Source organism: Spiroplasma floricola 23-6 (genome assembly GCF_002813555.1).
In the GTDB taxonomy this organism is placed as follows: Bacteria; Bacillota_I; Bacilli_A; order Mycoplasmatales; family Mycoplasmataceae; genus Spiroplasma_A; species Spiroplasma_A floricola.
Genome location: NZ_CP025057.1, coordinates 1,037,672 through 1,095,342 on the forward strand (window position 1 = coordinate 1,037,672; position 57,671 = coordinate 1,095,342).

55 protein-coding genes and 3 tRNA genes (2 of these 58 running past the window's edge) are annotated in these 57,671 nt (G+C 24.3%); 11 read left to right on the plus strand and 47 right to left on the minus strand.

The features are described from left to right. The 4 genes from SFLOR_RS04595 to SFLOR_RS04610 form a co-directional block, all read right to left on the minus strand. Positions 1 to 1,393, minus strand: the 5' portion of a protein-coding gene (locus SFLOR_RS04595) for an ABC transporter permease (RefSeq protein WP_100916899.1). The gene continues 2,333 nt to the left of window position 1, outside the view; the window shows 1,393 of its 3,726 coding nt (coding positions 1–1,393); it begins with the start codon at positions 1,391 to 1,393; its stop codon lies beyond the left edge, outside the window. Positions 1,394 to 1,410: 17 nt separating this feature from the next. Further along, positions 1,411 to 2,175 (minus strand): hypothetical protein, encoded by a 765-nt coding sequence (locus SFLOR_RS04600; RefSeq protein WP_100916900.1) that lies wholly within the window; start codon positions 2,173 to 2,175, stop codon positions 1,411 to 1,413. 88 nt (positions 2,176 to 2,263) lie between these two features. Next, a complete protein-coding gene (locus SFLOR_RS04605; RefSeq protein ID WP_100916901.1) occupies positions 2,264 to 3,907 on the minus strand; it encodes a DAK2 domain-containing protein in 1,644 nt (547 codons plus the stop codon). A gap of 118 nt (positions 3,908 to 4,025) precedes the next feature. Further along, complete coding sequence (locus SFLOR_RS04610; protein ID WP_169919200.1) at positions 4,026 to 4,337, minus strand: Asp23/Gls24 family envelope stress response protein; 312 nt, start codon at positions 4,335 to 4,337, stop codon at positions 4,026 to 4,028. 221 nt (positions 4,338 to 4,558) lie between these two features. On the opposite strand from SFLOR_RS04610, the gene rpmB reads away from it, so the two are divergent. Beyond that, positions 4,559 to 4,750, plus strand: a complete 192-nt coding sequence (gene rpmB, locus SFLOR_RS04615) for a 50S ribosomal protein L28 (protein ID WP_100916902.1) — start codon at positions 4,559 to 4,561, stop codon at positions 4,748 to 4,750. Between the two features lie 76 nt (positions 4,751 to 4,826). Then, positions 4,827 to 4,909, plus strand: a tRNA-Leu gene (locus tag SFLOR_RS04620). A 41-nt stretch (positions 4,910 to 4,950) separates the two neighbouring features. Here SFLOR_RS04620 and SFLOR_RS04625 read toward each other — a convergent pair. From SFLOR_RS04625 to rsmD, 11 genes are all read right to left on the minus strand, one after another. Next, a complete protein-coding gene (locus tag SFLOR_RS04625) occupies positions 4,951 to 5,571 on the minus strand; it encodes a thiamine diphosphokinase (protein WP_100916903.1) in 621 nt (206 codons plus the stop codon). Beyond that, positions 5,561 to 6,235 carry a ribulose-phosphate 3-epimerase gene (gene rpe, locus SFLOR_RS04630; RefSeq protein ID WP_100916904.1) on the minus strand — a complete coding sequence of 225 codons (675 nt, stop codon included), beginning with the start codon at positions 6,233 to 6,235 and terminating at the stop codon, positions 5,561 to 5,563. The genes SFLOR_RS04625 and rpe overlap by 11 nt, the downstream gene beginning before the upstream one ends. Next, entirely contained in the window at positions 6,235 to 7,125 is an 891-nt protein-coding gene (gene rsgA, locus SFLOR_RS04635; protein ID WP_100916905.1) for a ribosome small subunit-dependent GTPase A, read from the minus strand. The genes rpe and rsgA overlap by 1 nt, the downstream gene beginning before the upstream one ends. A gap of 2 nt (positions 7,126 to 7,127) precedes the next feature. Then, positions 7,128 to 8,138, minus strand: a complete 1,011-nt coding sequence (locus SFLOR_RS04640; protein ID WP_100916906.1) for a serine/threonine-protein kinase — start codon at positions 8,136 to 8,138, stop codon at positions 7,128 to 7,130. 59 nt (positions 8,139 to 8,197) lie between these two features. Continuing rightward, a complete protein-coding gene (locus SFLOR_RS04645; protein ID WP_169919202.1) occupies positions 8,198 to 9,235 on the minus strand; it encodes a phosphatase PAP2 family protein in 1,038 nt (345 codons plus the stop codon). 289 nt (positions 9,236 to 9,524) lie between these two features. Continuing rightward, on the minus strand, positions 9,525 to 10,286 hold the full coding sequence (locus tag SFLOR_RS04650; RefSeq protein WP_100916907.1) for a PP2C family protein-serine/threonine phosphatase: 762 nt from the start codon (positions 10,284 to 10,286) through the stop codon (positions 9,525 to 9,527). Next, positions 10,276 to 11,349: a dual-specificity RNA methyltransferase RlmN gene (rlmN, locus tag SFLOR_RS04655; RefSeq protein ID WP_100916908.1), complete on the minus strand. Its 1,074-nt coding sequence runs from the start codon at positions 11,347 to 11,349 to the stop codon at positions 10,276 to 10,278. Before rlmN ends, SFLOR_RS04650 begins: the two co-directional genes overlap by 11 nt. Before the next feature lie 40 nt (positions 11,350 to 11,389). Next, on the minus strand, positions 11,390 to 13,849 hold the full coding sequence (locus tag SFLOR_RS04660; protein WP_157806959.1) for a hypothetical protein: 2,460 nt from the start codon (positions 13,847 to 13,849) through the stop codon (positions 11,390 to 11,392). 44 nt (positions 13,850 to 13,893) lie between these two features. Continuing rightward, the gene (gene rsmB, locus SFLOR_RS04665) at positions 13,894 to 15,147 is read right to left on the minus strand and encodes a 16S rRNA (cytosine(967)-C(5))-methyltransferase RsmB (RefSeq protein WP_100916910.1); all 1,254 of its coding nucleotides are present in this window, start codon (positions 15,145 to 15,147) and stop codon (positions 13,894 to 13,896) included. Continuing rightward, the gene (gene gmk / locus SFLOR_RS04670) at positions 15,147 to 16,031 is read right to left on the minus strand and encodes a guanylate kinase (RefSeq protein ID WP_100916911.1); all 885 of its coding nucleotides are present in this window, start codon (positions 16,029 to 16,031) and stop codon (positions 15,147 to 15,149) included. Before gmk ends, rsmB begins: the two co-directional genes overlap by 1 nt. Before the next feature lie 4 nt (positions 16,032 to 16,035). Beyond that, positions 16,036 to 16,632, minus strand: coding sequence for a 16S rRNA (guanine(966)-N(2))-methyltransferase RsmD (gene rsmD, locus SFLOR_RS04675; protein WP_281253759.1), 597 nt, complete (start codon positions 16,630 to 16,632; stop codon positions 16,036 to 16,038). A 40-nt stretch (positions 16,633 to 16,672) separates the two neighbouring features. Here rsmD and def point away from each other — a divergent pair, with 40 nt between their 5' ends. The 5 genes from def to SFLOR_RS04700 all read left to right on the plus strand — a co-directional run bounded on the left by def (position 16,673) and on the right by SFLOR_RS04700 (position 22,916). Then, entirely contained in the window at positions 16,673 to 17,281 is a 609-nt protein-coding gene (def, locus tag SFLOR_RS04680; RefSeq protein WP_245858712.1) for a peptide deformylase, read from the plus strand. Between the two features lie 174 nt (positions 17,282 to 17,455). After that, positions 17,456 to 19,255, plus strand: a complete 1,800-nt coding sequence (locus tag SFLOR_RS04685; RefSeq protein ID WP_100916913.1) for a ribonuclease J — start codon at positions 17,456 to 17,458, stop codon at positions 19,253 to 19,255. Continuing rightward, the gene (locus SFLOR_RS04690; RefSeq protein ID WP_100916914.1) at positions 19,255 to 20,928 is read left to right on the plus strand and encodes an APC family permease; all 1,674 of its coding nucleotides are present in this window, start codon (positions 19,255 to 19,257) and stop codon (positions 20,926 to 20,928) included. Before SFLOR_RS04685 ends, SFLOR_RS04690 begins: the two co-directional genes overlap by 1 nt. Positions 20,929 to 20,981: 53 nt before the next feature. Beyond that, on the plus strand, positions 20,982 to 21,920 hold the full coding sequence (locus tag SFLOR_RS04695) for a hypothetical protein (RefSeq protein WP_100916915.1): 939 nt from the start codon (positions 20,982 to 20,984) through the stop codon (positions 21,918 to 21,920). 75 nt (positions 21,921 to 21,995) lie between these two features. Further along, positions 21,996 to 22,916, plus strand: a complete 921-nt coding sequence (locus SFLOR_RS04700; protein ID WP_100916916.1) for a hypothetical protein — start codon at positions 21,996 to 21,998, stop codon at positions 22,914 to 22,916. A gap of 45 nt (positions 22,917 to 22,961) precedes the next feature. Here the strand turns inward: SFLOR_RS04700 and SFLOR_RS04705 are convergent, their stop codons facing one another. The 15 genes from SFLOR_RS04705 to SFLOR_RS04775 all read right to left on the minus strand — a co-directional run bounded on the left by SFLOR_RS04705 (position 22,962) and on the right by SFLOR_RS04775 (position 41,694). Then, complete coding sequence (locus SFLOR_RS04705; RefSeq protein ID WP_100916917.1) at positions 22,962 to 23,756, minus strand: hypothetical protein; 795 nt, start codon at positions 23,754 to 23,756, stop codon at positions 22,962 to 22,964. Between the two features lie 58 nt (positions 23,757 to 23,814). Next, positions 23,815 to 25,011 carry a phosphoglycerate kinase gene (locus tag SFLOR_RS04710; RefSeq protein WP_100916918.1) on the minus strand — a complete coding sequence of 399 codons (1,197 nt, stop codon included), beginning with the start codon at positions 25,009 to 25,011 and terminating at the stop codon, positions 23,815 to 23,817. 22 nt (positions 25,012 to 25,033) lie between these two features. Next, complete coding sequence (locus SFLOR_RS04715; RefSeq protein ID WP_100916919.1) at positions 25,034 to 25,546, minus strand: type II toxin-antitoxin system antitoxin SocA domain-containing protein; 513 nt, start codon at positions 25,544 to 25,546, stop codon at positions 25,034 to 25,036. 60 nt (positions 25,547 to 25,606) lie between these two features. Beyond that, complete coding sequence (gene gap, locus SFLOR_RS04720; protein WP_100916920.1) at positions 25,607 to 26,620, minus strand: type I glyceraldehyde-3-phosphate dehydrogenase; 1,014 nt, start codon at positions 26,618 to 26,620, stop codon at positions 25,607 to 25,609. A gap of 120 nt (positions 26,621 to 26,740) precedes the next feature. After that, complete coding sequence (locus tag SFLOR_RS04725; protein ID WP_100916921.1) at positions 26,741 to 27,640, minus strand: ATP-binding protein; 900 nt, start codon at positions 27,638 to 27,640, stop codon at positions 26,741 to 26,743. Continuing rightward, complete coding sequence (locus SFLOR_RS04730) at positions 27,641 to 28,915, minus strand: DnaD domain protein (RefSeq protein ID WP_100916922.1); 1,275 nt, start codon at positions 28,913 to 28,915, stop codon at positions 27,641 to 27,643. Between the two features lie 152 nt (positions 28,916 to 29,067). Continuing rightward, positions 29,068 to 29,901 (minus strand): DNA-formamidopyrimidine glycosylase, encoded by an 834-nt coding sequence (gene mutM, locus SFLOR_RS04735; RefSeq protein ID WP_100916923.1) that lies wholly within the window; start codon positions 29,899 to 29,901, stop codon positions 29,068 to 29,070. A gap of 14 nt (positions 29,902 to 29,915) precedes the next feature. Beyond that, positions 29,916 to 32,612, minus strand: a complete 2,697-nt coding sequence (polA, locus tag SFLOR_RS04740; protein ID WP_100916924.1) for a DNA polymerase I — start codon at positions 32,610 to 32,612, stop codon at positions 29,916 to 29,918. Between the two features lie 53 nt (positions 32,613 to 32,665). After that, positions 32,666 to 35,662 carry a DNA polymerase III subunit alpha gene (gene dnaE / locus SFLOR_RS04745; protein ID WP_100916925.1) on the minus strand — a complete coding sequence of 999 codons (2,997 nt, stop codon included), beginning with the start codon at positions 35,660 to 35,662 and terminating at the stop codon, positions 32,666 to 32,668. A gap of 382 nt (positions 35,663 to 36,044) precedes the next feature. After that, the gene (locus tag SFLOR_RS04750; protein WP_100916926.1) at positions 36,045 to 36,800 is read right to left on the minus strand and encodes a hypothetical protein; all 756 of its coding nucleotides are present in this window, start codon (positions 36,798 to 36,800) and stop codon (positions 36,045 to 36,047) included. A gap of 16 nt (positions 36,801 to 36,816) precedes the next feature. Beyond that, a complete protein-coding gene (locus SFLOR_RS04755) occupies positions 36,817 to 37,773 on the minus strand; it encodes a hypothetical protein (RefSeq protein ID WP_100916927.1) in 957 nt (318 codons plus the stop codon). Positions 37,774 to 38,038: 265 nt separating this feature from the next. Further along, positions 38,039 to 38,446 (minus strand): J domain-containing protein, encoded by a 408-nt coding sequence (locus tag SFLOR_RS04760; protein WP_100916928.1) that lies wholly within the window; start codon positions 38,444 to 38,446, stop codon positions 38,039 to 38,041. Between the two features lie 14 nt (positions 38,447 to 38,460). After that, the gene (locus SFLOR_RS04765; protein ID WP_100916929.1) at positions 38,461 to 38,754 is read right to left on the minus strand and encodes a hypothetical protein; all 294 of its coding nucleotides are present in this window, start codon (positions 38,752 to 38,754) and stop codon (positions 38,461 to 38,463) included. Further along, the gene (gene thiI, locus SFLOR_RS04770) at positions 38,744 to 39,928 is read right to left on the minus strand and encodes a tRNA uracil 4-sulfurtransferase ThiI (protein ID WP_100916930.1); all 1,185 of its coding nucleotides are present in this window, start codon (positions 39,926 to 39,928) and stop codon (positions 38,744 to 38,746) included. Before thiI ends, SFLOR_RS04765 begins: the two co-directional genes overlap by 11 nt. Before the next feature lie 11 nt (positions 39,929 to 39,939). Beyond that, complete coding sequence (locus SFLOR_RS04775; protein WP_100916931.1) at positions 39,940 to 41,694, minus strand: septation ring formation regulator EzrA; 1,755 nt, start codon at positions 41,692 to 41,694, stop codon at positions 39,940 to 39,942. Between the two features lie 265 nt (positions 41,695 to 41,959). On the opposite strand from SFLOR_RS04775, the gene rpsD reads away from it, so the two are divergent. Further along, positions 41,960 to 42,577, plus strand: a complete 618-nt coding sequence (rpsD, locus tag SFLOR_RS04780; protein ID WP_100916932.1) for a 30S ribosomal protein S4 — start codon at positions 41,960 to 41,962, stop codon at positions 42,575 to 42,577. A 63-nt stretch (positions 42,578 to 42,640) separates the two neighbouring features. On the opposite strand, the gene SFLOR_RS04785 is transcribed toward rpsD, so the two are convergent. From SFLOR_RS04785 to ytpR, 11 genes are all read right to left on the minus strand, one after another. Next, the gene (locus SFLOR_RS04785) at positions 42,641 to 43,150 is read right to left on the minus strand and encodes an L-threonylcarbamoyladenylate synthase (RefSeq protein ID WP_100916933.1); all 510 of its coding nucleotides are present in this window, start codon (positions 43,148 to 43,150) and stop codon (positions 42,641 to 42,643) included. Continuing rightward, positions 43,150 to 43,950 (minus strand): SDR family NAD(P)-dependent oxidoreductase, encoded by an 801-nt coding sequence (locus tag SFLOR_RS04790; protein WP_100916934.1) that lies wholly within the window; start codon positions 43,948 to 43,950, stop codon positions 43,150 to 43,152. Before SFLOR_RS04790 ends, SFLOR_RS04785 begins: the two co-directional genes overlap by 1 nt. Further along, complete coding sequence (pgsA, locus tag SFLOR_RS04795) at positions 43,931 to 44,596, minus strand: CDP-diacylglycerol--glycerol-3-phosphate 3-phosphatidyltransferase (RefSeq protein WP_100916935.1); 666 nt, start codon at positions 44,594 to 44,596, stop codon at positions 43,931 to 43,933. The genes SFLOR_RS04790 and pgsA overlap by 20 nt, the downstream gene beginning before the upstream one ends. A 491-nt stretch (positions 44,597 to 45,087) precedes the next feature. Continuing rightward, the gene (locus tag SFLOR_RS04800; RefSeq protein ID WP_100916936.1) at positions 45,088 to 45,819 is read right to left on the minus strand and encodes a hypothetical protein; all 732 of its coding nucleotides are present in this window, start codon (positions 45,817 to 45,819) and stop codon (positions 45,088 to 45,090) included. A gap of 13 nt (positions 45,820 to 45,832) precedes the next feature. Then, on the minus strand, positions 45,833 to 47,077 hold the full coding sequence (gene tyrS / locus SFLOR_RS04805) for a tyrosine--tRNA ligase (protein WP_100916937.1): 1,245 nt from the start codon (positions 47,075 to 47,077) through the stop codon (positions 45,833 to 45,835). A gap of 2 nt (positions 47,078 to 47,079) precedes the next feature. Next, positions 47,080 to 47,580: a hypothetical protein gene (locus SFLOR_RS04810; RefSeq protein WP_100916938.1), complete on the minus strand. Its 501-nt coding sequence runs from the start codon at positions 47,578 to 47,580 to the stop codon at positions 47,080 to 47,082. A gap of 14 nt (positions 47,581 to 47,594) precedes the next feature. Then, the gene (locus tag SFLOR_RS04815; protein ID WP_100916939.1) at positions 47,595 to 47,945 is read right to left on the minus strand and encodes a hypothetical protein; all 351 of its coding nucleotides are present in this window, start codon (positions 47,943 to 47,945) and stop codon (positions 47,595 to 47,597) included. A 225-nt stretch (positions 47,946 to 48,170) separates the two neighbouring features. Continuing rightward, the gene (locus SFLOR_RS04820; RefSeq protein ID WP_100916940.1) at positions 48,171 to 48,866 is read right to left on the minus strand and encodes a hypothetical protein; all 696 of its coding nucleotides are present in this window, start codon (positions 48,864 to 48,866) and stop codon (positions 48,171 to 48,173) included. Between the two features lie 12 nt (positions 48,867 to 48,878). After that, positions 48,879 to 49,829 (minus strand): hypothetical protein, encoded by a 951-nt coding sequence (locus tag SFLOR_RS04825; protein WP_100916941.1) that lies wholly within the window; start codon positions 49,827 to 49,829, stop codon positions 48,879 to 48,881. A 33-nt stretch (positions 49,830 to 49,862) separates the two neighbouring features. Continuing rightward, positions 49,863 to 50,906, minus strand: coding sequence for a nicotinate phosphoribosyltransferase (locus tag SFLOR_RS04830; protein WP_100916942.1), 1,044 nt, complete (start codon positions 50,904 to 50,906; stop codon positions 49,863 to 49,865). Continuing rightward, positions 50,896 to 51,480, minus strand: coding sequence for a YtpR family tRNA-binding protein (ytpR, locus tag SFLOR_RS04835; RefSeq protein ID WP_157806960.1), 585 nt, complete (start codon positions 51,478 to 51,480; stop codon positions 50,896 to 50,898). The genes SFLOR_RS04830 and ytpR overlap by 11 nt, the downstream gene beginning before the upstream one ends. Before the next feature lie 79 nt (positions 51,481 to 51,559). On the opposite strand from ytpR, the gene SFLOR_RS04840 reads away from it, so the two are divergent. The 3 genes from SFLOR_RS04840 (at position 51,560) to SFLOR_RS04850 (ending at position 54,648) form a co-directional block, all read left to right on the plus strand. Further along, positions 51,560 to 52,411, plus strand: a complete 852-nt coding sequence (locus SFLOR_RS04840; protein ID WP_100916944.1) for a DegV family protein — start codon at positions 51,560 to 51,562, stop codon at positions 52,409 to 52,411. Continuing rightward, complete coding sequence (locus SFLOR_RS04845) at positions 52,402 to 53,253, plus strand: DegV family protein (protein WP_100916945.1); 852 nt, start codon at positions 52,402 to 52,404, stop codon at positions 53,251 to 53,253. Before SFLOR_RS04840 ends, SFLOR_RS04845 begins: the two co-directional genes overlap by 10 nt. 534 nt (positions 53,254 to 53,787) lie before the next feature. Then, a complete protein-coding gene (locus SFLOR_RS04850; protein WP_100916946.1) occupies positions 53,788 to 54,648 on the plus strand; it encodes a DegV family protein in 861 nt (286 codons plus the stop codon). An 88-nt stretch (positions 54,649 to 54,736) separates the two neighbouring features. Here SFLOR_RS04850 and SFLOR_RS04855 read toward each other — a convergent pair. The 6 genes from SFLOR_RS04855 to SFLOR_RS04880 all read right to left on the minus strand — a co-directional run. Further along, positions 54,737 to 54,812: transfer RNA gene (locus tag SFLOR_RS04855), tRNA-Trp, on the minus strand. 38 nt (positions 54,813 to 54,850) lie between these two features. After that, positions 54,851 to 54,926, minus strand: a tRNA-Trp gene (locus SFLOR_RS04860). A 57-nt stretch (positions 54,927 to 54,983) separates the two neighbouring features. Further along, positions 54,984 to 55,400 carry a Fur family transcriptional regulator gene (locus tag SFLOR_RS04865; RefSeq protein WP_157806961.1) on the minus strand — a complete coding sequence of 139 codons (417 nt, stop codon included), beginning with the start codon at positions 55,398 to 55,400 and terminating at the stop codon, positions 54,984 to 54,986. A gap of 15 nt (positions 55,401 to 55,415) precedes the next feature. After that, positions 55,416 to 55,640, minus strand: coding sequence for an acyl carrier protein (locus tag SFLOR_RS04870; protein ID WP_100916948.1), 225 nt, complete (start codon positions 55,638 to 55,640; stop codon positions 55,416 to 55,418). A 403-nt stretch (positions 55,641 to 56,043) separates the two neighbouring features. After that, positions 56,044 to 57,423 carry an Mbov_0401 family ICE element transposase-like protein gene (locus tag SFLOR_RS04875; protein WP_100916949.1) on the minus strand — a complete coding sequence of 460 codons (1,380 nt, stop codon included), beginning with the start codon at positions 57,421 to 57,423 and terminating at the stop codon, positions 56,044 to 56,046. Between the two features lie 105 nt (positions 57,424 to 57,528). Next, a protein-coding gene (locus SFLOR_RS04880) for a hypothetical protein (protein ID WP_100916950.1) crosses the window boundary here: on the minus strand, positions 57,529 to 57,671 show its 3' portion. 349 nt of this gene lie beyond the right edge of the window; 143 of the gene's 492 nt are visible here — the last part of the coding sequence; its start codon lies off the right edge, out of view; the stop codon is at positions 57,529 to 57,531.

A 57,671-nucleotide genomic window follows, 5' to 3' on the forward strand; every position in this document is an offset into this window, starting at 1 on the left:
ACATAAATCCTAATAAAAATAGAATTATTCCAATTACTATATATATTCAAGTTATTATATATAAATTAATTAGTTGCTTAATACTTGTATGAGATTTAGATTCTTTAAACATTGTAGTTCCAGGAACTATAACTGATAATAATTTTTGTTGATTATTTTCATCAATGCTTAATATATTAGATGTCAAAATCTCATTTAAATTATAATTATTTGTATTTTTTGAAATATATGTTTCTGCTCAAAAATCTAATTTGAATCCTGAAGTAGCATTAAGCTTATAATTATTAGTTAGAAAAATTTCATTAAATGAATAGCCACTTTCTGAATCTGTATTTTTTTCTTCCTCATAGGTTGAAAAGAAACTTTCATGAACAAAAATCTGTGAATAGTTTTTAATTGAATCTTTAAATGAACTAAATCCTAATGGTGTTAAAGCTGAATATTTAGATCCAATACCTACAATATCAAATTCCTTTACTGTTTTTTTATCAATTTTTGATCCTTCAAATTTTTGATCTACTCCTAAATTTAATTTATCTCCAATTTTTTTATTTTGCTTTTTAGCAAATCCACTACTTATTACAATTTCGTTTCTTTTTTCTGGTAGTCTACCTTTTTCTAAAACAACATTGTTTATATTATATTCATCAGTCCCACCCAATGCAGTTGCATTAGAAAGATTATAAACAAAATGATCATCTGCTCCCTTAAGCATTTGAAAGTTTGCATTTAAAAATAGTTCAAATTGAAATTCTCCATTTGATTGGTTTTTTAATTGATTTAAAATTGAATAAACTACATAATTTTTGAAATTTCTATTTTTATAATTAAATTGTTTTCCCCCTGAAATTTGATCTTTTGCTTCTTTAGTAAAAATTTCTTCTACTTTTAAAGTACGTGTTTTATTTTCTTCTGTTCTAAATGAAGTTGAAACGTATTTATCTCCACAAATATAATATAAATATATAACTTTTTTAACAGTTTCAATTTCTTCTTGTCTAATCAATTCTTCAATATTATTTGGTTTGTTTTCAAATTGACCATTAACTATTTCCTTAGAATAGTCTTTAATTAATTTTTTGGTTTCTGTACTAAATCATTCATCAGGTATTGCAAGTTTAAAGTTCATATCATCATATTTAAAATTCATTTCTTTATTATTTCAAATATACTCTTCTATAAACTCATCAGTCATAACACCATTATTTTGTCATTGTTCTTGTCACATGTTTGTTTCTTTTTTTACTGAAGATGATTTCAAAGAAAGTTGAAGTGGAGTTGATAACATACCAAAAATTAGCATAGTAAATATCATTAAGAATAAAACTGTTCCCAATGTTTCTACTCAAGCCTTTATGAAGGCTTTCATATAAGATTTAAATATATTTTTCATTTTTTATTCCTTTCTATTTAATAAATTAGAATTGATACTGGTGGACATTTTCCCTTTAATTGATTACTTAAAAAATCACTTCTTTTAGCTGATATTCTATTTTTTTGATTAGAATCATAAAAATATAGCTGCTTAACTGTTGCATTATATATGTTTAAAATTAATTCCTTAATTTCTGAAAATTTTATAGATAAAAAATTAATAAATTTTATAAATATAAAATATAATTTCTTACTAATTTTTTTTACATAATTATTTTCAACTTTTTTATTAGTTTTTATTAACTTTAATACATTAAAAATAATAAAAATACTTATGAATTCAAAAAATGCAAATGATATTAAAGATAAAATTAATTTCTTTATAAAAATTATTCCACTCATTTCAATAGTTTTAACTGCTTTTCCTTGTGATATCACAGAAATGAAAATAATAAAACATGAGATAAATAAAACCAAATAACTTCCTGGATTTAAATATACTCTTATTTTTTTTATTAAATCATTAAATAAATGATTATTATTTTGATTAAACTTCATTTTTTTAACATAACTTACAGTCTTAAAATAATTAAATAATTTATATCCATAAATAAAAGCAACAAAAAAACCTAAATTAAATAATCCAAAAAGCATATTATAATTTGAAATTACCAGACTTTTTGTTATACAAATTTTTGCTATTGCAAATAAACAAAAAACTAAAAGAAGAATAATTATTGAACTAATCATTACAGAAAAAAAAGTTTTATTTTTATTTATTTTTTTAAAAAAAGAATTCACAATTGCTCCTCATATCTCAAATTATTTTTATTATATATCATTAAAGACAAAAAAAAAAAAAAAATAATTCTCAGAGAATTATTCTAAATTATTCAATACCTATGATAAATGAATATACTTCTTGTTGCGCATCAATTACTTCATACTCAACATCATGATTTTCATCTAAATATTTACGTAAATCATTTATATCCTTAAATGATGCATCTTGGCCTGTAAAAATTGTTAGAATTTCAGTTTTTGAAGTAATGAATTTTGACATAAATTGACTAAAAATATTACGCAATGATTTTGTAGATGCTATTATTTTGTTATCAGCTGTCATCATATATTCGCCAGTTTTTATAGTTATACCATCAATTGTTGCATCTCTTGCTGCTTTATTAATTGAGATTGAAACAACATTTTTAAGTGCCTTTGCAATATTTGATTCATTTTTTTTAGTACTTTCATCTGCATCTAAATTTAAATAAGCTGTCATTCCTTGAGGAATAGTTTTTGTTTCAATAACAGTAACTTTTGACATCTTTTCTAAATCTTTTGCTTGTTTTGCAGCTAATAAAACATTTGAATCATTTGGAAATATATATACTTTTTTGGCATCAACTGCTTCAATTGCCTTTAAAAAATCCTTTGTTGATGGATTCATTTTTGCTCCACCATTGATAACATAATCAAAATTTAATTCATTTTTAAAATAATCTTGCATTCCTTTTGATCTAACAACAGCAATTGTTCCAACTTCGTTTTTTAATTTACGTTGTTCTTGAGCTGAATTTCTTACCAAAGAATGATCAGATGTATTAGCAACATGTTTATCAGCTTGTAAAGTCATGTTTTCAGCTTTAATAGTTCTAAATTCTCCAAACTGTTGTAAGTATGATAATACTTGACCTGGCATTAAAGCATGAGTATGTATTTTTAAAATATCTCCATCAATTACTGCAACAATTGATGTATTTCCATATTGTTCAAATGTGTTTCTTACTGTATCAACTTCTAATTTATCTATATACTCTTCATTAAGCATAACAATTGCTTCAGTACAATAGCCAAATTCATCTTCTATGGCCATTTCTATATTTGCCCCTGTATTTTCTTCAAGTTTTTTTAATTTTGCAATAGGTTTATGTTTTTCAACAAAGTACTTCATTCCTTCAAAAAATTTAACTAAACCATATCCTCCACTGTCAACAACTCCAACTTCTTTTAAAGCTGGCAATAAATCTGGTGTTCTCTCTAAAGACTCATTAGCAGCTAATACTAACTTATCTCAAAAATCAACGGGAGTTAAATCCTCAGTTATGTTATTTACAAATTCGCTTGTTTCACGAATAACAGTTAAAATAGTTCCCTCAACAGGTTTCATAACAGCTGCATAAGCTACTTCTTTGGCTTTAATAAAAGAATCCTTTCATGTTTCTAAATCTAAGTCTTCTTTATCTTTCATTCCATTAGAAAAACCTTTGATAATTTGAGAGAAAATAACACCCGAGTTTCCACGAGCGCCCATAATTAGACCTCTAGAAAATTTGCTCATTAATGAGCCAATTTTATCGAAATCTTCATTTTCAATTTCTGCAAATCCATTGGTACAAGTTAAATTCATATTTGTTCCAGTATCTCCATCTGGTACAGGAAAAACATTTAGCTTATCTATATGGGGATAATTATTATACAAATTATTAACTCCACTAGTTATCATACCTTTTAAAATTTGTGCATTTTTCATAGTATTGTCACCCTCTAAACTATATTACTTCTTTATTATTTAAAAATAAAAAATAATAAAAAATTGCAAATATTTATTTGCCAGATTATAAGTATATATTGATTAAATAAAAATATTGCTAAATTACAATAAGATCATCTACTGCAACATCCACTATATAATTTCGCACGAATTGTGATAGTTTTTCCAATTCATACTTTACACGTATTTGAACTTCTTTAACAACGTCACTTATGTTAACTCCATTAATTAAAATTATATGCACTTTTACCCTATTTGTTGTATCTGCAGTTGTTATTTCTACTGCTTTTGAAATATCATCTGTTTTTAATTCTGATTCTAATTTAGCTGTAAAATTAGCAAAAGAAGCAACTCCAGGAACTGTAACAACAGCATTTGATATTGAGTCTAAAATATCTTTTTCAAGCATAAGGATTCCCCCATTAAAATTTAATAAATGCATTTATCTAATCTAGATAACATGTTGATCATGATGCCACGTTTCAAATTAGTACAAACATATTTTACACTAATAGTAAAAATAAATAAACCATTAAGATATTAAAGTTGAAATATTTCTAAATAATAATTAAATATATTGTTGTATTTTAAACTTAATTATTATATTATTTATAGGTCCGAGGTGAAAATATGGCAAGAAAAGACGGTTTAACAGGTAAAGGTCCTTTGTCAGGTAATTCAAGATCACATGCTATGAATGCCAACAAAAGAAAATGAAACCTTAATTTACAGAAAGTTCAAGTAATGGATGAAAATGGTAAAGTTATGACTTTAAAAGTTTCAGCCAGAACACTTAGAACTTTGAAAAAAATAACCAATTAGCAAAATAAAAAAACTACAATAAAAAAAAGAAACTCAAAGAAGTTTCTTTTTTTTATATATAATTATTATTGGTTATGCCCTCTTGGCGGAATTGGTAGACGCAGCAGACTCAAAATCTGCCGAGAAATCGTATCGGTTCGACTCCGATAGAGGGCACCAGTTTGAAAATAAAACAGATTACAATTATGTAATCTGTTTTTTTATTTCGTCATTATAATCATTAATTCTTCTTTACAAACTATTTTAGGATTTACATAAGATATAAATTCATTTGAATAAGCAAATGAGTTAAAAGCTTCTAGATTTGCTTCTTTGACTTCATATTTCATTCCTTCAATTGTTATTATATTTTCTTTTAAACTAAATAATGAAACATATGTATAGTCTTGATAATTATTAAAATCCAAACTATTCTCCCCAGAGTTTAATTTAAATATTACAGAATTATCATTTATTACTTTTAAATTATGCTTAAAAACATATTCAATTATTGTTAAATTCATATCATATCTTTTACTAGGATTAACTACCATTGTAATATCTTTATAGTTCATACTTTTTAAATGATAAATTGCTGCAATGCCATCTAAAAAATCTTTTTTTGAGTTAAAAGATATAAACTCTTTGGATTTTTCTTTTATTAATTTTAGTTCACTATCTGTTACTTGATCAAAATCAGACATTGAAATATCAATTGATACTTGTTTTTCTATTAAGTCTAAACAGCCTCTTTCAATACCCACAATTAAGTGAGTTTTTTCAAATAATTTTAAATTAATATTAGTTTTAGAAATAACTAGTAAAGCTTTTTTATCCTTCAAGTTTTGAAATCCTCTCTTCTAGATTTTTAATTTTAGAATCTACTAAATAACTTCCAGCAACAATCATATCAACACCAGCTTCTTGAACTGACTTATAAGTATCTTCGTTAATTCCTCCATCAACTTGTATTAAATATTGATAATTATTAGTATTTCTAATTTCATTTAGTAATCTTATTTTATCCAATGATTTTTTTATAAAACTTTGTCCGCCAAAACCAGGATTAACGCTCATTACTAAAATATTTTGTAAATTCGGTAAGTATTTCTTTATTTTATTAATTTCTGTGTTTGGATTAATTGATAAAGAAGCATTTATATTATTTTTTTTGCAAAATTTAATAAAATCTATTAATTGCTTTTTATTTAATGCTTCATAATGCATTGTAACCTGTTTAACATTTTTTTGAATAAAAGGTTTTAAATAATCTTCAACTGAGAACCCAACTATTTTAACCATTAAATGAAGATCCATTTTAAAATCATAATTATTAACTATATCTGAAAGTATTTTTGGTCCAAAAGATAAATTTGGTACAAAGTTATAATCCATTACATCATAGTGAATTCATTTTATTTTAGCTTTTTTTAATTTATCCAAATCTGATTTAAGTTCTAAAAAATTAGCTGTTAAAATACTTGGAGCCACTATATATTTTTTCATTAATATTTTCTCCTTCTATTTTGTTCTTCAATTTCTAATTGAACTTTTACATAATCATTGTATATAAATTCTGGAAACACTTTTTGTTCTACAGCTTCAATAACTTTACATCCAGGAGTATTGTTGATGTGCAAACAATCACTAAATTTACAATTAACTTGCTTAAAAAATTTCATGCTCAAAGCAATATCTATTGCCGATATTTCTTTATAATCAAATGATGAAAAGCCTGGAGTATCTCCTATTAAAGCATCTTTATAAATAAATAATTCATTTTTTGTTGTAGTATGCTTTCCTCTATTTAATGTTTTTGAAATTTCTTGAGTTCTTTCAAATAAATTTGGAATAATATGATTTAGTGTAGTTGATTTTCCTGCGCCAGTTTGTCCTGTGAATACTGAAGTTTTAGATTCTAAACTTTTTAAAAAAGCTACTCATTCTTTATCTGTTTCTATCATATTATTTATTAAATATGTTTCATAACCTAAATTTTTATACAGTTTTGCTTTAATAAGTTCATCATCATCTTTATTTGTTAAATCAACTTTTGTAAAAGCTAATAAAGGTTTTATATTCAATGACTCTATAAAGAATAAATATTTATTTAGTGTATAAGTATTTAATAAAGGATCTTTTAATGAAGTTATTATTACAACTTGATCAATATTTGAAATTCTTGGTCTGTACAATTCATTTTTTCTTTCCAAAATATTTGTTAGAGAACCTTTAAAATTTTGACTATCAATTATTTCAAACTCAACATAATCACCAGTAGTTGGTTTTTTATTACTATGTCTTATTTTACCTGTTGCCTTGCATTCAAATAACTTTTCTTCAAATAATACATATGCATATTCACTTAAAATTTTTAAAATAATGCCTTTATTCATAATTAAATTACCAGTACCACAACAAGCAAAATAATAAGTACTAAAAAGATAATTATAAAGGATAAAAAGAATCTTGTTTTTACTATAATAGGTAACTTATCATATGTGGTTCCTACTTTAATTGTTTTTTTACCTTCGCTCAAGATAAGAGTTGCTTTTTTATGATATATATATGGTTTTGAATTATCTGTAGATCTAATTTTTAATAATTCTTTTTTAACTTCATCTACAGATTCGAATCTATTTTGTGGCTCTTTTTCAATCATTTTTAATATTAGATTTTCAAGACTTTGAGGAATAGAAGGATTTATTAATTTTGGATTTGTTGGGGTTTCTTTTAAATGTTTAGCAGCTATTTTTGGAGCTTCTTTTGCAATAAAAGGAGCAGTTCCAGTTGCAAATTCGTATAACATGATACCTAAAGAATAAATGTCACTTTGAGCAGATGGAGCTTGTGCTGCAATTATCTCTGGGGGCATATATTTTGGAGTACCAATAGCTTTATTAGTTTCTGTTGAAATACCTTCCATGACAGAGATACCAAAATCTCCTAATTTTACTTCTCCAGATTGAGTAAGCAAAACATTATCTGGTTTAATATCTCTATGAATTATTTTTAATTTATGAGCTTCTGAAAGAGCATCACAAATTCTTGAAAAATAATATTTTATTTCTTTTAAAGTCATTGAACCAAATTCTTGAAATTTATCCTTCAAAGTTCCCCCTTCGACACATTCCAAAATAATAAATCATTCATCACCATTTTGAATAATATCAAAAAGTTTCACAACATAAGGATTTGACCCTAACTTTGCAAAAGCCTCTTTTTCAATCTCAAATCTTTCTTGGCCAACAGGTTTAATAACTATTTCTGGAGCAACAACTTTTACAGCAACAATTGTTTTTGTAAAAATGTCATATGCTTTAAAAACAGATGCCATTCCACCTTTCCCAAGTTGACTTATTACTTCATATCGATCATTTATCATAGATCCTGGATCATATTTATTCATAGCTTTGCTCCTTAACAATAATATAATAACAAAAAAAGCAGATTTAAATTACTCCGCTTTTACTTAAAATTTTGTATTTCAGTGTTTTTTTTGTTGCCTATTTTATCTAATGAAGCATCAACAACTAGATTGGCAATTCAAATTGTTACAATTGATCACATTCAAGTAAAACTTGTATCAGTAAGTCAATGAGAACCATTTATTAAGAAACTTAATACCATAATTAATTGATGGAAGAAAAACAAGTAAATAGGAACTACTTTTTTTCAATTAATTGTTTGTTTATCTCTAGGATTAATAATAAAACAAAATCCCATGCCAACCATACCCATTTGAGCCATGTGACCAGATGGAAATGCATTTGCATTAAATAATTGATCAAGTGATCAATTGATACTTTGGGGATTGCCAATTAGTCCATTGAAATTTCACCAAGGTTGATACTCTGGTGTAGTTACTCATTTTGGATTAAATATTATTCAATCTCCTGTTTTTTCATAATAAATATCAATTCTATTATAGATAACATATTCCATTCCTCTATAATAGTCTCTTCCCATACAAACTTTTACTGTTCCAACTAAACCATAAGTTATAAAAAAATACATTAATATTTTTACAGATATTTTTCAATATTGTTCTTCATAAAAATTCTTCTTTTTTGAAAAAACTAATTTATAATACATCAAGATAGCAATTAAAATTATAAATTGATAAGAAAATATTAAAACTAATATAGTTCTATATTCTGATGGACTTAACAATTTTGCAATATTGTATTTAAGTTGTCCTTTACCTTCAATATCAACTCAATAATTAAATTTTCATTTTTTATAAAATTTAAAAAACATTAATGTTATTCAAACAATAATAAAAAAACAAATTGTAATTCAAGAAAATATTTCCTTTTTCATTTTCTTAGTATTTTGTAAATAAAATCAAACATAATCAAGAATTATTATAGTAACAAGTATAAATATAATATATAGCTCTGTAAAACCTAATTCATGATAAAAAATTGAGATATATTTTAAGAAATCAATCTTCATTATTTTTGAAAAAATATCCATTATTTGAAGATCAAATACAGACGCCAAAATGAAAAAAACAAGTTGACAAAAAAAATTCCAATTAATGGAAAAATAATAAAATTCATTAGCCTTTTATTATTTTTAATAAAATAATACCTATTCATTTAGTTCCCGTTAATAGTTGTAAAATAAAAAATTTTAAAATCTTATAATTTTAAATTATACTTTTTAATTATCAACAAAAAAGCATAAAAAAACAATACTTTAAAGTGTAAAAAAGAAATTATTTTTTTTTAATAAAACTCTACTTCAAATAGTTTTTCATTTTTATTTTATTAATTTTTTTAAAAAAATTTTATTTTTCAACTTCAATTATTAAAATTGATAAATTGTCAGTTGAGGCATTATCTTTTGCATCTTCAATAATTAATTCAGCTTTATCTTTAAGCTTAACTTTTTTATTGCTTAAAGTTGAGGCAGTAATTTCTTCATCCATGTAATCGTGAACACCATCTGTTGTAAGTATATAAGTGCCTTCTTGATTCTCTACATAATAGGTGTCAATTCTTAAAGTTTTTTGTGGACCTAATGCACTTGTAAGAACTTTTCAAAATGTAAAATCATTTGCTCTTTCATAGACTCCTGACATCTGAATATCTTTTCTTTCAGCTTCTGGAGTTGAGTTTCATAAATTTTGATCTTGAGTTATTTGAAACAGTTCATTATTTACTAACTTATAGGTTCTTGAATCTCCAACATTTATTACAAAAGCACCTACATTTGTGAATAAGATTGCTGTTAATGTAGTTCCCATATCTTTTGTTTCAAAATTTTCATTAGAGTATTCAATCATTTCAGTTAAGATGTTGCTTACTGAATTTCTTAATCATCTATTAACTTCTTTTTGAGTTAAGTTTGAAAAATCCTGTTCTTGAAAATATTCAACAAATTTTTTAACAGCTATTTCAGAAGCAATTTCACCACAAGCATGTCCACCCATACCATCACATACTATACCAAATGCTTCTCCTGATTTTTTTATTGAAAAATCAAGATTATCTTGATTTGACTTTCTGTAATTTCCTACATCAGTAAGTTTTGCATTTTTAAATTTCATTTTTTATGACACCTTCCCTTTTGGCTCTTAATTGACCGCAAGCTGCATCAATATCTGCTCCAAATTCTTTTCTAACTATTGCATTAATTCCCTGTTTCTTCAGAATTTTAAAAAATTCATCAATTCTAGTTGATTTTCTATAAGGATTTTCCTCTACTTCATTGTAAGGTATCAAATTTACATAACCATTAATTCCTCTAATTATTTTTGCTAATTCATTTGCATGTTCTGGTTTATCATTAATTCCATCAATTAAAATATATTCAAATGTTACTCTTCTATTTGTTTGATCTACATAATATCTAACAGAGTCCAATAATTTTTCTATTGGATATGCTTTATTAATAGGCATTATTTGATTTCGTACATCGTTGTTTGAAGCATGTAAAGATATAGCTAAATTTATTTGAGTTTTTAAATCTGCAAATTCTTTAATTTTTGGAACAATACCACAAGTTGAAATTGTAATATGTCTTGCTCCAATTTCAAAACCTCTTTTATCATTAATTATTTTAACAAAGTTAAGAACATTTTCATAATTATCAAACGGTTCTCCAATACCCATAACAACAATATGACTTACTCTAGCTCTTTTATTATCTGGATCATTTTTATATTTTTCTTTTAAATATAAATTCATTGTGTATATTTGCTTAACTATTTCATCAACAGAAAGATTTCTTTCTGTTTTTATAAGACCTGATGCACAAAATTTACATGACATTTTACAACCAACTTGAGTTGTAACACAAACTGATTGACCATATTTTTGTGGCATTAGAACTGTTTCAATAGTTTTTTTATCATCGAGCATAAATAGAATTTTAATTGTTCCATCCTTTGACTCTTCTGTAACTAAATCTTTAAGTAAATTTGATGTAAATCTTTTCTTAATAAATTCTCTTAAATCCTTACTCAAATTAGTCATATTATCAAAATTTGTTTCCATTTTAATATAAACTCAGTCATATATTTGTTTTGCAGAAAATTTTTTAAAACCATTTTCTAAAAGAATATTTTCTAATTCTTCAATTGTATATCTAAATATGCTTGTTTGTTCCATAAATTTTTACTCCAAAATATATTTTATCACACTAATTTTTTTAGTTTGAAGACTTATTTTTATTTTGTTCTTTTTTATAAACTTTTTTTAATACAAAAAATAATAAAATAGATATTCCAAAACTTAAAGGAATTAAAAATAATGCCAGAATTTTTATCACTTTAGATTTATTATTTTTAAATTGATTATCTTGATTTTTGCTATTACTTTCATCCTTTTTATTACTTAAAAGAGTTATTTTTAAATTTTCTCCATTATCATTGAATAATTCTAAATAACCTATTTTAGAATTATCAATTAAAGAAAAACTAAACTCATTGTCTGATTCTACAATTTTAATATTGTCATTATACTTTTTTAATTCATGATTACTTTTACTATATTTAATAATCTCATCACTTAGTTCTATTTCTTTTTCAATTATTTCTTTAAAACTTTTAACTTTTATAACACTTTTTTGTTTTTTATAATTGATATTTAATTCAAAAACTCCTTTATCTTTTGGAAATAAAATAATTTCAGATTTATTTTTAGTAAATAAAAGATTCCTTGAATTTGACTCTATTTTTATTTGGTCCTGATCTAACTCTTCATAATTTAAAATTTTAATTAAATTTGATGTATTCATTTCACTAATAACTATTTTTTTATCTAACAGTATTGAGCTATTTGTATTAATCACTTTTATTTTTACTTTTTTAGTTATTTTTGTTGTACTTGAAATTATTTCAATTTCAAATACACCAGTTATTGTTGATTTAATTGAGAGTTTATTCTTTTCAAATTTTGCATTTATATTTTTATTTCTATTCACAATAACCAAATTCTCTATTGAATTAGTATCTACATTTATAAAATCACTTTTACCTTTTTCAATAACAATAAAATCTTTTTCTAATGAAAAGTAATCTTTTAGTTTTTTAACTTCCACTTCAATTATTTTCTTATTTATTGCATCTATTGAATCTAACTCAATAAAGCCTTTCCCTACTTTTAAAGCCTTTATTTCTAAAAGATTATTTCCTTGTTTTTTAACATTTATATTACTACTGTTTTTTATTTTTATATTTTTAAAACTCTCACCATTTATAATAAAAATTTTTCTTGTCTCGTTATTATTTATTTCTATTTTCTCTTCTGTTACTTTAATATATTTAAACTTCATTTCCTCTCCCACAACAGGGCTTTCATATACAACTTTGAATTCATTAACTTCATAATTTTTACTTGTAGTTTCAAATTTAATGTCCTTTCAATTTGACATAAGAACATCCTCATCAAATTTTTCCTCTATATGAAAAATAGTTATATAAAAAGTTAGAATACCTCCATTAGGTTTTTTATATGTATATTTAAAAACTGCAGTTTCTTCAGAATTAAATTTTTTTATAGATACTGAGTTTTCTAAATCATTATTATCAAAGTACACATCCTGATAGTTAATTTTATATTCATTAGATAAAAAATACTTTATTTTTTTATGATTCTCATAAATATTTTTAAACTTACTTTTATATTTTAAGCCTATAGAGTTGTTTTTCTTATTGATTTCCTTTTCTATAAAAAATACTTTTATATTTTTTATAATTATTTTATTATTTTCATAAAAATCCACTATTCCAATAATTTTATTTTTCACAAATAAATCTTGATTTAGCTTAATTTTTAACTTTAAACTATAATTTGTTTCTTTATTCAGGTTTAGAAATTTATAGAAATTAACATCATTAAATAAGAAACTCTCAAGATTCTCTCTTCTAGCAGAATAGAAATTATTAGAATCTACATAATAAGTATAGTAATTCTCCTTTTTATCTTGAAAAAAATCACTTCTAGAAATAAAATTACTTTTAACTGATGTTAAAAGTAAACCACCTCTAGTTGGTCCTCCTAAAAAGGATTCAAGAGCTGCTTTATCAACTATATTTGGATCTGCTAAAATTTCTTCATTTATAGTTCCTGAAATTTCAACTCCCTCATTATTTTGTTGATAAATCTTTTTAAACTTCAGATTTAATTTAGTAAAAATAAAAGTATCAGTTCATTCATCATGATAACTGTATTCTTTTTCAATTTCTTTTATTTGTTGTCTTTTCTCAAGTTGAATTTGAAAATTAAAATTCTCTTTTACTAAATTTTGATCTAAAGAACTCATTTCTTGATCTATAACTTTGGCATTTCTTTCTAAAACACTCTTAATATTTAATTCTAAACTGGAATCAAATCAATAATCTTTCATTGTCTCTAATTTGAGTTGATCTAAAGAAATAAACTCTTCAATAGTTGATTTATAAATACTACTTTTTTCATTATGTTTTACTTCAACGCCTTTATCAGAAAATTTAGGAATTTCTAATAAATAATATGGTGCTTTAACTATTAAATTATTTTTTGTAGATATATCATTTTCCATTAAATTAATAACTTCAAATTTTAATAAATTAGATGAGAAAAAACCGAAGTTAAAAAATAGAAATAGTAATTTAAAAGCTTTTATCATTTTTAATCCTCCCAATAAACTTATCGATAAAAAAAATGAAAAAACTAATGTTTTTTCATTTTGCATATATAAAAACCATCATTGTCATACTCAGTTCCAAAAAAAACTTTTTCATAGATTTTTTTCATATCCTTGTGTTTTTTTAAAAAAATATCAATTTGATTTTCATTTTCATTTTTATTTATTGTACAAGTAGAATAAACTAATTCAGAGTTTTTAATTAGACATTTATAAGCTTTTTCTAAAAGATCAGATTGCAATTGAATTAAGTTTGAATTCTCCTCATTTGAATATTTCTTTAGTTTTATTTCTGGTTTCTGTCTTATAACACCATATCCAGAGCATGGAGCATCTAATAAAATATAATCATATACTTCTTCTTTTATATCAAGTGCATTTTTACAACTTAGATTTACATTTTTAACTCCTAGTCTTAAAATGTTTTCTTCAATTAATCTAATTTTATTTTTTTGAAGTTCATAAGCATCTATAGTTCCAGTATTATTCATAATTTGTGCTAAATGAGTCAATTTGCCTCCAGGTGCTGAACACATATCTAGCACTCTTGAATTTTCTTTGGGATTTAATATAAAAGATGCAAATCCACTTACTTGATCTTGAACAGTTACATATCCATTTTTAAAAATATCTTCATTTATAATATTTGAATCTGATATGTAAAAATAATCAATTAATTGTGATTTTTCTAAATTATATTTATCCAAATATTGTTCTTCAAAATCTTTAAGAGATATCTTCAAAGTATTTAATCTTAAACTAATTCTACTTTCTTTATTAGAATGTAAAATAAATTCTTTTGCCTCTTCTCTTGAATAGTCACTTTCAATTTTTTTAAATAATCAAAAGGGAAAGCCATTCTCCAAGGGAAAAATATTTTGCTTATTTTTTATATCTACTTTTCATAATTCTTTGTCAAGTAGTTTTTTTGATACTTTATTAACAAAACCTGAAAAATTTTCTTTAATTGTTTTTGCAATTTCTACAGATTCATTTATTACATAATAGGGTTTTGATTCTAAAAATTTTATTTGATACAAATTCATTCATAAAAGAATCTGTATTTTATAGTCAGTTTTATTAGGATTAATGACTTTATTAACTACATATTCCAAATAAATTTTGTATTGAATAGTTCCATAGACTAATTTAAAAATAAAGGCTATGTCTTTTTTTGACATAGCTTCTTTTTTTATAAGATTATTAAGCAATTTATTTGAAAATTTATTATTTTTAAATACCTCAAATAAAATATTTAATGCTTCTTTTCTTGAATTCATTATTTTTTGAATTGTTCTTGTTCAATACTAAAGAAGTTAACATCAATCATAAAGTGTTCAACAATTGTATTAATAAAATCAGAACTATTAAGAATATCTAATTCCTCATTTGCTAAAACATGTGCATAAGTTTTATCAGTTAATAATTCAACTAAATAATTTTTAAAATCAAAATTTTCTTTAATTTCTTGACCGCCTACTTTTTGAACATTTTCTTTTCAATTATTAACAAAATATTCATACTGCTCACTTACAATTTTAAGAACTTCTTCTTTCAATTTAAAATATATACTTTCTGAATAATCTATACTTAAACAATTTTCTTTTGTTAAAACTTCTTTAACTTTTGCAACTGCATTTTCAACACTATCAATTTCAATTACATATTGATATTTATGTTTTAAAGGAATCTCTAAAAGTGCTTTATCTAATCTTTGTTTAATAATTTCTTCTGATTCTGTACCACGTTTTCTTAATCTTTGTTCCAAAGATTTTAAACTTGGTGGCATTAAAAATATTGATACTAGATTTTCAGGTTTTTCCTTATTAAGAACCTGAGTTGCACCTATTACTTCAATTTCTAAGATGACATTTTCACCTTTAGCTATTTTTTCATATACTGTTTTTCTTGGAGTACCATAATAATTATTTATAAATTCTGCATATTCAATTAATTCATCATGTTGAATTGCATCTTTAAAAGTATCTCTATCTACAAAAAAATAGTTAACTCCATCTATTTCTCCTGGTCTTGGAGAACGAGTTGTCATTGAAATTGATTGCACTAGGTTTAATGATTTATCTTGTGCTAATTCCTTATTAATTGTTCCTTTACCAACTCCTGAAGGTCCAGACAAAATAATAATTTTTCCTTGTTTATTCATTCTTTTACTCCTCTTTTTCAAGTCTCAAAATATATAAATGCTTATTTTTAAAGTTTTTATATTTTAAAATATTAAGATTTGAAATTTTTGAAACATCTAATTCGAATTCAGATTCTATTATTAATATACCATAATTACTTAGAATTTCTTTTTCATATATATATTTAAAAAACTCATAATAATACTCAATTTTTGCAAATGGAGGATCTAGAAAAATAAGATCAATTTTTTTATTTAAATTAACTAAATAATCTAACATTTTTTTATAATCCAGATTAAATATTTGATATTCATCACTCTCTAAACCTCTAAAATTCTGTTTTATAATTTCTAAAGCAGGTTTGTGATGATCATTTACATAAGCAAAAGAGATACCTCTTGATAATGCCTCTAATGACAAAGCTCCACTTCCTGCAAAAAGATCCAAACATACTTTATTTTCAAAAATAAAGTAGTTATTTAAAACATTAAACATATCTTCTTTAATTCTTGTAATTGTAGGTCTTGTATTCATACCTTCTAATGTAGCTAATTTTCTTCCTCTAAAACGACCACTTATAACTTTCATTTTTAATATTTCCTTTGCTTTTATATTATACAAAAAATAATTAATATATAATCAATGTTGAGGTATTGATTTTATGAAATTAGACTTAAAAAAAGATTTATTGCAAAAAGAAATTCCAACAAATAATTGACTTTGAAAAGATAGTCAACCTGAAGTTATTAGAAATGTTTCTGTTAATGTTGAACTTCCTTTAAATAAAGAAAATGAATTAGTTATGAAAAAACTAATTGACTTTGTAAGATACAGTCAAGATCCAGAATTAAATAAAAAAGAAAATGAAGATTACTTAAGACCCGCTGTTGGATTAGCAGCTCCTCAAATTGGTAGCAATGTAAACATGTTTTTTGCCAGATTTGAATGAGATGTTGAAACAAACGATGTAGAAGAATTTGCAATGATTAACGCAAAGATAATTGCAAAAAGTGATCAAATTTGTTGTTTAAGTGACGGAGAAGGATGTTTAAGTGTTGATACAAATCATAAAGGATTAGTTCCAAGAAATTATAAGATTCAAGTGCAAGGCTATGATTGATTGACCAATGAAGAAGTTGATTTAACTTTAAGAGGCTATCATGCAATTGTTTTTCAACATGAATTAGAGCACAATAATGGGCAACTTTATTACGATAGAATTAATAAAGAAGAACCAGACTTTAAAGATGAAAATTGAATAATTATATAAAAAGTATTTAAAAATTACTTTTTTTTATGCTTTTTTTCTCTTTTTATTTATTTTTTTTGTTAAAATACTCTTAACTATGACTTTTTAAAATATTTGGAAATGATAATACAATTTAATACTTTTAAAGTATCTTTCTACAAATTTTTACAAAATTAAATATAAGGAGTTGATAAAATGGATGACAAAAAACAAGAGTCTCTACAACAAACAAAAAGCGTAGTTGCGGATTTAGAAAAAAAAATAGAAATAAAAAAACTAAAAGATAATATAAATCCACCAAAGAAAAAATTACCACAAGCACCCTTTCCTACTAAAGTTTATGCTTTAGGTGGATTAGAAGAAGTTGGTAAAAATACTTATTGTATAGAATACAATGATGAAATCATAATGATAGATGCTGGAGTTAAATTTCCAGACGCTACACAATTAGGTGTTAGTGCTGTAATTCCTGATTTTAGTTATTTAGTTGAAAATAATAAAAAACTAAAAGGTTTATTTATAACACACGGTCATGAAGATCATATTGGTGGTATTCCATATCTACTTCAACAAGTAGAAGTTCCAGTAATTTACGCTCCAGCTTTAGCTGCTGCTTTAATTAGGGATAGATTAAAAGAATACAAACTACAAAATAAAACAGTTGTTAAAGAATACGTGGAAAATGACGTATATGCAACAAAAAATTTTACAATTCAATTTGCAGCAGTTAATCACTCAATACCCGATGCATTTGGAATTCACATACAAACACCTAATGGTGCAATCTTTTCAACAGGAGATTACAAATTTGACTGAACACCATTAGGTCATGACGCAAACGTTCAAAGGTTAGCATCATGAGGAAATGACGGAATTGAATTATTAATGGCTGATTCAACAAATGCTGAAGTTGAAGGTTATACAATTGGAGAAAGAAAAGTTATTCAAAATATTGATACACATTTTCTAAAGTCAAAAGGAAGAATTATTATTGCTTCTTTTGCATCAAATGTACACAGACTTCAACATATTATCGAATTGGCCAATAAGTATGGAAGAAGAATTCTTGTTATAGGTAGAAGTATTGAAAGAATTATAAAAATAATTAGACAAATGGGTCACTTAAATATCAATGATAAAATGTTTATTAAAGCAAATGAAATTGATAACTTTCCAAAAAATCAAATAATGATTTTATGTACTGGAAGTCAAGGAGAACCTATGGCAGCTCTTTCTAGAATATCTAGAATGGAGCATCAAACAATTAAAATAATTCCAGGAGATACTGTAATTATGTCTTCATCACCTATTCCAGGTAATAGAGCTGATGTTGAAAATGTAATTAATAAATTAACAAAAATTGGTGCTAATGTAATTGAAAACAGCACAGAAAATAAAATTCACACTTCTGGTCATGCCAGTCAAGAAGAACAAAAACTATTATTCACTTTATTAAAGCCAAGATGCTTCATGCCAATGCATGGTGAATATAGAATGTTAAAAATTCACGGTGAAACTGCAACAAAAGTTAATGTTAAACCACACAATGTATTTGTAGTTGCCAATGGAGATCAAATTGAACTACACAATGGAGCAAGTCAAGTTGGAAAAAGAGTTCCAGCAGAAGCTGTCTTTATTGATGGAAAAGATATGACAGGAAAAGCAAGTAATGTTATTAGAGAAAGAAACATATTGAGTAAAGATGGTCTAATGGCTGTAATTATTTCAATAGACTCTCAAGCAAATAAACTATCTGCTCCTCCTAGAATTGTTTCTAGAGGAAGCTTTTATGTAAGAGATAGTGGAAATGTAATTGCTGAATCAATTAACATTGTTACAAATGCAGTACAAGAAGTTCTTAACTCACAAAAACCTACTTTTGGAGCTATAAAGAACTCAATTAAGGAATCATTATCGCCTTTCATCTTTAGATATAAAAGAAGAAATCCGTTAATCATTCCAGTTATATTAAATAAAAAAATCGAGGTAAAGTAATGAAAACAAAAAAAGAACAACTAGGTTTATTTTCAATTATATGAATTGGATTTACCTTTATTGCTGGAATAACATTCACGGCAAGTTTTGGAGAAATAGTTCTTGCATCCGATGGATCAGGAATTGGTCTTCATATTATATGACTATTTGTTTTAGAAGGTTCTATAGCATTTATGTGTGCTTGAGCTTTTGCCAAATTAGTTAGATATCACCCACAAGCAAATGGTGGAGGAAGTCAATATGTTAGAACCACATTTAGTAAATTTTGAGGTTTATTAATGGGATTCTTCAACTATTCAGTTATTCCAGTTATTGGAATGGCTTTAATAGTTACAATGGTTAGAGCAAATTTCGGACCACAAGATGATGTAAGATTCTGATTAGTAGGACAAAATGGAGCTGGAGATTATGGTAAATTTGGATCATGAGGTAATTTATACTTAGATTTAATAGCTTTTGCTTTATACATGTTTGCAGCAACAATTATATTCTTTGGTATCAAAAAATATAAATACGTTGGATTAATTATTGGGTACATGACATGAGGAATTACAGTTTTATTAATGATATTTGGTTTAGTTGCTGGATTTATTAATCTTCAAACAAGTAATCCTTTTGAAGTATATACACAAACAGATTTAAAAATTAGTGAATTTACAAAAGCATTTACAACTTGCTTCTTTGCTTTTGGAGGAATTGAAACTTTTATAACAACAGGTAAAAATATTAAAAACAGAAGCAAAAACATGCCTATTGCAATAATAATAATAATGATTGCAACAACAAGCTTCTACATTGTTTTTTCACTAATAACAATGTTTGCTATTGGGGGAAAAGGATTTAGTTCAAATCCAAATACACAATTCTTTGGAGATAATAACTTCTTAAAAGTATTTGGACCAACTTTAATTATTATTTGTACAATGTTAATGAGATTTAATTCATCATTGCAAATTACAATGTTTGGTGGTTCAACTCTTGAACCATTATCAAGTCAAGGATATATTTCACCAGTATTTAAAAAAGAAAATAAAGAAAATGTTCCAGTAGCTGGAGTATTTTCAACAATTATATTATTTGTAATATGTGCAACAATGTTCCTATTTATTCCAGATATTATTGAAGGAGTTACAAAATCTCCTTCTCCATTAAACTATGCAACAATTGCTAGTTGTGCATCAATATTGTTGATCGCAATTTATGGAACAATTATTCCAACAGCTATTGTTCAAGGAATAAGAAAAAATGTTAAAGTACAAATTTGAGAATATATTGCTTGAAGTATAACTGTCCTATTCTTATTATTTATATTAGGAAGTTATTTATGAACTTCATTATTAAATCCATTTACTAATCCTAAAGGTGATAAAATAGGTTCTCCTGAAAATGTACAAGCTCTTGTAAGTAGTGTATTCCAATTAGTATATGTTTCAGGTGTAATTGTATGAGCAGTAATACAATACTTCTTGTACTACAAACCAAAAATGGCTAAGATGGATCCAAATTCTGAAAGAGCCAAAGAAATTGCTGAGTATGAAACATTATTCAGACTTCTAACTGCTGAAGAAATGCAAGCAATTGCTTTTAAAGAGGCTAAAGAAGATGAAGAATATAGACAATATAAAGCACAATTAAAAGAAGAAAAAATAAGAAATAAAGCAGTTTCAAAATAGTCAAAATATGACTATTTTTTTATATTATAATTAACTTAATATGGAGGGTTAAAATGAAAAAAATGCTTAGTTTTTTAGGTGTTACAACTTTATCTGTTGGAGCAATAACACCAGTAATTAATTATAATGTTTCTAGCACTAATAATATTATAAATGTAACTGAAAGTTATACTTATAGCATTACAAATGAAGATATGCAAAATCTTAACTTTGTAACTGAAAATGGAATTGAAAAAGCAATTTTAAGCCCTACTGACTTAAAGAAAAATTTTGAAAAATGTGTTAATAATTTACTTGCAGCAGTTGATATTAATTTAACAAATGATTATAAAATAGAAAAAATAACTACAGATTTTATTGAAAAAGATGCTTGACAAAATAATGATGTAGATTTATTTAATAAAAAATTTAAAGAGGCTAAGAAGAAATCAACTAGTTTGAACATTAAAGATCATTGAATAGAAATAGAAAGATATAAGGATCCAAATTCAGGTATATCTTATTTTGTAAATGCTCTAGCAAAAATAGATGATGATAATGTTAGACTTTATGGTTCAAATTCATATAAACCAATAAAAGATTTAAACGAACTACAAGTAGAATTTAAGAACACCTTTAACCTAGAAATGAAAATGGAAATTTCAATTGAAGGAGCAGACAAAGAAGATTGAGGATTTGAGTTACCACAAAATATAGATTTTCAAAGTAAGGAACAAATAATAAACTGACTTATGAATGAAAAAGACAAGGTTAAAGAGCATATTTATAAGATTGAAGATGCAAAATTAAATGATATTGATAGACCAGAAAATTTATATAAAGCTATCTTTTCTAATGATACATATTCAGTAGGAGAAAAAATTATTACCAATGATAATGCCCCTATAAAAGATGAATACTTTTATATTGGTATAACAAGTAAAAATGAAGCAAAAGGAGAATATAAAATGCTTGTTAAAAATACTAAAGGTACAACAAATAAAATAAAATAATAAAAAGATTAGTAAATAAAACTAATTTTTTTTTATTACTTATTAATGATACAATTCTTTTAAGGAGGTGAGAAAATGAAAGGAAATAGACAAACTTCTTCCATAAGAACACTACTTTTTATAGCTAACGTATTTGGATTAATTATTGGATTAATTGGATTTGGTGTATTTATATATGCAATGACTAGAGTTGGTCTGATGGATCCAAAAGCAACTGGAGACATAAGTAAAACTTCGCCTTATGTTCCACTAATATTTTCAGTAGTAACATTTGCTTTTGTAACTAATACATTCTTTTGTTTATATATAATAAATTTCTTAAAAAAAGCTGATGATATAACTTTATTAAATAATAGATATATAATTGCTTTATTTTCAATATCAATTGGAGGAATATTTACACCATTTGTTTTAGCACAAATGCAAAATATTCCAGTTGAATCAACAATTAGTCCTAAATTTACAATTTCTAAAGGTTATGGAGGTAATTCACTAGTAGCAGGTTTTAGTGCTTTAATTGTATACTTTGGATTTTCATTATTATGATATAAACAAAATATATTTGCTAGTGGACTTGCAGATATAATTTTAGTTTCTGTATTAGCTGTTGTATTATTCTGAGGAGTTTTAAATTGTTTAGTTTTTGCAACACCAGGAGCACTTGCTACTTGAAATAAAAAAGAAACTGCATATAAATTCATGAACTTTATAGCAGTTATTAATCTTATTGTTGCAACAATAATTCTAATAATGCAATTAATTCAAAGTATTCTTTCAATTATCTCAATTTTTGCAGATATGTTTGACAGAAAAAGAGGATTTTTGGGTACTATATTCAACTCAATGTATGCTGCATATAGAATAGCAATTCAGCTATTTATTATTTACACAATAAATAAAATAATAAAAGGAATCTGAGCTAAAGGTGATCAAGTTCAATACAATGATTACTCAAAACTTGCAGAAAAACAAAGAGAATATGACATGGCAAACTAAAAGATTTATATAAAAAAATAACTCATATGAGTTATTTTTTTATATTTAATAGAAAATATTTAAAAAATCTTTTCCACCACTTTTTTCAATTTTTTTAGTTAGAAAAAAAGTATTATTAAGTAAAACTGCTCTATTTATAAAGGATTTATCAAAAGTCTCTTTTTTATTATTTAAGATATTTATCAATACACTCTCTTCTTTTTTCTTAAAACTTATTAACACGTTATTTTTATTTAAATAATGTATTCTTTTAAAATCCTGTTCATTATCTAAAACACTAATTATTTTAAAACTAAGATCAGTCAAAACAATTTCTTCATTTGATTTTTGAATTACAAAATTATTTTGAAATTGAATAATATCTACTAAATCTATTTTTATTTCTTTAATGAGTTTAATATTTTCATCAACTAATAAAATCTTATTATCTCTTTTTATAATTAGTCCTTCATTTATTTTTTTTATTATTTGAAATTCTTCTAAATTTTCAATATTATTTAAATTTGTTGTAAAAACTTTTCCATTAATAATAAAGCTAATATATTTAGTATTATTAATAACTACAAAATTTTGAATATAATGTTCATAAATACCATAAACTTTTATATCAGTATTAGAAATCATATCCATAGATGAAAAATGTGGATTTGGATGAGCTATAAATGTTCTTTCCAAATCTTGTTTTATTTTAATATTTTCTAAAAATATTTTTTTAGAAATTCAACATAATGTATTTATATTTCCATTTGGAATACTATCTACGAAATAAATATTTTCATCATCTAAAAAAATATTTTTTATTCACTCACTATTTTCTATTTTTCTTACTTTTAATTTCAAGTAAATCACCTTTTTAATTATAAATTAAAAACACGATATTAATCGTGTTTGTATCTAATTATTTATTTTGAATTGCTTCAACACCTGGTAATTTTTTACCTTCCATATATTCTAATGAAGCTCCTCCACCAGTTGATATATGAGTAAATTTGTCTTTAAATCCTAATTGAATTGCAGCTGCAGCTGAATCTCCCCCACCTATTAAAGTAAATGAGTCTTTTAGGTTAGCAATAGCTTCACAAACAGCTAATGTACCTTTATTATAGTGTTTAAATTCAAATACTCCCATTGGTCCATTTCATGCTACTGTTTTTGCATCTTTTAAAATAGTTTTAAATAATTCAATTGATTTAGGACCGATATCTAATCCCATTAAGTCATCTGGTAAGTCAACTCCTGTAATTGTTGGTTCAGTGTCTTTAAAATCACTGTTACATGCTGAATCAATTGGTAAAATAATTTTTCCATTAGCTTTTTCTAAATATTCTTTAGCTAAAGAAACTTTATCTTCTTCACACAATGATTTACCAATACTGTGATTTTGGGCTTTAAAGAAAGTATATGCCATTCCCCCACCAATTATAATTTTGTCAGCTTTTTCTAATAAATTATCAATAACTCCAATTTTATCAGAAACTTTTGCCCCACCAATAATTGCTACAAATGGATGCTCTGGTTTATCAATTCCTTTTGATAACATTTCTAATTCTTTTTCAACTAAAAATCCTAAGCAGCTTTCTGCTATATTTGAAGCAATTCCTACATTTGAAGCATGAGCTCTATGAGCAGTTCCAAATGCATCATTTACAAATATATCTCCTAAACTAGCTCAGTATTTTCCTAATTGTGAATCGTTTTTTGATTCATATTTCACAACTTCACCATTTTGAACATCTTCAAAACGTGTATTTTCAAATAAAAGAATTTCTCCTGCATTTAAGTTTTTAATTGCTGTTTCTAATTCTTCTCCTCTAGTTTGAGGAACAAATTTAATTGATTTTCCTGATAACTCTTCCAATTTTTTAGCAACTGGTGCTAAACTTTTTTTAGCTTTATCAGCTTCTTCTTTAATTCTGCTTAAATGTGAAAATAAAACAACTTTTGCTCCTTTTTCAGCTAAGTGATTAATAGTTGGCAGTGCTGCTCTAACACGATTATCATCTGTAATAACTCCATCTTTTAATGGGACGTTAAAATCAACTCTAACAAGAACAGTCTTTCCAGATACTTGAATATCATTTAATGTTTTTTTCATTTTTTTGCTCTCCTATACTTAATTATTTTAAAACATTTTTTACTATAAAATCTATATAATGAAAAAAATTATTAGTATTTTCATTATGAAAATGAATAATGTCTTGATCTTTTATTAAATTATTTCTACTAGGTTTATACAACTTTTTTCATGGAGTTTGTTCATGACAAATTGTTACAATATCTCATGACTTTAAATTTAATAGAAATTTAACTATTTCATAAGCTATTTTATTTTCTTGAGGAAAGTCTTTTTCTATTTCTAAATCAGCTTTTTCTAAATAAATTATAGGTATATCTGATTTTGAATAGATTGTATGTTTCTTTCACAGTTCATAAATAACAGGACCTCACCTTCATGTTTCAAAATCTACATTTGCTATTTTTTCTCTAAATAATAAAAAATAAGAATAAACAATATAAATTATTTTTTGAATCTGAATTTGAGTTACTCTCTTAATACAATTTTGCTTTTTAACTTTAGCAATAACATTTAACATATAATTAATAAAATCTTCTTTAAAATAAAAAAACATATTTTCACCTCAATATTACTATCGTTGTAAAAATATGTTAAATATTTTATATTTAGAAAATTATAAACTCAACATGTATTTAATTGTACGGATAAATTGTGAAGTAAATGAGTTTTCATTATCGTATCATGCAAATACTTTAACTAATTGTTTTCCTTCAACTTCCATAACTTTTGTTAATGTTGCATCAAAGATTGAACCATATGTTGATCCAATTACATCTTGTGAAACGATTTCTTTTGTACAATATTCTAATGCTGCATTTAATTCAGCGTCACTTGAAACTGCTTCTTTAACTGCATTATTAATTTCTTCAACTGATGTTTTTTTTGCCAATTCAGCAGTTAAATCAACTATTGATCCTGTAATTGTTGGAACACGTAGTGCTAATCCATCTAATTTTCCATTTAAGTTTGGTAATACTTTACCAACTGCTGCTGCTGCTCCTGTTTTTGATGGAACTATGTTTCATGCAGCTGCACGACCACGACGTAAGTCTGAGTGTGGTAAGTCTAATAAGTTTTGATCGTTTGTAACTGCATGAATTGTATTCATCAATCCTTTAACGATTCCAAATTTTTCATCTAAAATTTTTGCTACTGGTGATAAACAGTTTGTTGTACATGAAGCTGCAGAAACAATTGCATCCTCTTTTGTTATTGTTTTGTGGTTTACACCATAAACGACTGTTTTTAAATCTCCTGTTGCTGGTGCTGAAATAATTACTTTTTTAGCTCCTGCATCTAAATGAGCTTGAGATTTTTCTTTAGAAACATAGAATCCAGTACATTCTACTACTAAGTCAATTCCCATTTCTTTTCATGGTAAGTTTTTAGCATCTCTTTCTGCTAAAATTTTAATTTCTTTACCATCTACTATAATAGCTCCCTCTTTTGATTCAATTTTTCCACTCATAAATTTTCCATGAGCTGAGTCAAACTCTAATAAGTATGCTAATGTTTTTGAATTTGTTAAATCATTGATTGCTACAACTTCAATATCTTTTGATAAGAATAATTGTCTAAAAGCTAGACGTCCAATTCTTCCAAAACCGTTAATTGCTATTTTTTTCATATTTAGTCGTTCCTTTCACGCTTTTATTTTATACCTTATTGCTTTATTTAGTGAATAAAATAATAACATTTTATTTCTATTTTTTCCATATGATATTTTTAATACTGGAAAATAATTCCACTAATATCGCTTATTTTCACCTGTCATTTCAAATTCATTAGTTAATCCTTTGATTCTTTCTGTGAATCTAAGAGTTTTTTGTAATTCAAATTTTTTTTGTTCTGGTCCAATTACTTTTTTATTTAAATAATATTTTTGTAGATCTGCTATAGAAAAGTTTGAAGTAAAATAAGTAATACATTTATTTTCTAATCTATGATTCAAAATACCAAATAATAATTCATCTCTACTTCAATCACTTACAATTTCTGCACCAATATCATCAAGTATTAAAATATCTACTTTAAGACAATCATCATAAAATTTTGACAGTTCTGTTTTTTCTAATTGATTAAAAGTATCTTTAACTATTTTTACAAGCTTATTGACAGTTACAAAAATAACTTTTTTATCTTTTCTTGCATAAGTATTGGCCAATCGTTTCATTAAAAAAGTTTTACCAATACCTGGAGCTCCATATAAATAAAGACCCTTAAATGAATTATTTACCATATTTTCTCTTATCTTTGTAAAAAGAGTTTTAGATTCTTGATTTAACTTATTTAAATCTAAAGATTCAATATATTCTCCCATTGTCTGAGTATTTTCTTTTAAATCATAATCTGCATATATTATATTTCTTAAAATTTTGTAATCTTTATTTTGAAAAGTTCAGTGTTTGCAATTTTTACTTGCTATATAAAATAAGTTATTTTTATATACTAGTTTTTGTTGAACACCAGGAATTGATTGTTTACAATATTTTATTTCTTCTTCTTTTTCACAATAAACATAATCATTTAAAAATCTATTTATCACTAATATATTATTTTGTAAAATCTGATCGTCTATATTATATTTTTTAATTAGCTCTTTTAAATCTTTATGATTTTTTATATCATTTAAAGTAAATTTTAACATCTAATATTCTCCTCAATCTAATTTATCAAATGTCAAATCTTCTTTAACTTCAATTTTATAAGTTTCTTTATTTAAAGCATCATCTCATTTTGAACTTAATTCTGGTTTTAAATTAATATTAGATTTAATATTAACTTTTGATTTTTGATGAGCAACTTTTAAATATTCAAATGCCTCAGGAGCTTTTTTAAAGCCATTTTCAGACATTGTAGAAGCAATTTTATAAATATAGTTCGGAACTATTTGACCTTTATTTTTTAAGAAAACAAAATCAAATAAACAATTGATAACTCCATTTCTTAATTTATATTTATTTTGTAAAATTTCAATTATTTCTTCAAATTTTTTATCTAACTGTTTTATTTTTTTATCTTTAGAAATTAATAAAGCTAATAAATATTCTTCTGGTTCAATTGTTTCCATTTCACTTAATTTTTGATTTTTTTGTTTTAACATATTTAATTCAACATCAAATTCTGGGATTGTTTCAGAGAATTCCTCTTTTTTAAAGATAAGTTTTGCAACTTCTTTATAAAATTTTGAGTTACTAAAAGAGCAAGAATCCTTTTCATAAATTTTTTTAATAATTTCTTTTATTTCAAATTGACTAATATTATAAGAACCAAAAACATCTTCAATTGCCTTTTTAATGATTTCATCATTTTCACTAATAGTAATATCTTCTTTTTTTAAAGCATTAAGTAAATTAGCATAATCTAAACCTTTTAATAAAGCATTTGTTCTTTTTGGTTTAGCTTTAATCATAGCAGCTTCAGATGTTTTTAATTCTTCAATCTCTCCAAAAACTTCAACAAATTTGGATGAAGTATCTTTGTAACCACTTTCTAAAGTTAACTCTCCTTCATCTCTAAAAGTAAATCTAATTAATTCATAATCTTCTTTTTTTATTTTGCTCAATAAAGCATTATTAAATACTTTATTGTTAAAAAATTCTACTGGTTCTAAAGGTGAATATATATTAAATATTATTGTATTTTTACTTTTATTTTCTAAAGTTCTTAATAAACCAAGAGCTTCTAATTTCTTGAAATATTTAGACAATATATTTTTAGAAATTCCTGTTATTTTAGATAATCTGGTATTTGATAAGGTTATTGTTTTAAATTCACTTATTATATAAGATTCATTTATTAATGTGAAATACAACGAAACTGCTTTTGATCCTATTATTGGCTGATACAAGTAAGTTATTATTTTATTATTTGAACTATCTATTATATTTTTAAGAACAACTCTGTAACTAAACTCATCCATGAATTACCTCCCAAATACTCTGCTTCTTAATAATAAGAAAAATGAAAAAAAATGAAATACATTTAATAATTTTTATGAAATTGACTATCATTTGTTAATAAAAATCATTAAAAAAACCCTATTTTAAAGGGGTTTTTTAAGTTATCCACATTTTAATATAGATTTTGGCATTCTGGACAAAAATATGTTCCTCTACCATTAACTTTTATTTTTTCTATAATTCTTCCACAATCAAAACACGGTTTTGATTTTCTCAAGTGAACTTTTAGCTCTCTTTGAAATTTACCATCAATACCTTGTTCAGGTTGATAACTATCGATTGTTGAACCTCCAAGCTCAATTGATCTGTTCAATATTTTTATTGAAGATTTTAAAATATCATTATAATTTTTTAAACCTAAAGCACTTGCTCTTTTTTCTGGATGAATTTTTGAATCAAAGAGAATTTCATCTGCATAAATATTGCCAATTCCTGATATTTTTGTTTGATCAAGAAGAACAGTTTTTATATGTTTATTTGATTTAGACATTATATCCATCAAATACTGACCGTTTAAAGTGCTATTAAAGGGCTCTGGGCCTATTTTATTAATAGGTTTTTCATTTCTAAAAGTTAATTTATCTTGTAAATGAAAAGTTCCAAATTTTCTTGTATCATTATATATCATAAATTTATCATCGCTTAATTCAAATATGGCTTCTACATGCTTTGTATCATATAAAGTTCCTTTATCATATACAAATCATTTTCCTTCCATTCTTAAATGACTGATTAAAACTAAATCTTGCAATTCAAAAATGATATGTTTTGCTATTCTTGAAATATTGTCTATTTTTCGACCTTTCAGTTTTTCTTCAAATTCACCAATTTTAATATCTGTTTTAATTAAATTTGGATAAGTTATTTTTACATTTTGAATAGTAAGACCTTTAACTTTTGAATTTAGAACTCTAACTACGGTTTCTACTTCTGGTAATTCAGGCATTATTTAAGCCTCCTTTATTTTAAATTAAATCAATCACTTGCTTGTGAGTAATTAATTTCTAATTTTACAAGAGCTTCTCTATTTTTATTTGATATTTTTAGCAAATCATTGTATGCTTCTTTCATTATATCAAGAACCATATTTTTAACTTTTTCAAGTTCTGATTTTTTAACTAATAAAATAATTTCATCATGTATTTGAGCAACCATTTTTGATTTCAATTTATTTTTATTTAAATTTTCAAAAACATTTATCATTGCAACTTTTAATATATCTGCTGCAGTTCCTTGAATTGGAGCATTAACTGCTGCTCTTTCACCAAATTGTTTGATCATATAATTTGAGTTATTTAACTCATAAATATATCTTCTTCTATTTCCCTGAGTTTCCACATAGCCATTTTCATAACCAAATTTAATAACTTCTTCTTTAAACTTTAAAATTTGAGGAAAAGCTTTATAATATGCTTTAATATATTCTTTTGCTTGTGCTATTGATATTTTTAAGTCCTTAGCCAAACCAAAATCACTTAATCCATAAAGAATCCCAAAGTTGAATACTTTAGCTACTCTTCTTTGCTCTGAACTTACTTTATCTTCTTCATTTAAATTGAAAATACTTCTTGCAGCTTCTGAATGTATATCTCGATCCATTGAAAAAATTTCAATTAGTTTTTCTTCTTTGACAATATCTGCAAGTACTCTTAGTTCAATTTGAGAATAATCGAAACTTAAATAAAGATTTTCTTCATTTGTAACAAATATTTTTCTTACATTTTTTTGTTCTTCATCTCTTATAGAAATATTTTGCATGTTGGGATAACTAGAACTTAATCTTCCTGTATTTGTAAGGGTTTGATTAAATATTGTATGAACTTTATTATCTGAATGAATAAACTTCTCAAAACCTTTTAAATATGTTGAATGCAATTTGCTATATTTCCTAAAAGCAATAATTTTTGAAATTACTGGATGCTTATCTTCTAATAAGTCCAATGTTTCTCTATCAGTGCTTCCTTTATTATAATCTGGCAGCTTTAATTTATCAAATAAAAGCTCTTTCAATTGTTTTGGAGATCCTATATTAAAATCTTCATCAATAAATTCTTTTAAATCCCCTCGAATTTCAAACTCTAAGTTTTTTAGTAATTCTAGAATTTCTTTTTCTTGATAAGCCAATTCTTGCTTATCAACTTCAATACCTTCAACTTCCATATCAATTAAAACTTTTGCAAATGGAAATTCAATTTTTTCATATAGATTTAGTTGCTCTTTTTCTTGTAATTGCTTTATAATTTCTTTTTCATATTCTTTAATAAATAAGGATTTGCTAACTAAATAGTCCATTTTAATTTTTTCATCAATTAAATGTGTTTTTTTAACACCTTTTCCAAAAATTTCTTCAAATGTTTTTATTTCATTTGAAGAATCAATCATAACAATGTGCTGTTCAAAAGTTGATTTAATGTTTGAATTAAGTATATAACATGCAATCATCATGTCATAGATAAAAAGTTCAGGTTTTATCTTATAGCCCATTTTTTTAAAAGCAATAACTGTCTTTTTAACATCATAAGTTTTAAACTTTGAATTTAGTAAAAAAGCTTGAAACTGATCATCTATTACAGATTCAGTTCAATTAAAAATATTTATCTCCTTACTAGTATTAAAAGAATAATAAAAATTACCTTTTGAATTAACAATTGACAATCCTATAACATCACTTACATGATAATTATCGTTTAAAGTTTCTAAATAAATATAATTGTGTTCATCATTAAATGTGTTATCTCATTTATCAAGTATCTTATATTCTAATTTTATTTCATCTGTAGTTTCTTCATTTTTAGAACTGTATTTTTTAAGAAGAGAGTTCATTTCATATCTAATAAAAAAATCTCTCATGTTTGCAAAATTAATCTCTGTTTTAGTAAAATCAATTTTATCTAAATTCATATCTTTATGAATTGTTGCAATTTCTTTTGAAAGAAAAGCATCATCTTTTCCTGCTATCAATTTAAGCTGTTTTGCACCTTTAATACTTTCAATATTATTATAGATATCTTCTAAGGTTTTAAACTCTTGTAATAATTCTTTTGCAGTTTTTTCTCCAATACCTGTAACACCTTTTATATTATCTGATGAGTCTCCTCTTAAACCTTTATAATCAATAACTTGTTCAGGACTAATTCCTCATTTCTCAAATAATTTTTCTTTGTTATAAACAATTAAATCACTTGTTCCAATTTGAGGAGATAAAACATAAGTTTTATCAGATATTAACTGATACATATCTTGATCACTTGTTAATATATGAGTTTCAGCTTCTTTATTTGATTCAAGAATTTTCGAGATAGTTCCAATAATATCATCTGCTTCATAATTGTCTGCTTCAAATCATTGAATATTTGCATTTGTTAAAAACTCTCTAACAATTGGAAATTGCATAATAAGTTCTGAAGGAGTTTTGGCTCTTCCAGCTTTATAATCTTTTAATTTATCATGTCTAAAAGTTTTTTTACCTTTATCAAATGCAACTTTTATGCAAAAATAGTCATTTTTTTCAATAATGTTCATAAGCATATTAATAAACGAATATACAGCATTTGTTGGTATACCACTTTTTGTAGTTAAAGTTGCTCTTCCATAAGAGCTATAAAATGCTCTAAAAATTAAAGCATTACCATCGACAAGCAAGAATTTATTTTTCATATTTTTTCACCATTAATTCTATAATAACAAAAAAAGTACTTGTAGTACTTTTTTTATATCTCTTTAATAACTTCAAGTAAAACCGCATTTATTTTATTATTAAATTTTTGAGTTTTTATTTTAATAATTAAATTTTTACCTAAATTTAATTTGGTTTTAAAACTATCATAAACAGATGAAAATACTGTTATCATCATTATTTCAGTTTCATCTGCAATGTCTAAAAATGCCATTTGATTGCCATTCTTATCTTTTTTAGTGACAATATTTTCTATATTAATTAAAACTTCACAAATAACTCCTTCATTTTTCAAAGTATTTAATGTTCTTAGTTTATCTCCATTTATTATTTTTTTTCTAATAATTGATAATGGATGAGATGATACAAAAAAACCTAAATATTCTTTTTCAAAACCAATTATCTCTTCTGGTTTATCTTTTCTTTTTTCTAATTCCAAAATAATATCTGGATCATTTAATAAAGTTGCTGTTGAAGCTAAATTAAATATCTGATCTTTTTTCAATATTAAATCTTTTCTTGAGAAACCAAAGCAATCAAATGCTCCTGAATAAACTAAAGCAATGTATCTTTGTTCGGTCAATCCCTTATCTTTCATATTTCCAATAAATAAAAGAATATTGTTAAATGCTGTTTTATTTGTTTTAAATAGCTCTTTAATATTTTTCAAAAATTCTGGACCAATATATTTTATTACATTTAAAGGTATATTTATCATATTGTTATGATAAATATACACACTATTTGGATTTTTAATTGTTGGGGGATTTATATTAAATCCTGCATTCTTTATTTCATTTAAATACTGTGAGGTTTTAACTTCATTTCTAATTGAACCATTTAATAAAGAACAATAAAAAGATGATTTATAATTTGCTTTTAAATATGCCATTCAATAACTTATTAATGAGTATGCAATGGCATGTGATTTATTAAATCCATATAAAGCAAATTTCTCAATATAAGCTCAAATTTCTGTTGCCTTATTACTAGTATATTGATTTTTAATTGCTGATTGTATAAATTCTTCTTTAAATTGAGCCATTAAATTCTTATCTTTTTTACCAATTGCTCGTCTAACAACATCTGCTTTACTTAAACTCATACTTGCTACTCTTTGCAAAATCTCCATAATTTGTTCTTGATAAACTATAATTCCAAAAGTTGGTTGTAATATATCTTCTATATTTTTATCAATAGAGTATTTTAATTCTTTATTATTTTTTCTTTCAATAAATAAAGGAATATTATCTTGAGGTCCTGGTCTATATAAAGCACTAGTTAATGCTATATCATCAACTGAGTTAACTTTCATTTTTATCAAAACATCTGTCATTCCAGGTGATTCTAATTGAAATATACCACTTGTATCTCCATTTCTTAAGAGTTCAAATGTTTTTTTGTCATTTAAAGGAATGTTTTCTAAAACTACATCCACTTTATCTACTATTTTAATGTTTCTCAAAATCTCTTGAATTATTGAAAGATTTCTTAGACCTAAAATATCTGTTTTAATTAAACCTATTTCTTCTAAATAGTTCATTGAGAATTGAGTTTGAGAGATTCCATTAATACCAATTTTTGTTGGAACAACTTTATATAAATCTATATTTGAGAATACAACTCCAGCTGCATGAGTTCCAGTTTGTCTTGGCAGTCCAATTATTTTTTCACTTATTTCAAAAATTTGAGGATATTTTTCTTTATACTTTCTAAGTGTTTCACTATCTTCTAAAGCAAGCGATAAATCCTTTATATTTTTTTCATTAATTTGTTTTGTCATATGATTTATATCATTTATAGACACATCAAAAATTCTTCCACAATCACGCAAGGCATTTTTTATTCCAATTGTTTGAAAAGTTGTTATTGTTGCAAAATGATTTTTTCCATACTTATTAAATAGATACTCTAAAATTTCTTCTCTTCTATCATCTTGAAAATCAAGATCAATATCTGGAAGTGTTATTCTATCTATATTTAAGAATCTTTCAAACAAAAGTTTTCACTCAATTGGATCTAATTTTGTAATTTTTAAAAGAAATGCTACTAAACTTCCTGCAGCAGATCCTCTACCTGGACCATATAAAATCTTTAATCTAATGCACTCATAAATTATGTCATGAACTATTAAAAAATAATCTTCAAAACCCATCTTATTAATAACTTCTAATTCATAATATAATCTAGTTTTATAAAGTTTTTTATCTAAAATATTTTTTAATAACAAATATTCTTCTAATAGTTCTTCACATATTATTTTTAAGTATTCTTTTGAGGGCATTTTTTTACTATTTGGATATTTTAAAAAATGCTTTTCATAATTGAAAATATTTTCAATATCAATTAAAGAAGTAATTTTTGAAATATTATTTACATGATTTTCAACTTTTATATAATTTGAAATTAACTCTTTTGAAAAATAATAATTTTTTTCTAAATTTGAAAGTTCTGTAATTAATTTTCCTTCTTTAATTGCAATCAAAGTTTTATAAACTGGATATTCATTTTCATGAAGAAAGTTAATTTCATTTGCAAAAACTACATTAGAGTGCTTTTTAAAATAAGAAGAATTATGTTTTGTAATCCCTATATAGAAATTTTTATCACTTAATATTGATTTAAATTTTTCTAAATATTTATCAACATTTTCAACTGAAAAACTAGATATAACTATAAGATCATTAGATATTGTTTTTCAAAATAGACTTTCTAAGTGTTCTAAATTAATTTTGTCATTTTGATTAATATAAGAACTAATATAACTTATTTCTTCAAAACCCTTATTATTTTTTGCATATATTAAAATATTTCCAAAAGATAAATCAAAACTTAATCCAATAACTGGTTTAAGTTTTTTTTCTTTTGCTTTTTCATAAAACTCTGCAGCACCATACATTGTATTCTTATCAGCATAAAAGGCAAAATCATGATTATTTAACTTTAAAAAATTCAAATAATCTTCTATTCTAATTGTAGAATTTAAGAAATTATAACAACTTTGAACATTAAATAAATTTAAATACTCCATATAAGACCTCACTTTTCTTATTTTACATCATTAATAAAAAAACACCATTTTATTAGTTTAAACATATCTTAGTAAGTATATTTTTTATAGTTAGCTTTATATTTCATTGTAAAATTTTTAAAGATTTTCCTTTTAATTTAAAAACCTTTTTAATAATTTTGACTTATAAAATAAATGTAAAAATATATTTTATAAAATAGCTCTATTCTATTTTTAAAATTAAATATTAAAAAATCTTCTAAATTAGAAAACCGGTATTATAATATTATTTTTATTATAAGTTTTATATTTAGAAGATTATATTTAATAAATTTAGAAACTATTTTAAATTATTTAACTTTTTTTATCTTATTAAAGAAGATTTAAACTATTTTAAGAGAGTTTAAATTTCAGATAATTTTAACTCCTGCTTATCTAAAAGCGAGAAAAAATTCTCTATTAAAATCGTTGATATTTTATTAGCTTCATATAAATTTTGTCCTACTATAATTTGTAAGTTTAGTGGATTTTTTGCATAAAATCAAAATAAACTACCATTTGCTCTTAAATATCAAAAAAATATTTTTATTTTTTTATAATTATCTTCAGTTTTCTTTAAATTTGCTATTTTTCTTTTTAAGTACTTTTGACATCTTTGAAAATGCTTATTAACTTGATCAATTTTGCTTGTATCTTCTATTTCAAAGGATTTATAACTTAATTTTTTTGGCATTTCTTGTCTTAATTCTTTAAATCCATCTAATGCTTCTTTTTTATTTAAAAACTTTACTTTTTTTAATCTTTTATATATTAGAAAATAAGCAAATATTAAAATTTCTAATAAGCAAATAAAATATATAATTGAAATTACAATAATATAACTTAAAAATTCTTTCTCTTCTGGTTTTATTAAAAAAGCTGCTCATATATATATAGAAGTCATTAAAACAAAAACAACAAATGTTTGAATATAAAACTTATAAAGCTCTCTTTTAAGAACTAAAAAATCCTTTTTAAAATTACTATAATTATTAAATGCGCTAATTACATTTTGAATTATAATTTTATAAGAATAAATCGAAAGTTGAATAAAAATTGGAACCAATAAAGAAAATGTTAACCCTACAATTATTATAATTAGATATCCTTGTCAATCCATTTTTTATATACCCCCTCTAAAAATTATAATTAATTCAACTTGCTACTGCTACTGCAATTGATATAACTGCTACTACTGCTGGCATAGCTCAAATAAATGGTGTTGCAGTTGCTGTGAAACTTACTAATACTGTTTTAGCAATTCTTCCTAAAGCTTGAGCTGCATTTATTGCAACACTACCTGCATTCCTAGCTTTATCTCATTTCTCGGCTTTTTCATCATAAGCAAGTAAAGCTCCTGATAAACCAGCTGTCACAAGACCTGAACCAATAGAAATTGCTGTACAACCTGCTGCCCATGGAATAGTTGCTCCAAGAGTTCAAGGAGCTGCCGCATAGAAACCTGCAGCTGCTACTGCAGAAGCTGCAGTTAAAGTTACAAATGAAATCTTTGCAGTTTTTAATCTTGATACTAATTCTCCATTTTTTTGATAAGCACTTGAAAATGAAATATTATATTTTTCCACATTTTCACTATTATTTATATAATTAAAACTCTCTTTATAAGAATTTTTTAATTTTGTTTCTTCTAAATATGAGTTAGTTAATGTACTATAATTTTGCTCCTGATATGTTGATATTTGTTTATTATATTCCTTTTCAAACTGAGGATATTTTGCTTTAATAAAGTCTAATGCTTTATCTAGACTAATATTTTGTTCAGTAAATTTATTAATTATTTTTTCAGATTCTTCTTTAGCTTTTTGTAAATAAGTATCTTTAATATTGTTTTGACTTAATTGTTTATTAACTATATTTTTATTGTTAGATACATCATTTGCAAATTGCAATGGCATATCTCTATTAAAAATATCAAAAGTCATTTTTTTTACTTCTGCTCATTCTACAGAATTTAAATTACTTTCATCACTTTTTACATTATTATGAATAACATTTTTTGATGAAGATAATGTTACACTAAAAGCTGAAGATGATAATCCTACTGATGTTAAAATTGATAGTAATTTTTTCATATATAATTCCTCTTAAATTATCTTTCTATATCATAATTATATTTCCATAACACTTAAATATTCTTTTATAATATAAAAACTCTTTTAAGTTTTCAGCATTTTATAGTAATTTTATTTCTATGATTTCTATTTATATTTTTTTGTAATTAGACATATAAATAAATAATAAAAAAAATCTTCTAAGTTATAGAATTTAATCTTATGATAAAATTTTCTATCATAAATTCTATATCTTGAAGATTACATTTATTATTTAAATAATTTTTTATTTTCTTCTATTAAAATCTTCTACAATTGTTTCATAAGCATTATTAATTTTTGTCATTTCTGCTTGTGCTTCAACCTTATTTGGGTTTTTATCAGGGTGATTTTTTTTAGCCAACTCTATATATCTTTTCTTAACTTCCTTTAAAGAACATCCTCTAACTAAACCAAGAGCTTGATAAGCTTGTTCTAATTGAGATTCTCCTTGATAAAAATCTGAATAAGATCTTGATTGATCATAACCTGCTCCTCCAACTGTATCTTCATTTGAATAACGACTTTGACTATTATCATTATTTCTTGTTCTTCCTCCATTTCTTCGTCTTCTTCCACCAAAAAGTAAATCAAATATAAAAATAATAAAAATAACATTCAATATTCTAAATATAAACCTTAATAATTCATCCATACTCTCACTTCTTTCTATTTAACAACAAGTCACACGATTAATAAAACTATTAACAATAATATAATTATATACGCTGTTAGTTTATAAATGAAATAATTTGCCTTTCCTTTTTTATTTTTATTATTAATTTCAGGTTTTTTTTCTTTTAAATGTTGTTTTTTTATTTCAGTTATAATTAGAGATTCGTCTTGATAGTTTTCAATTTCAAATTCTTGATCATAGCCTAATGTTTCACTGTTAATTACATTACCATTAAAAACTCCAAATTTATTATTTTGTTGCTTTTTCTTTTTTTTGCTATTTTTCAACTAACTCACCTTCTCTTCATATATATATTTTAATTAAATTTTTAACAGTATACTCAATCATTTCATCTAATAGTAAACTTTCTTCTTGTTTAATAGCTATAAATGTTTTTGGTTTTGTAACAGGATTTTTGGGAACATACATTGAACACACATCATCAAAAGGCAATATTGATGTTTCATATGTATCTATTTTTTTTGATATTTCTATAATTTCTTCTTTATCATATGTTAACACTGGTCTTAATATTGGTAAATCAGATACTTGATTTATAACATGAATTGATTCAATGGTTTGACTTGCAACTTGTCCTAATGATTCACCTGTAATTATTGCTTGTGCTCCTATAATATTTGATAACTTGTTTGCAATTCTGATAAATATTCTTCTCATAATTGTAATTCTGTATGATTCTTCTTTAATGTGCATTAACTCTTTTAAGATCATAGAGAAATCACAAACATAAAGTGAAAAATTAGCTTGATTATATTTTTCTATTTTACTTGCTAATTTAAAAACTTTGTCCAATGCTTCTTTAGAAGTATGGGGAGGTGTCATAAAATGTAAGAAATCAACTTGCATTCCTCTCTTTAAAGTTAAATAGCTTGCAACTGGTGAATCAATTCCTCCACTAAGCAATGATAATCCCTTACTACTTACTCCAACAGGAAGTCCTTTTAAAGCACTAATTCTAGATGTAAATATAAAAGCACCATTATGTTTTATAATAACTGTTAATTTTAATTCTGGATTGTGAACATCTACTTTAATATTTTGATTATTTTTTAATATATTTACAGCAATTTTTGTCTTTAGCTCCTGAGAATTTATTGCAAAGCCTTTATCTTTTCTTTCAACTTCAACTTTAAAAGTGCCTAAATGATTTTTGCATATTTCCAAAGTTTTGTTTAAAATAATTTCTTCATTTTTTTCAACAATTTCAACTATTGACAAAGAGTATATTCCAAAGATATTTTGCAGTATACTACATATTTCATCTAATTTTGATTGTTCTTTTATTTCTAAAACTAAGTTATTGTGATCTTTTTTATAAACTATAATTTCTTTATATTTCTTAAGCTTAAATTTGATATTTTGTATTAACTTACTTATAAAAGTATTTCTATTATTTCCTTTTAAAGTTAATTCTCCATATCTTATTAATACGTTTTTCATTGATTCCCTCTTTATCTAATTCGATTTTCTTTTAGTTTCATTAATATTTGTAAAGAATAACCAATCAATTGATCTAATTCTCTTTCTTTGAATAATTTTTCACAATTATAAATAACTTGCTCAATTCCTTCAACTTTACCAACATATCTTTCTAAATACACAATTATCTCTTGTGAAATGTAATCTAAAAAGATTGTGTCATTTAAATCTCTTGCAAGTATAAGTGTATCTTGATTGCATATTTCAATTTGATTTGAAATTCTTTCTTTTTCTTCTTGAGTTGTTATTTTTTGTAAATTTTCACGTGAATATTTTAATAATCTCAAGTGTAATTCTTGAATTGAATCAATAAATCTTTCTAACTCATAAATTGATTTAAATTGATTAATTTTAACATCAAGTTGATTTAAAATTGATTGAATAAAAATAACTTGATTAACTAATGAATCAATATTTGTGCTTTTGCTTTCAACTATTTTTGCTGATTTTTCTAATGCTGACATGTCTTTTAATGATTGTTCCATTAATTTTAACATTTCAGTTTTAATTTCAAATAAATTAATCTCTTCTCCGTTATTAGTTCCTAAATCAATTTGAGAAAATAATAAATCTGCTTTAGCTTTTGTTTTTCTAAAAGCTGCTTTGGCAATTTCAAAGTCATTTCTTTCTTTTGAAAATTGCTTTGTAATATCTTCAATTCTTGTAAAATCTCTTTCAAGTAGTCTTGATGAATGCTCTATCATATCAAATTTATTTCTAATACTTGGAGTTTTAACTTCGAAAAATGATTTTAGATTATCTTCATTTTCAACTGCACTTTTAAATGAATTTATTTGGTTAAATACCTCTTTTAAAGTTCTATTAGCTTTTTTAAATTGCAGTTTTTGTAATTCATTGTTAATTTTAATTCTTAAATTATCTATATAATTTTCAAGTTCTCCATATTTCATTGCATTTAAATGTAAGTTTTTTCTAACTGGTCCGAAAGTTATATGTTTATTTTTTAATTCAGTCATCATTTGAGGAATAACTGTTGTTATTGTAGATATAACATAAGGAATTGAATCTAAAAGTTCAATTAAAAAAATTAAAGCCTGATCTATTTTTAATAGATAATCTCAACTTTCTTTGTATCTTCCTTCATCTAATTTGAAATAAAACTCTTCAAAAAGACTTTCTATTTGATCAATTGTATCTTTTAATTTATCTTGATCAATTGCAATATCTTTAAATGTTGTCATAATAACTTCATCTTTTAGTATTCTGAATAACTCTTTTTGAAATGTTAAAGAATCTCTTTGAATAAATTCAATTTCTAAATTATTCATTGTTTCAATAAAAATTTCATGAACACTCTTATTAATAGTCATTGTCTTTTGATAAACTGCTTGAAATTTCTTTAAATTATTCAAACTTGGTCTAGTATTCTTTTTATCTTCAATTAAAGCTACAAAGTCTCTAAATACTTTTTGCATTTCTATTTCAAAAAGTATTTCATATTTAGTTCTTCAAATCATTAGTTCTTTTTCAAAACTTCCAGTTTCATCAAAAATCATTGATATTCTCATTAAACGATATTTTAATGGTGATTTTTTTAAATCATCTATTAAATCAATTGTTTTTGCAGCAGTTTGAAGAATTCTTTTATAAATACTCATCAAAACTAGAATAATTATTGCTGCAAAAAGGCAAGCAAAAAATATACATATTGCGCTTATGTATATCGGATTTTTAAATATTTGATCAATATTTCATAGTGGCCCCATTTTTTACTTCCTTAAAATCAAAATCATTATATCATATACAAAATTATTGAGTATTTTTTTCAAATAACTTATTTTTTAAACCCAATTTGATATATAATTATTTTTGGTTAATCTGCAATTAAACACTGTAAAACAATTAGTCTATAACTTATTTAAAAGTAACCCCTGCAGATGAAGGGCGAAATATATACTTCCTTTACTGGAGTTTAACCTTAGTTATGATTTTCCAAATAATATATATAATAGAAAAAAGAGGATATAGAAAATGTCAAGATATACAGGATCTACATTTAAAAAAGCTAGAAGATATGGATTTTCTATCTTAGAAACTGGTAAAGAGTTCTCAAAAGGTAAAAAAAGAACTACTGCTCCAGGTCAACATGGTGCAAGAAGAACAAAACTATCAGGTTATGGTCAACAAATGCAAGAAAAACAAAAAGTTAAATTTATGTATGGTTTAACAGAAAGACAATTTAGAAATACTTATGCAAGAGCTAAAAAAATTAAAGGAATTACAGGAACAATTTTCTTACAACAATTAGAATCAAGATTAGATAATGTAATTTACAGAATGGGATTATCTTTAACAAGACAAGGTGCAAGACAATTAGTTTCACACGGTCATATTTTAGTTAATGGTAAAAAATTAGATATTCCTTCATATGCAGTTAAAATAGGAGACATAATATCAGTTAAAGATAAAATGCAAAAAAATGATAAAATTGTTGAGTCATTAGCATCAAATGCAGGAACAGTTGAATTTGTAAAATTTGACAAAGCAAAAATGACTGGTTCATTATTAAGATTACCAGAAAGAAAAGAATTAAATCAAGAAATCAATGAAGCATTAATTGTTGAATGATACAATCGTTTAATTAAATAATAAAAAAGCAATAAATATTATTGCTTTTTTTTAGCTAAAAATTCATAAAAAAAGTAATTAGTTTTATTCTCTAATTACTTTATTGTTAACTAAATCTATGATTTTAGATGGTTTTCCTTTAAGTTCTCCATCTCAAAAAACTTCGCTTATATTTATATTAAATAGATCTAACTCTTCTTTTTTGCTTAAATATGGATTATTTGAATAATTAACACTTGTTGAAAATATCAATCCTGTTTTATTAATTATCTTTACCAAGTCTTTTCTTTTAACTTTTCTTAAAGCTATACTCTCATTTTTATAAGTATTCACTATTTGAGTAATTGGAATCTTTGATTTAACATTCTTTTTAAATTTTTTATTAATATTAATAATTTTTTTCAATTGCTTTAATTTAGAAAACAGTACAATTAATTGCTTTGATTCTTGAGATCTTTTGATTTTATTAATTCTTACTCTATTTTCTTCATTGTACAAAGCACTAAGTCCATATATACTATCTGTTGGCAATATGACAATTTTATTTTCTTGTAATATATTTATTGCTTTTAAAATATCATTTTTTGCAAGCATTATTTTGTTTTCCTTTGATAGTTATAGACTGAATTTAAAACAACGTATTCGGGCATTATTTTTGTTAATTTTTTAGCCAATTTATTAAAAGTTCCAAATATAATGTAGTTCTTCTTTTTTGCTTTTAAAGCTTTTTTTAAACTATTTTTTGCATAAACAGAAGAACTAATAGTTTTTGAGTTATTTCTTATTTTTGCTCTCTGCTCATTACTACTTCTATTCCAAAAATCAGTTTTCAATGCTCCTGGACAAATAGTTATAACCCTTGCTTTAGATTTAAGTTTCTTTAATTCCGTATTTATTGCAATACCAAAACTTAAAACATATGCTTTTGAAGCATAATAACTTGAAAATACAGGACCTGGTGTAAAAGAACCCATTGAAGCAATATTTATAACTCTTCCTTTATTTTTTTGTATAAAATATTGAGTAAATTTCTTAGTAAGAATATGTAATGATTTAATATTTAAATCAATCATGTTCATTTCTTTTTCCAGATCTGTTTCATGAAAATAACCTCAAACTCCATAACCTGCATTATTTATAACTATTTCAATGTCTAAATTCTTTGATTTTTCAAATAGTTTATATGAGTTATTTAAATCGCTTAAATCTAAGTTTCAAGTTTCTATTTTTAAATTACTATATTTTTTTTGAAGTTCTTGTAAACTATCTGTATTTCTTGCAACAGCAATAATGTTATACTCTAACTTTAATAACTCTTCACAATAAGCATAACCTAATCCTTTGCTAGCACCAGTTACTATAGCATAAGCTTCTTTATTTAGATTTTTTTTCATCATTTTTCTCTGTAGAACTATCAAATAAAACTTTTTTATTTGCATTTATATAAATTACAGCAGATAAAATTGAAAGAACTACTGTTACATACATTGGAATTAAAATAACTTGATTAATTCATCCAAATTGATTGAAATTATCTCAACATTGAGCTCCTAAGAAAAATAAAATACTCAATCCAACCATTTCCGCAGTTGCTCTAATTTTTCCCATTTTATTTGCAGCCATTACAACAGCTGAATTTGCTAAAATTTGTCTTACAACATCTATTATAAAATCTCTACATATTAAAATAATACACAATCATATTGGTAAAATACCAAAACAAGCAAATATAATTAATACTGAATTAGTTAGTAATTTATCTGCAATTGCATCAAAAAACTTACCAAAATTAGTAACCATATTGTACTTTCTTGCAACATAGCCATCTAACATATCTGTTAAACTTGCTACTATAAACAATATTCCTGCTATTAGATAAGTTAAAGGTAAATGATAGTTTCCTATTGAGAATACATTTAGATTCCCTAGTTGTGTTATAGCTTCATAATTAACTCAGCTAGCTGGAGTTAATAATAACAATATTACTATTACAGGTATTAATAATACCCTTACAAATGTAATTTTATTTGCCAAATTCATAAACTTGCCCTCTTTTCACATATTCTTATTATAATACAACACCATTAACTAAACTAATTAATATTAATTAAAAGGTTATAAAATAATTTCCTTATATTGAAAGTTCTTTATAACAAGAAAATATTAGTTTAAGTTATTTATTGCTAAATCCTTACTTTTCAATAAAAAATTAATAATTTTAGAAGAGTTTTAACTATTAAATATTTTTGATCATTATGTTTAAAATGAAAATTAGTTAACTCTAAACTATTTAAATTTTTTATAATAATAACTAGTTTATTTACTTCCTTTTTTAAAAAAAGTAACATTTATTTTTTTATGGAAACAGAGCAAGCAAAAAATATTGAAGAAAGAGAAGAAAAAATAATTTAGAAAAGTATCTATTGTCCCTTTACATTCTTTTTAATAGAAACACTTTTATAATAGTTTTTTTATTCTTTAAAGTATTTCATTATATAAATAATAAAAATCACGAATACTCGTGATTTTTATTATGCTCTGACTTTATTTTCTTTATAAGATTTTTGATTAATTACATTTGAAAATATCTCTATATTAACAATTAATCCCATAAATTCAGCATTTGCTGATGATAATTTTACAATATCATGAATTCACCCATATTCATCAACTAATGCATCATAATTAATAAAATAATCTAATCTTTTAATTTCATCTTGTTTTAATAAAACTTCTTTTGCTCAACAAAGAATATCACTAACATTTTCGCTTTTTGAAATTTTATTTAAGCTATTTAAAAAGTCTGAAATTTTCTCATTATTTATAAATCTAAATGATAGGTTTTCATATTTATTTATAACTCTTTGAGAATTTGATGCTAATTTTCTAACCACAAATTTTTCATTTAAATCTATTAAATTTTTTTCATGTTCAGTGTATTTTAGGAAATTCAAATCATGAAAAGCCTCTTTTATTTTTCTAAATCCTTCAGTTGCTGAAGATAAAAGAATTTCTGTACTTGCATAAAAAATATGATTAGCTTTTTTGGTTGTTAATAAATCTTGATTTTCTTGTCTTAATTGATTCAATTGATCAATTATTAAATCTATACCTTCAAAATTATCTGTACTAATTTTTTCAAATAGATTATCTACAGAGATTCTTATATCTTTCCCATTTAATTTTAGGTTTTTAAAACAATCCTCATTAAAATAGTTTAATAATTCTTCTACAGTATTTTTTAAAATTAAGTCAAAATTCATTTTTTAATTGCTCCTATATAATTTCTACAATAAAATATTTCTTTTTACCTTTTTTAATAATAATAAAATTATCTACAGTTATCATTTTTTTGTCAACAATTGTATTTTCTTCAAATTTATTATTGTTATTTATTGAAATAGCACCTTCATTAATCAGTTCTCTTGCTTCTCTTTTTGAACTTGCTATTTTTGTTTCAACTATTAAATCAATTAATTTAATATTTTCCTTTACTTTGTTTTTTTCTAATGAGTTAATTATTGATAATAAATCGATTTTATTTAATTTTAATAGATCTCCACTAAATAATGCCTCAGATATTTTCTCTGCCTTTTCTAAACCTTCTTTTCCATGAACGAAATTTGTAACTTCCTGAGCTAATCTTTTTTGCATTATTCGCTTAAAAGGTTCTTTTGCATGATCTTCTTTAACTTTATTAATTTCATCTAAAGAAATTGTTGTTAAAAATTTAAATAACTTATCACAATCTTCATCATCTTGATTAATAAAAAATTGATAAAACTCATATTCACTTGTTTTATTTTTGTCTAATCAAATTGCTCCTGATTCTGTTTTACCAAACTTGACTCCATCTTTTTTTGTTAAAAGATTCATTGTAATTCCACAAGCTTTTGAGTTCTCTCTTCCAACTTTACTTGCAATATAGTCAGTTCCACTAGTTATATTACCTCATTGGTCAGAACCACCAATTTGCATTAAACAGTTATGATCTTGATACAATCTATAGAAATCATATCCTTGAAGCATTGTGTATGAAAATTCTGTTATGCTCAGTCCTTTTTCAATTCTTGATGAAATATTTTCTTTTGCTAATAAATATGCTAAGTTAAAATCTTTTCCGATTTCTCTTAAAAAATCTATTAAAGACATTTTCCCTAATCAATCATTATTATTAATTACATTAATATCTGGTATTAAAAAATTCAATTGTTGTTTAATACCTTCAACATTTTTACCAACTTGTTCTAAAGTCAATAGATTCCTCTCTTCACTTTTAAAACTTGGATCACCAATCATTCCAGTTCCCCCACCAAGTATAGCAATTGGTGCAAAACCAAAATCTTTAAATCTTTTAAGATTTATAATTTGAATCAAGTGGCCAACATGAAGTGAATCAGCTGTTGGATCAAATCCACAATATAAACCTGCACCTTGCTTTTGAGCGTTTAATATTTTTTCTTCATTTGTAAATTGCTTAAGCAAGTCTCTTTGTTTTAATTCTTCTAAAATGCTACGCATTGTTATTTCTCCTTATTAATATTTGTTTTTACTTTTTTTGAGTCTCCAACTTCATATACATCTTCACTCATACTAATTGATACATCTTTTACTTTTGAATAAACTTCATCTGCTTTATCAATAATATCAACTGTTATCATTGCTAAATCCTTTGCTATTATTTTTACATTATCAGATTTAACAATTTCTTGACCTATTTTAACTGTGGTCTGCCCTATTTTTTGTAGAGCTTTGAAAGCTAATTCTTTTGTTTTTGCTGCGTCTAATTCATCACTTGCATTTCTAATATTTGAAAGTTTCATTTCAATATTTGCAATGACTTCATCACTTTCATTTCCTTGAGATTTTTCCCAAGTTTCTTCTATTGTTGTTATTAATTTTTTAATTTGTGGTCTATATTTTTTTAAATAATCTACAAAATCAGATCTAATTTCTACACCTTTTTTAGGAGCTAACATCATTCCAAGAAAAACCCATGAGGCTAATTTTAATAACTTAAACATCTTAAACCTCCCAATTAATCTTCTGAATTCGCAAATTCTCTTAGTTTATCAACTAGTTTATAAACAACATCTTTATTTTTAGTTGCAACTTTAACTCATGATTTAACATTTCTTTTCGCAAAAGCATCAAATATATCGATATAATTTGTCACTCTTGCTACAGTATCAACTGTAGCATTTAGCATTTCTGATTTATAAGTTAAGTCTTCAAAAAAATAATCGACTTTCTTAGCTGCAATACCTACTTTTCTTAATGTAATTATTGTATATAAAGATAATATAATTGCTAAAACTAACAAAATAATTATCATAACTGTTTGAGTGGTTTCAACGCCTGTTGAGGCATAAATAAGTCCTAAGTTCATACATATTCTCCTAATATTAATAAAATTATACAATAGTAATAATGTATTTTCATACAAAATTAACTAATAAATAATATTTAAAAATGTCTTAATACTCTTCCTTATCCCATTTTATTTTTGCTTTATCAGATTAACTTTTTAGGTTTTTAACTATTTTAATAATAAAAAACATATTTTATTAAGTATAAAATATGTTTTTTAAATTATATAGAAATAAATTTATTTTTATTTATCTTTATCAATACCAAGTCTTTCTCTTCAATTTTCACTTGGTCTTTTATCATCTTGTTGTTTTTCCTTTTTAATTTGACTAGCTCATGTTTCTTTATTAGAGTTTCTTAATTCAACAAGTCTTCTTGCTCTCTCAGTTTCAGCATTATAAGCTTTATTATATATATATTTTCTTCTTTCTCCTAAAGATATGTTATTCTCTCTTAAAACTAATGTATTTATACCTTCTTGTACTTTATCAAATGCTTTTATATATTGCTCTTGAAGATCAACACTTTTTTCTAATTGTTCCATATCTTCTTTATCTATTAAACTGCGTATTCTTCTATTGGTTTTTGTTATTAATCTAGAGATTTTGACTTCTTCTTTTAAAAGTTTTTTTTCTATATTTTTTTGCTCTTTTTCAATATCTTTATATTCATTTGTAATATCTGAAATAGTTTTTTCAAGTTCCTTTTGCTGTTGATCTGTAAAAGGAAGATTTTTTTTCTTTCTTGGTTTAATTAAAGAAACTTCTTCATTACTAGAGTTAATAGTTTTTCTTTTTGGAACATAAAAATTATTAGAAGCTACTTGTGAATTTATTAAATCATTGCTTAATTTAATTTCTTCAAGCCTTTTCTTAGCTTTTTCACTTTCCAACTTTGATTCTTTTGTTAGATCTATGTTATTACTATTTTTTTGATCCATTTGAATGTCACCTTATTTCTTTTTATTTTGAAGTCTTCTAGGCTTAATAAGCTCTGGTTTTCTATTTGGTTTAGTATTTTCTTTTAAAAGTTTATCAAATTCTTTTAATTTCTCTTCAAAGAATTCTTCTTTCATCGATTCATTATAAAATATTTTAGAGTCAATTTCTTGAATTGTTTTTTCAACTTCATCTTCAATATTTTGAAACTTAATTTCTTTTAATTTTAATAGCTTTTGTTTTACCTCATCTTTAATAGAATTATTTTGCATTTGACTTTTTGAAACTGCTAAGAATATATTTCTCTTTGGTTCAACTTCTTTTTCCTTTGATACTTTGGAATTTGATTTTACTTTATTTTGTTTATTAAGCTCTTCTCTTTCATTTTGAACTCTTTGAGATAATCTTCTAACTCTTTCCAGTTCTGATTCAACTGGTTTCATTGAATTTTGTTCTAGAAATTCTTTTGCTCTTTGTGAATAACTTATTGTATTGTTTTTTATTTTTTCTACATCAGTGTAAAGATCTGCATCTACTCCCCCTGATTTTCTCAATTCTTCAATTTTTTGTAATTTAGCAATTACTGGATCAGTTTCTAAAATATGATTTTGTATACTTTGTGTATTTTTTCTAGCATTATCAATTATAGAACCAAGAACTCCTTCAGTTTTTTTTGGTTGATTATCAGCTTGTCCAATATTTTTTTTAATATTTTTTAGCTTTTCCTTAATTAAAACGTTTTCTGAATCTGAATTATCTTCTGCTTCCAAGTGTTTTTTATTTAATTGTCTTGTAATATCTTCTATAGATATTTTTTTTGCATTAGGATCATCAGTAAATATTGGATCCATATTTAACATTGGGTCATTATTATAAGTTCAATGATTAGGGTTTCTATCTTCATATTTTTCTTCAGAATTTTTAACTTTCTGAGTTTTCTTTCTTTTTCTTAAAAAGAATTTCATAAGTAACACCCCTTTTCATTTAAGCGAAAGCAACTAACTATATTTTATACTTTTTATTTTATTTGAAAAACTATTTTCTCTTCCAAATTTTGCTTGTTTTTTACCATTAATTAGAACTATATCACCTGTAAAACCTATTTTATTTTTTGTAATTGCATCTCCAACTCCATATATATCAACTGGTGTATTTTGTGATTCAAACATTTTAATTTTTTCTTCATTAAATCCTGAAGAAACTATTATTTTTACTTTATTGTGTCCATTTAAATCAAGTTTTTCTCTTAACATTTTAACTAGTGTTGGATTAACTCCATGTAATTCTTGACTATTTTCTTGCATATCTTGAAGTGATTTATCTACTAATGAAGGAGAAGTATCTAATCTTACTGCATAAATCTCATCTTTAAAGGCATTACATACCTTTATAGAGTCACTTATACAATCATTGTTATAATCAACTAATATAATTAAATTATTTTTTGGGAAAACTTCTTTATATGCTTTTGTTGCTTCTATTAAATCTCCATCAAATGAAGCAATTAATGCATGAGGCATTGTTCCATTTAAATTTGGCTCTTCTGCTAAAAATTCAAATGAAGCAGCAGTTACTAAGTTTTTAATTCCTCCAATTGCTGATGCATAACCATCTATTTGTTGATTTGTATAATAGTCCATTCTGTCATTCATATTTAGCACAGTTTTGCCATTTGCAGCTGATGCTATTTTTTTAGCATTTGTTGCAATTGTTGAAGCTCTTGATAATATACCATCAAAAAGTCCCTCAAAATGAGCAAAATCACTGTACTTTCCTGTTATTTTTAGTACTGGTTCTAAACTATTGACAATTTCACCCTCATCAACTGCTTCAACAAATAAATCTTTTATTTTTGATAATCTAAGAATTTCTTTAATTATTTCAATACCACAAATTACTGTTTGATCATTTCTTTGAAATCATTGCATTGTAACTAATTGATCTGGTTTAAATTTATTTAATATTTCTTTAGTTTTTTTAAAATAATCTGCAGAATAATAATCTTCAAAAATTCTCAGATCTATATTAAATCTATTTTTCATTTAGAACCTCTCATATTGATCTTCCAATATATGAATCATCAACATCTCATTCCATAATTCCAGTTTTATTATATTTTTCATCTCTAATTTCAAGTTCTTTTGCAGAACACAACATCCCAAAAGAATCAAAACCTTTTAATTTACCTTGATTAATTTGAGTTCCATCAGGCATTCATGAACCAAGTGTTGCTAATGTTGTAAATAAGTTTTTTCTAGCATTTGCAGCTCCACAAACTATTTGAATAGTTTCTTTTCCAGTATCTACTTTGCAAATAGATAAATGAGTGTCTGGTATTTTTTCACATTCTACAATTTTTGCAATTATAAATTGATTTTCAAATTTAAAATCACCTAAGTATTTTTTAATAAACGGTTCAGCTTTTTTTTGAACTCTTTTATCTTCTAAATTAAAATTATCATCTGATTCAAAATTAAAAATATTTAAACCTATAACTTCATTTTCATGAAATAGAATCTCATAATCTTGTTCTTTTTTTGTACTTATCACTTTTTTATTTTTAAATAAAACCACTATAGTATTGAAGTTTTTAACATATTTTAAAAATATTTTCATTTGAATTACCTTCATTTCTATTGGAATAACTTCAAAACAATTATATAATATAATAAATCTTTTATATAGAGGAGGAATTATGAAAATTGCAATATTAATTGACTCTTCTTGCGGAATTAAAGATACAAAAAAGTATAAAAATTTGTACCTTATTCCATTGATGATTACTAAAGAAGATGGCCAACAAATAGCTGATGATGAAAATTTGAGTTCTGATGAATTTTACCAATTAAATGATTCACAATTACTTAAAACATCACAGTCTATTCCTGGTAATGTTATGAGAAAATGAGATGACTTATTAAAGCAATACGATGAAGTTGTTTGTCTATTGCTTTCAAAAGGTCTTTCAGGACAATACAATACTTTTAAAATGTTTTCACAAGAAGGTGAATATAAAGATAAGATACACGTAGTTGATACTAATGGAGTGAGTATAGCTCTTAAACGCCAATTAGAATTAGTTATGAAATTAATTGAAGAAGGAAAAACGGGACAAGAAATAAAAGATATAGTTGAACAATATTACAATCAAATTGTGGGCTACATAATCCCAAAATCACTTGATCAATTAGTGCGTGGAGGAAGAATTAGTAAGGCTGCTGCTAGACTTGCAAAAATATTAAAAATAACTCCAATACTTAAATATAATGGAGAAATTGACAAGCAAGGAAAAACCAGAACATTTAAAAAAGCTGTTGAAGAAGCACTTAAATTATTAAAATCAAAATATCCAAAAAATAAAATTATTGATATATCGTATTCAAGAGCAGATGCTGAAACACTTGAAATTGTTAAAAAAGTTGTTGAAAAATTAGATTTAGAAATTGGTCTGTGAGATGAATTAGCAAATACAATTACTTGTCATACAGGTAGAGAAACATTTGCATTTATGCCATACCAAGTTTGAGGAGAAAAATTATGAAAATAGCTGTAATTACAGATTCATCAAGTGGTATAAAAAATATAAAGGATTATAGGGATTTATATTTGGTTCCATTGATGATTACTAAAGAAGATGGTCAGCAAATAGCTGACGATGAAAGTTTTGAAGCTGATGAATTTTATCAATTAAATGATTCTCAACTGTTAAAAACTTCTCAATCAGTTCCAGGAACAATGTTAAAAAAATGAGATGAATTATTAAAAAGTTATGATCATGTTATTTGTTTATTACTTTCAAAAGGTCTTTCAGGACAATACAATACTTTTAAAATGTTTTCACAAGAAGATGAGTATAAAGATAAAGTGCATGTAATTGATACAAATAGCGTAAGTATAGTTCTTAAACGTCAAATAGAGTTAATTATGAAGTTACTTGAAGAAAAGAAAACAGCTCAAGAAATAGTTGAAATAATTGAAAAAGATTACAATAAAGTTGTTGGATATATTATTCCAAAATCACTTGATCAATTAGTGCGTGGAGGAAGAATCAGCAAAGCTGCTGCAGGTCTTGCAAAAATATTAAAAATAACTCCAATACTTAAATATGATGGAGAAATTGACAAACAAGGAAAAACCAGAACATTTAAAAAAGCTGTTGAAGAAGCACTTAAATTATTAAAATCAAATTACCCGAAAAGTAACATAGTAGACATTTCTTATTCAAGAGTAGATGAAACAACTTTAAATCTTGTTAAAGAAATTGTGAAAGAATCAAATTATGAAATAGGCTTATTTGATGAAATGCCAAATACAATTACTTGTCACACAGGTAGAGAAACGTTTGCATTTATGCCTCATCAAATTTGAGAAGAAAAACTATGAAAATAGTTACAAATTCAGATATTAGTAGTAAAAAATATAAATAATATTAAAAATATAATATCTAGTTGCCCCTAATAATTGTTAAATACTAAGGTGAGTAAATAGATAATAATAAAAAATTAATTGTTGAGGAGTTTTATAAATTAAATTATTCTCATCAGTTAAAAATTTCTAAATCAATTATGGGATGGATAATAAAAAATCATTTAATCAATTAGTACGGAGTTGAACAATAAATAAAACTGAAGCAAGATTTGCAAAGTTTTAAAAACAACTCCAAAATATAATTGAGAAATTGAAAAACACAGGAAAGAAAAAATCTTTAAGAAGGCTATTAAAGAAGTATTGAGAGTGTTAAAAATATTTTGAAAAGTAGAATTTTATAGATATATCTTATTTTATAATTAAAGAAGAAATATATAAATAAAGTAAAAAGAATCGTAATCGCTTAAAATTTAGAAATGAAAATACTAAATATTTGTAAAATACAAGTAATAAGTATTTAAATTAGCGATATGAAAAAAATAAGGAGTTTTTTATATGAAAATAGGAATATTAGTAGATAGTTCTACAGGTTTTATTGAAAAAGAACACAATACAAATAATATAAAAGTTTTACCTTTACATTTAATAGTAGATGATAAAGATGATTACTTAGATACACCAGAAGAAATTAAAAATAATGATTTAATTACAATATTGGCAAGTGGTAAAAAAACTACTACAAGTCAAGCTTCGCCAGGAGAATTAATGAATAAATATGATGAAATGTTAAAAGAATTTGATCATATAATTCATATGACAATCCCTTCCAATCTTTCTGGTATGCATCAAACTGCAGTAATGATTGCAAATGACGAAGATTACAAAGGTAAAATTACAGTTATTGAAAACTTTTTAGCAGCAAATTGTGCTCAACTATTAGCACTAAAGTTTGATGAAATGATAAAAGAAGGAATTGAAGATCCTAAAAAATATCAAGAAGAATCTGATAAATGAACTGTTGGTTCATGAACAGCTATTATACCAAGTGATTTACAAAAAATGTCTAAAGGTGGACGAGCAAATTCATTATTAATAACAATGCTAAAAATGATTAAAGCAAAAGTTGCTATTCAGTGATTGGCTAAACCAAAAAAAATTGGTATGGGCAGAACATATGGATCAGTCTTAGACAAAATGATAGTAGCTTTAAAAAAAGAAATTACAGAAGATTTTGAATTACTATTAGTTTCATTACCAGAAGTAAAAAAAGCCCATATAGAACAAATAAAAAAATATTTGAAAGCTAATGATATTAAATTTAAGGAAAGCAAGATACCTACTGTTTATCCTTGGCATGCAGGAATTGATACAATAGGATTAATAGCTGTTAAAAAAACATTATTAGCAAAAAAATAAAAAACAAAAGCATTTAATTAAATGCTTTTTTATATGCTTAAATAAAAAATCTATACAACTTAATTTGTATAGATTTAAAATTTCTATTTGGCAAGGATAGCAGGACTTGAACCCACGACACTCGGATTTGGAGTCCGATGTTCTACCAACTGAACTATATCCCTATTTAAAAAATACCCATAAAGGGTATTTTATTTCTATTTGGCAGGGGTAGCAGGACTTGAACCCACGACACTCGGATTTGAAGTCCGATGTTCTACCAACTGAACTATACCCCTATAAAAATACTTTTTAATTATATCATTAAAAAGTATCATATATAAAAGATGCTTATTTTATTTACATTTTTTACAAATTCCATGTAGTTCCAATTTAAAATGTTCTAACTCCATATCCTTATCTTTTAAAATATTTGAAAATCTAAGAAATAATTCATTTGCTAAAGAAGGACTTTCTAAATCTTCTAAAGAACCACAATGATCACATGTAATATGCATTAATTGTGATGAAATAGCTTCATATATAATTTGTTTACCATTTATTGTATTTGCAAATAATAAATGCATTTCCAAAAATAAATCTATGTTATTATATATTGACATTACATTTACACTACCTAAATCTTTTTCTACCATTGAAATTAATTCATTAATGGTGAAATGTTTTTTTGTAGAGATTATTCTTAACATAGATAGTCTTACATCTGTAAGTTTTATTTTTTTGTTTTTAAATAATTCTAAATATTCATTCAATTTATTTTCCATAAATTATTTAGTTATTTTTTCAATAACTTCCAAAAGGTCACTTACTTTTTTCATAGATAATAAATCATCATCTGATATAGATATATTTAATTTTTCTTCTAAAGTAACTATCATATCCATTAAATCAAGTGAGTCTAATCCCATTGACTTAAATTCTGTATTTGTACTTATAGTACCTTTTGCTCCTTTATTTACAAGAGCCTTTTTTATTTCTTCAAAATAATTCACACTAATCACCTTTTATAATTATATATTAAATTAGCTTAAAATTTCAAGTATATATTTTATTAGGTTGTGGGAAAAAGTAAGGGGGTAATGATCCTAATAATTAATTTGGATTAACCAAATTTAGACCATATTCAAGTAAATATTTAAAAACTGCTTTTGAGTTTTTTATTTCACAAAGATATTAACATAAATAATTTTAAAAAACTAAATAAATTTCTTTTTTTACCGAAAAACGAAGTTTTTGGTAACAGGATAAGGAATACTATCACTTTTTTTGGAAAACCCTTTATTAAAGGGTTTTTTACCAAAAAAAATGCTAGCATTCGCAATTTTTGTGCTAGCATAAATACTAGCTCAAAAAGAACTTGGAGGCCAAGTTTGCAGTTTAATAGATTTTAAAAATTTAATGTATTAATTTTCTAATTAGTTCATTATATCCAGTTTTTTTATAATCTAAAATAGAAATTTTAACACTTTTTAAATTTCTTTTTTCTAAGTTATTAGACTTATTTGAAATAAATATTTTTTGATTATCATATATTTGATCTTCTAAATTTTCTTTAAACTTAAAATAAATTATTTCTAAAATATCAATATTATTAATTTTTGTTGCTTTTAAATTAATAAGTAACTCAAATGTTTTTTTATTATAAATTTTTGCTCCATAACCTTTAATAGATTTTACTAAGTGACTTACTGCAGATTCAGCAAAACATCCAATATATCAATCTTTAAAATGATTTTCAATTCCTTTAATATTATTTGAAATATATTTAATAGCTTCTTTAATTCTTTTATTTTTTAAACCTATTGAATCAACATTTTCATATAAAAAATTAATTAAAGATTTAATATTTTTAGAGTCATATTTTTCAATAGCTAATTCATATAGTTTCATTAATTTACTTTTATTTTTACTTCTTTTATAAGGAAAACAGAAATATATTTTTTGAAATAAATGAAATTTATCTAAAACAAATTCAGCTCCTAAAAAATTTGCAATTTCTAAAATTCAATTTGCTCCATCACCACAAATCACAAATTTTTTATTAGTTAAAGTTCCATAATTTTTTTCTATTTCTTGTTGTAATCAACATGAATAATCATAAGTATTACAGGAATTACCTTTTAAAAAAGTTTTTAAAAATACTTTTTTATTAATTAATTTATTTCTTTTGCCTTCCTTAATTTTTCCTTGATACGCAACAGCAACTCTAACTCTAATTCATCTTTTCTTGTTTTTAAATCTAACTGTTGTTCAACAATCATCTATGTCTACATAAACAGGCAAATCATTTTTAAATTCATCTTTAGTTAAGTCTAACTTTTTAAAATTAAATTCAGCATTACGTTTTAAAATATTTGATATTGTTCTTTTTGTTATATTTGATTTTTTAATCTTTTCTCAAACTATAATATGACTTTCACCATGGTTAAATGATTCAAGAATTTCTTTTTCTAAAGAAAATGATATTCTTTGATATTTTTCTATTTCCATATAAGGATCTGCCAAAAAACTACATTTACCATTATATTTATTTATAAATTTTGTTCTTTTATAAGTAACTTCTCCAAATTTAGTAATTATAGTTCTTTTGATATTTCTTTCTTTTATAATTCATCCTTTATTCACTCTTCACTTTGAATTTACAACTTCTTCATCTATTTTTTCCAAACTTAATTTAAAATCGTTTTTTAATTTTAAAAAATACTTTTCTTCTAAATTATTTAAAAGATTTATTTGATTTATAGAATTAAATTCACTAGCAAATATTTCATTCATAATAATTCCTTCCCTTTTTATACTCATTACTTTTTTATTTTATTATATTAAAATAAAAAAACACCAAATATTATGGTGTTTAATTAGTTTTTATTTTGATTAATTTTAAAAATTGATTTCTCCTTCTTGAACATCAATTTCTTTTTGTTCATTTGGAGAAGGTAAATTTACATCAATTGCTTCTTTTACTCATATTTGTTTAGCTTCTTTTGCTCAAGCAATTGTGTCTTGATTAATTTTTAAAAGAT